Source organism: Burkholderia sp. Bp9004 (assembly GCF_003858025.1).
Taxonomy (GTDB): Bacteria; Pseudomonadota; Gammaproteobacteria; order Burkholderiales; family Burkholderiaceae; genus Burkholderia; species Burkholderia diffusa.
The window spans coordinates 1-57671 of sequence record NZ_QTQD01000040.1; the positions used below are offsets into that span (position 1 = coordinate 1).

At 64.4% G+C, this 57671-nt stretch carries 42 protein-coding genes, 1 tRNA gene and 6 pseudogenes (1 of these 49 running past the window's edge); 31 read left to right on the plus strand and 18 right to left on the minus strand.

Going from position 1 to position 57671, the window contains the following annotated elements:
* From DIE08_RS31130 to DIE08_RS31155, 6 genes are all read left to right on the plus strand, one after another.
* The coding region (locus DIE08_RS31130; RefSeq protein ID WP_185633794.1) for an AAA-associated domain-containing protein at positions 1–557 on the plus strand (557 nt) is incomplete at its 5' end.
* Positions 558–1059: 502 nt separating this feature from the next.
* Complete coding sequence (gene tssI, locus DIE08_RS31135) at positions 1060–4059, plus strand: type VI secretion system Vgr family protein (protein ID WP_124905473.1); 3000 nt, start codon at positions 1060–1062, stop codon at positions 4057–4059.
* Between the two features lie 95 nt (positions 4060–4154).
* Positions 4155–4841, plus strand: a complete 687-nt coding sequence (locus DIE08_RS31140; RefSeq protein WP_260436598.1) for an ankyrin repeat domain-containing protein — start codon at positions 4155–4157, stop codon at positions 4839–4841.
* 97 nt (positions 4842–4938) lie between these two features.
* Complete coding sequence (locus tag DIE08_RS31145) at positions 4939–5760, plus strand: DcrB-related protein (protein WP_124905477.1); 822 nt, start codon at positions 4939–4941, stop codon at positions 5758–5760.
* 12 nt (positions 5761–5772) lie between these two features.
* Positions 5773–7056, plus strand: a complete 1284-nt coding sequence (locus tag DIE08_RS31150) for a PAAR domain-containing protein (RefSeq protein ID WP_221622515.1) — start codon at positions 5773–5775, stop codon at positions 7054–7056.
* Positions 7053–7484: a hypothetical protein gene (locus DIE08_RS31155; RefSeq protein ID WP_124905479.1), complete on the plus strand. Its 432-nt coding sequence runs from the start codon at positions 7053–7055 to the stop codon at positions 7482–7484. Before DIE08_RS31150 ends, DIE08_RS31155 begins: the two co-directional genes overlap by 4 nt.
* 161 nt (positions 7485–7645) lie before the next feature.
* On the opposite strand, the gene DIE08_RS31160 is transcribed toward DIE08_RS31155, so the two are convergent.
* Together DIE08_RS31160 and DIE08_RS31165 are read right to left on the minus strand one after the other, a co-directional pair.
* Positions 7646–8140 (minus strand): hypothetical protein, encoded by a 495-nt coding sequence (locus tag DIE08_RS31160; RefSeq protein WP_124905481.1) that lies wholly within the window; start codon positions 8138–8140, stop codon positions 7646–7648.
* Entirely contained in the window at positions 8137–8727 is a 591-nt protein-coding gene (locus DIE08_RS31165) for a hypothetical protein (RefSeq protein WP_124905483.1), read from the minus strand. The genes DIE08_RS31160 and DIE08_RS31165 overlap by 4 nt, the downstream gene beginning before the upstream one ends.
* Positions 8728–8975: 248 nt before the next feature.
* Here DIE08_RS31165 and DIE08_RS36425 point away from each other — a divergent pair, with 248 nt between their 5' ends.
* From DIE08_RS36425 to DIE08_RS31180, 3 genes are all read left to right on the plus strand, one after another.
* Positions 8976–9185, plus strand: coding sequence for a hypothetical protein (locus DIE08_RS36425; protein ID WP_124905485.1), 210 nt, complete (start codon positions 8976–8978; stop codon positions 9183–9185).
* 138 nt (positions 9186–9323) lie between these two features.
* Positions 9324–10745 (plus strand): alpha,alpha-trehalose-phosphate synthase (UDP-forming), encoded by a 1422-nt coding sequence (otsA, locus tag DIE08_RS31175; RefSeq protein ID WP_124905487.1) that lies wholly within the window; start codon positions 9324–9326, stop codon positions 10743–10745.
* Positions 10738–11316: an AAA family ATPase gene (locus tag DIE08_RS31180; RefSeq protein ID WP_124905489.1), complete on the plus strand. Its 579-nt coding sequence runs from the start codon at positions 10738–10740 to the stop codon at positions 11314–11316. The genes otsA and DIE08_RS31180 overlap by 8 nt, the downstream gene beginning before the upstream one ends.
* A gap of 25 nt (positions 11317–11341) precedes the next feature.
* On the opposite strand, the gene DIE08_RS31185 is transcribed toward DIE08_RS31180, so the two are convergent.
* Both DIE08_RS31185 and DIE08_RS31190 read right to left on the minus strand, forming a co-directional pair.
* Positions 11342–12709 carry an MFS transporter gene (locus tag DIE08_RS31185; RefSeq protein WP_124626730.1) on the minus strand — a complete coding sequence of 456 codons (1368 nt, stop codon included), beginning with the start codon at positions 12707–12709 and terminating at the stop codon, positions 11342–11344.
* A 182-nt stretch (positions 12710–12891) separates the two neighbouring features.
* On the minus strand, positions 12892–13272 hold the full coding sequence (locus DIE08_RS31190) for a DUF5594 family protein (protein WP_059605672.1): 381 nt from the start codon (positions 13270–13272) through the stop codon (positions 12892–12894).
* Between the two features lie 117 nt (positions 13273–13389).
* On the opposite strand from DIE08_RS31190, the gene DIE08_RS31195 reads away from it, so the two are divergent.
* Positions 13390–13791 carry a hypothetical protein gene (locus DIE08_RS31195; RefSeq protein ID WP_124905491.1) on the plus strand — a complete coding sequence of 134 codons (402 nt, stop codon included), beginning with the start codon at positions 13390–13392 and terminating at the stop codon, positions 13789–13791.
* A gap of 196 nt (positions 13792–13987) precedes the next feature.
* Here DIE08_RS31195 and DIE08_RS31200 read toward each other — a convergent pair whose 3' ends face one another.
* A complete protein-coding gene (locus DIE08_RS31200) occupies positions 13988–14317 on the minus strand; it encodes a hypothetical protein (RefSeq protein WP_124905493.1) in 330 nt (109 codons plus the stop codon).
* Positions 14318–14461: 144 nt separating this feature from the next.
* Here DIE08_RS31200 and eco point away from each other — a divergent pair, with 144 nt between their 5' ends.
* Complete coding sequence (gene eco / locus DIE08_RS31205; RefSeq protein WP_059680494.1) at positions 14462–14962, plus strand: serine protease inhibitor ecotin; 501 nt, start codon at positions 14462–14464, stop codon at positions 14960–14962.
* An 81-nt stretch (positions 14963–15043) separates the two neighbouring features.
* Here the strand turns inward: eco and DIE08_RS31210 are convergent.
* A pseudogene (locus DIE08_RS31210) lies at positions 15044–15301 on the minus strand (TetR/AcrR family transcriptional regulator); the annotation flags it as partial.
* Between DIE08_RS31210 and DIE08_RS36600 the strand changes: the two are divergent.
* Positions 15301–15552, plus strand: a pseudogene (locus DIE08_RS36600) (SDR family oxidoreductase); the annotation flags it as partial. The pseudogenes DIE08_RS31210 and DIE08_RS36600 sit on opposite strands and share 1 nt — an antisense overlap.
* A gap of 43 nt (positions 15553–15595) precedes the next feature.
* Here DIE08_RS36600 and DIE08_RS31220 read toward each other — a convergent pair.
* A complete protein-coding gene (locus DIE08_RS31220; RefSeq protein ID WP_260436599.1) occupies positions 15596–16027 on the minus strand; it encodes a hypothetical protein in 432 nt (143 codons plus the stop codon).
* Positions 16028–16426: 399 nt separating this feature from the next.
* On the opposite strand from DIE08_RS31220, the gene DIE08_RS31225 reads away from it, so the two are divergent.
* Positions 16427–17545, plus strand: a complete 1119-nt coding sequence (locus DIE08_RS31225) for a right-handed parallel beta-helix repeat-containing protein (RefSeq protein ID WP_124905495.1) — start codon at positions 16427–16429, stop codon at positions 17543–17545.
* 593 nt (positions 17546–18138) lie between these two features.
* Positions 18139–19398 (plus strand): multidrug effflux MFS transporter, encoded by a 1260-nt coding sequence (locus DIE08_RS31235; RefSeq protein WP_124905496.1) that lies wholly within the window; start codon positions 18139–18141, stop codon positions 19396–19398.
* A 304-nt stretch (positions 19399–19702) separates the two neighbouring features.
* Here DIE08_RS31235 and DIE08_RS31240 read toward each other — a convergent pair.
* Both DIE08_RS31240 and DIE08_RS31245 read right to left on the minus strand, forming a co-directional pair.
* A pseudogene (locus DIE08_RS31240) lies at positions 19703–20907 on the minus strand (tyrosine-type recombinase/integrase).
* Positions 20908–21055: 148 nt separating this feature from the next.
* A tRNA-Arg gene (locus DIE08_RS31245) sits at positions 21056–21130 on the minus strand.
* A 216-nt stretch (positions 21131–21346) separates the two neighbouring features.
* Here DIE08_RS31245 and DIE08_RS31250 point away from each other — a divergent pair.
* From DIE08_RS31250 to DIE08_RS31295, 8 genes and pseudogenes are all read left to right on the plus strand, one after another.
* A pseudogene (locus tag DIE08_RS31250) lies at positions 21347–21901 on the plus strand (site-specific integrase); the annotation flags it as partial.
* Between the two features lie 317 nt (positions 21902–22218).
* The gene (locus DIE08_RS31260; protein WP_311767592.1) at positions 22219–22794 is read left to right on the plus strand and encodes a terminase gpA endonuclease subunit; all 576 of its coding nucleotides are present in this window, start codon (positions 22219–22221) and stop codon (positions 22792–22794) included.
* A gap of 9 nt (positions 22795–22803) precedes the next feature.
* On the plus strand, positions 22804–23010 hold the full coding sequence (locus DIE08_RS31265; RefSeq protein ID WP_124905498.1) for a phage head-tail joining protein: 207 nt from the start codon (positions 22804–22806) through the stop codon (positions 23008–23010).
* Positions 23007–24115 (plus strand): annotated as a pseudogene (locus DIE08_RS31270) (phage portal protein); the annotation flags it as partial. The gene DIE08_RS31265 and the pseudogene DIE08_RS31270, both read left to right, overlap by 4 nt.
* Positions 24111–24461: pseudogene (locus DIE08_RS31275) on the plus strand (DNA adenine methylase); the annotation flags it as partial. The pseudogenes DIE08_RS31270 and DIE08_RS31275, both read left to right, overlap by 5 nt.
* 209 nt (positions 24462–24670) lie before the next feature.
* Positions 24671–33811 (plus strand): hemagglutinin repeat-containing protein, encoded by a 9141-nt coding sequence (locus DIE08_RS31280; protein ID WP_124905500.1) that lies wholly within the window; start codon positions 24671–24673, stop codon positions 33809–33811.
* 785 nt (positions 33812–34596) lie between these two features.
* Positions 34597–34935 carry a small multidrug resistance protein gene (locus tag DIE08_RS31290; protein ID WP_124626747.1) on the plus strand — a complete coding sequence of 113 codons (339 nt, stop codon included), beginning with the start codon at positions 34597–34599 and terminating at the stop codon, positions 34933–34935.
* An 83-nt stretch (positions 34936–35018) separates the two neighbouring features.
* Complete coding sequence (locus tag DIE08_RS31295; protein ID WP_260436601.1) at positions 35019–36686, plus strand: ShlB/FhaC/HecB family hemolysin secretion/activation protein; 1668 nt, start codon at positions 35019–35021, stop codon at positions 36684–36686.
* 332 nt (positions 36687–37018) lie between these two features.
* Here DIE08_RS31295 and DIE08_RS31300 read toward each other — a convergent pair whose 3' ends face one another.
* Entirely contained in the window at positions 37019–37201 is a 183-nt protein-coding gene (locus DIE08_RS31300; RefSeq protein ID WP_006478164.1) for a rubredoxin, read from the minus strand.
* A 12-nt stretch (positions 37202–37213) separates the two neighbouring features.
* On the opposite strand from DIE08_RS31300, the gene DIE08_RS35820 reads away from it, so the two are divergent.
* From DIE08_RS35820 to DIE08_RS31330, 6 genes are all read left to right on the plus strand, one after another.
* Complete coding sequence (locus tag DIE08_RS35820) at positions 37214–37387, plus strand: hypothetical protein (protein ID WP_185715925.1); 174 nt, start codon at positions 37214–37216, stop codon at positions 37385–37387.
* An 11-nt stretch (positions 37388–37398) separates the two neighbouring features.
* Entirely contained in the window at positions 37399–37803 is a 405-nt protein-coding gene (locus DIE08_RS31305) for a DUF4399 domain-containing protein (protein ID WP_059600451.1), read from the plus strand.
* A gap of 126 nt (positions 37804–37929) precedes the next feature.
* Positions 37930–39915, plus strand: a complete 1986-nt coding sequence (locus tag DIE08_RS31315) for an ATP-binding cassette domain-containing protein (RefSeq protein WP_174919989.1) — start codon at positions 37930–37932, stop codon at positions 39913–39915.
* 223 nt (positions 39916–40138) lie between these two features.
* Positions 40139–42121, plus strand: coding sequence for a DNA topoisomerase IV subunit B (locus DIE08_RS31320; protein WP_059600344.1), 1983 nt, complete (start codon positions 40139–40141; stop codon positions 42119–42121).
* Between the two features lie 62 nt (positions 42122–42183).
* A complete protein-coding gene (gene parC, locus DIE08_RS31325) occupies positions 42184–44505 on the plus strand; it encodes a DNA topoisomerase IV subunit A (protein WP_124626753.1) in 2322 nt (773 codons plus the stop codon).
* 247 nt (positions 44506–44752) lie between these two features.
* Positions 44753–45211: a CopD family protein gene (locus tag DIE08_RS31330; RefSeq protein WP_059600346.1), complete on the plus strand. Its 459-nt coding sequence runs from the start codon at positions 44753–44755 to the stop codon at positions 45209–45211.
* 62 nt (positions 45212–45273) lie between these two features.
* On the opposite strand, the gene DIE08_RS31335 is transcribed toward DIE08_RS31330, so the two are convergent.
* Complete coding sequence (locus tag DIE08_RS31335; RefSeq protein WP_124905502.1) at positions 45274–46158, minus strand: LysR family transcriptional regulator; 885 nt, start codon at positions 46156–46158, stop codon at positions 45274–45276.
* A 112-nt stretch (positions 46159–46270) separates the two neighbouring features.
* Here DIE08_RS31335 and DIE08_RS31340 point away from each other — a divergent pair, with 112 nt between their 5' ends.
* Positions 46271–46717 (plus strand): multidrug/biocide efflux PACE transporter, encoded by a 447-nt coding sequence (locus tag DIE08_RS31340; protein WP_124905504.1) that lies wholly within the window; start codon positions 46271–46273, stop codon positions 46715–46717.
* Positions 46718–46752: 35 nt separating this feature from the next.
* On the opposite strand, the gene DIE08_RS31345 is transcribed toward DIE08_RS31340, so the two are convergent.
* The 7 genes from DIE08_RS31345 to DIE08_RS31375 all read right to left on the minus strand — a co-directional run bounded on the left by DIE08_RS31345 (position 46753) and on the right by DIE08_RS31375 (position 55109).
* The gene (locus tag DIE08_RS31345) at positions 46753–47967 is read right to left on the minus strand and encodes a chromate transporter (protein WP_124905506.1); all 1215 of its coding nucleotides are present in this window, start codon (positions 47965–47967) and stop codon (positions 46753–46755) included.
* Positions 47968–48163: 196 nt separating this feature from the next.
* Entirely contained in the window at positions 48164–50503 is a 2340-nt protein-coding gene (locus tag DIE08_RS31350; protein WP_124626759.1) for an EAL domain-containing protein, read from the minus strand.
* Positions 50504–50720: 217 nt separating this feature from the next.
* Positions 50721–51602 carry a PhzF family phenazine biosynthesis protein gene (locus DIE08_RS31355; protein ID WP_124905508.1) on the minus strand — a complete coding sequence of 294 codons (882 nt, stop codon included), beginning with the start codon at positions 51600–51602 and terminating at the stop codon, positions 50721–50723.
* A 13-nt stretch (positions 51603–51615) separates the two neighbouring features.
* On the minus strand, positions 51616–52074 hold the full coding sequence (locus DIE08_RS31360) for a RidA family protein (RefSeq protein WP_034208050.1): 459 nt from the start codon (positions 52072–52074) through the stop codon (positions 51616–51618).
* Positions 52075–52116: 42 nt separating this feature from the next.
* Positions 52117–53298: a PLP-dependent aminotransferase family protein gene (locus tag DIE08_RS31365; protein ID WP_059600352.1), complete on the minus strand. Its 1182-nt coding sequence runs from the start codon at positions 53296–53298 to the stop codon at positions 52117–52119.
* Positions 53299–53450: 152 nt separating this feature from the next.
* Positions 53451–54359 carry a DMT family transporter gene (locus DIE08_RS31370; protein ID WP_124626763.1) on the minus strand — a complete coding sequence of 303 codons (909 nt, stop codon included), beginning with the start codon at positions 54357–54359 and terminating at the stop codon, positions 53451–53453.
* Between the two features lie 57 nt (positions 54360–54416).
* Positions 54417–55109 carry a VOC family protein gene (locus DIE08_RS31375; RefSeq protein ID WP_124905510.1) on the minus strand — a complete coding sequence of 231 codons (693 nt, stop codon included), beginning with the start codon at positions 55107–55109 and terminating at the stop codon, positions 54417–54419.
* Positions 55110–55342: 233 nt separating this feature from the next.
* Between DIE08_RS31375 and DIE08_RS31385 the strand changes: the two genes are divergently transcribed.
* The gene (locus DIE08_RS31385) at positions 55343–56803 is read left to right on the plus strand and encodes a PLP-dependent aminotransferase family protein (RefSeq protein WP_059600355.1); all 1461 of its coding nucleotides are present in this window, start codon (positions 55343–55345) and stop codon (positions 56801–56803) included.
* Between the two features lie 158 nt (positions 56804–56961).
* On the plus strand, positions 56962–57671 hold the 5' end (the start) of the coding sequence (gene htpG / locus DIE08_RS31390; RefSeq protein WP_124905512.1) for a molecular chaperone HtpG. 1189 nt of this gene lie beyond the right edge of the window; 710 of the gene's 1899 nt are visible here — the first part of the coding sequence; its start codon is at positions 56962–56964; the stop codon falls past the right edge of the window.

Sequence of the window (57671 nt, forward strand, 5' to 3'; positions counted from 1 at the left end):
TCGACGACATCTACGCGAAGATGACCGCGCGCCAGACCGGCGAGGCGACGAAGAAGGGGCTCGAGCTCGGCAGCTGGCTGCCGCAGGTGTCGACCAACCTGATGGCCGGCCTGATCGAGACGCTCGCGATGGCGCCGTACCACGGCCGCGCCGACATGCCGGAAATCGCACGTACGCTGCATCTGGAGGTCGACGACCTGTTCCCGATCGCTGAGGTGCTGCAGTACCTCGGCTTCGCCGACGTGCGCGAAGGGGACGTGTTCCTGACGCCGCCGGGGCGCGTGTTCGCGGAATTCGGCACGCAGGAGCGCAAGCTGATGTTCGCCGATCATCTGCTGAAGCACGTGCCGCTCGCCGCGCGGATCAAGAAGGTGTTGAACGAGCGCCCCGGCCATCGCGCGCCGCGCGTGCGTTTCGAGCAGGAACTGGAGGATTTCCTGTCGGACGGCGCGGCCGAGGAAACCCTCGACGCGGTGATCGACTGGGGCCGTTACGGCGAGATCTTCTCGTACAACGACCAGACCGAAATCTTCAGTCTCGAGGACGTCGAGTCCTGATGCGGGCGGGGCGATTCCGGTGCATCCACCGGAATCGTCCGGATGCTCGCTGCGGCGGGATTCGGCCGCAGCGGGCCAAGAGCCTGCGGCTCGATCCTGGCGTCCGCAACGGGCGCCGGGTCATGGATCACCTGATTGTCGGATCGTGGCCCTGCGGGGGCGCTGCGGATGGCGTTCGCCGAGGATTCGCGCGCCCGGTTTCACTCTTCGACGGCAACGCTTCGTTCACTTCCGACGCCGTCCTTCCCTTCACCACGCGTTGAATGCCTGCCGCATCGGTGCGGCGCGCGATCGCACCCGTCCATCCGCAATAAGTATCGGGGATCGATCTGCTGATCGATCGGACTGCTTTCGGCGCCGAATATCGAATGCTGACAAGTGGTTATGAATTTCCCTACAGTTTGATATATTTGGCGCCACCAAGGCGGCTGAGAGCGCCTTGGTGGTGCGATGGCGACCGGATTGCGGCGGGTTCGCCCGACAAAAAAGAACGAGGTTAACGATGAGTTTCGCAGCAAACGGAAACCCCGACGGGATGGGAGGGGGCGGTGCGGCTTTGGTCGGCGGTTTGAGCAACCTGGGTTCGCTTGCCGGCATGGCGGGCCAACTGGGGGCGCTGACCGGCATGCCGGGCGCGGGGCTGCTGGGCGGTGCCGCGAGCGCGGTGCAACTGGCGCAAACCGGCTTGTCGCTGATGGGCAAGGCCCCGGAGTCGATCGCCGAGGCCATCAACAGCCTGACGGGTGCGCTTCCGCGCCTGACCCAGGACAATCGCTTCATCATGATCGAAACGCCACTCGGCCCGGACGTGCTGCTGGTCAGCGCGGCGATCATCGACGAACACGTCAATCAGTTAACCGAAACACATCTCGACCTGCTTTCCCATCGCAACAATATCGAACCGCAGGAAATCGTCGGGCAGCGGGTCAAGATCACGCTCGAGCCCCAGAGCCGCGATTTCAGCCTGACGCGGGTCGTCACGTCGGCGGCGGATACCGAGACGAAGCGATATTTCGACGGTTACGTTGCGTCGTTCGGCCGCGTCGGGAAATCGGGTTCGGTGACCCGCTACGAAATGTCGGTCGTGCCGTGGTTCTGGTTTCTCACCCGCTCGACCGATTGCCGGATCTTCCAGAACCAGACGCCGCAGGACATCCTGAGCGACATTTTCCGCGAGATGGGTTTTTCGGATTTCGAGTTCGCGATGCAGGGCGAACGTCCGAAGCTCGAATACATCGTCATGTACGACGAGTCGTACTACAGTTTCTGCTCGCGCCTAATGGAGCAGGAAGGGCTGATCTGGACGATCCGTTACGAAAAGGACAAGCACATCCTCGTGATCGGCGACACCAACGCGGTGTTCCAGCCGATTCCGAACCTGAAGACCATTCCGTACGAAGCCAACAGCGCGGCCAGCGAGCAGAACGGCATCGATCGATGGGACGAGGCATTCAGTTTCCGGGTCGGCAAGATCACGTACCGGGATTTCAACTACAACCAGCCGTCGTCGCAACTGATGCATGTCGAGGTGCCGACCGTCAATCTGAAGCACCCGAACATCCAGACGACGGAGCGTTACCAGTTCCATTCGCTGTATGACCACGGCGACGACGGGCAGCGTTACGCGTGCTACGCGATGGAAGCGGAAGAAGCGCTCGCGCATCGTTTCAACGGCGCCGGTCACGCGCACGGGATGACGACGAGCGGGCGCTTCACGCTGGTCAACCACGGCACGTCCGCCTACAACAACAAGGATTTCGTGATTCTTCGCGTTCGTCACCAGGTCGCGAACGACTATACCCAGCAGACCTCCAAACTGCCGTACCACAACACGTTTACGTGCCTTCCGATCGACATTCCGTTCAGGCCGGAGCGGCGTACGCCCAAGCCACACATGCAGGGCACGCAATCCGCGATCGTGGTCGGGCCGAAGGGCGAGGAAATTCACACCGACGGCAGCCGGGTCAAGCTCCATTTCCTGTGGGACCGGCGCGGCAAGCTGGACGGTTCCGATTCGATGTGGGTGCGCGTATCGCAACCATGGGCAGGCAAGGGATGGGGTGGCTCGGCGATTCCGCGGATCGGCCAGGAGGTGCTCGTCTCGTTCAATCAGGGCGATCCGGACAACCCCATCGTCGTCGGCCGTGTGTTCAACGGCGATTCGGGCAACCCGTATCACGGCAGCGGCGGCCAAACGATGGGGATGCGCAGTCAGACGCACAAGGGCGAGGGCTTCAACGAACTGCGATTCTCGGACGTGAATGGCGCCCAGGAGGTCTTTCTGCATGCGCAGAAGGACATGAAGACGATCGTCAAGGACAGCGAGTCTCACACGGTCGAATCCGGTGCGCGGAACGTGTCGGTGCTCAAAGGCGACGAGAGCAAGCATGTCGCAGAAGGCAGCCTGTCGGAAAAGATCGCGAAAGCGCGCTTCACGACGGCCAACACCGTTGGCGTGCAAGCGCTGGCTGGCGACGCCGGACCCGGCAAGCAGAGCTATCAGGCGACGGACGAGATCGAGCATCGGGTCGGCGCGAGCATCGTGACGCTGAAGCCGGACAGCATCAAGTTGTCCCACGGCGCATCGAGCATCCTGATCAATCAGAGCGGCATTTTCCTCGATGGTCCGGTGATCCATCTGAACCAGGGGCTTTTCGTCACGCCCGAGCAGGCGATGGCGATCGAGTGGGCGAATCAGCAGGCCGTCATCGCCGCGGGTCTCGCGTCTGCCGATCCGAAGGTGCAGGCCGCGGCACGCAAGCTTCAGGCGACGGTGAAGGCGCAGCAACTGGCCAAGCTGGCGGAAGCGGTGTACACGCCGGGTACGGCGCCGCCGGGATGGAAGAACGTGTCGAACGATCCGGAAGCGCTGAAGAAGTTCGGCATGCGGCCGCAAGATCTGAAGATCCCCGGCAGCAATTTCGGCGCGCAGGTCTACGCACCCGATCCCGCGGTGTTCGGCGACAGCATGAAGCCGACGCTGGCATTCAAGGGCACGCAGCCGACGGTCAAGGAGGACTGGTCGAACAACCTCAGCCAGGGGCTGGGCGACAATTCGCCGTACTACGATCGCGCCGTGACCCTCGGCAAGAAGATCTACGGCTCCGGTAATGCGGGCGGCCTCGACCTCACCGGCCATTCGCTCGGCGGCGGGTTGGCGTCGGCTGCATCGCAGGCGAGCGGCGCTGGCGCGACCACCTTCAACGCGGCAGGCCTCAATCCTGAAACGTTGCCGCTGTACGGCGCCACGCCGCGGGCGTCGTCGATCACGAACTATCGCGTCGACGGCGACATCCTGACGGGCTCGCAGGAAGGCGGGCTCGGCCCGATCAGCGATGTGACGTCCCACCTGATGCCCAAGGCCGTCGGCGAGCAGATCACCATTCCGGGCACCAGCGTGACGACGGTCCAGCGGCACATGATGGGGCAGGTGACGAGCGGATTGAATACGACCGTCGCGGAGCAGCAATCGTCGCTGCTCGGTCAACTTCAGGGACATTGATGAAATACAGCAAGGTCATCGCCGCGGGCGCGGTTGTCGCGGTAATCGGTTTGTCGTCGCCGTTCTGGTGGCCGACTCAAGCACAGGAAACAAAAATGGCAGACTTCAAACGTTACCCGCCCGAAGATTTTTTCACGGGACAGCAACTCGAGCTGGCGCGTGCCATTCGCGACGGGAATCTGGAGCAGGTCAAGGCGCTCGCGCCGCATACCGATCTCGCTGCCCTGGGCAACAGGAAGGCGAGCCTGTTGTCGTTCGCGGTGCAGGAAGCCGTGCCGGTGAAGACGGACGCCGCCAACGTGCGCCTTCAGATCGTGAGCGAATTGGTGCGGGACGGCGCGAAGCCCGAACAACCGTTCGGCGAGAATGGCGCGAACGTTGCATATCTGGCCGCGCGGGCCGACACGCCGAACCTGCTCAAAGCGTTGCTCGCCGGCGGCATGAATCCGGATCTCAAGTACGACGGCGATACGCCGCTGCTCTTCGCGACCTGCAAGGACACGCTGTTGCCGCAAATGCGCGTACTGGTCGAGCACAAGGCGAACGTCAATGTGCGGGATTCGATGAAAGAAACCGCGCTTTTTGAAGCGACGCGCCTGCGGCAATGGGACGTCGTCGATTATCTGCTCGCGCACGGCGCCGATCCGTCGGTGAAGAACGACAACGGTCTCGCGTACGCGAAGGTCCTCGGCGACGAACTGCAACAGACGCCGAAAGGTTCGCCGCAGCAGGGCCGCATCGAAGCCATTCACAAGCGTCTGGTCGCGGCTGGCGTGCAGTAACGTCGCCCCGTGACGGTTGCGCCGGCTGCGGCCGTGCAGCCGGCGAACAGTGTCAATCCGGCACCTGCCCCGACGGGCCGGCCGAACCGAGAAGAGCATGTCCGAATATCAGATGAACGATGCCGTCATTCAGTTGCCGGCGCACTTCAAAGACAAGACGATTCACCTGTTTACGGTCGATGAAACGGGTAGCGGTAGTAGCGGATTCACTTTCGTGGTTTCGCGCGCGCCGATGGAGCCGGACGACACGGTCGATACGTTCGTGACGCGGCTGGTCTCGGAGATGCGCAAGTCGCTGCCGCGTTTCGAATTGAAGCATCTGGAAAATCGGGAAATCGACGGCGAAACCGCCCGTGAAATCGATTATCGCTGGGTGTCGGAAGGTGCACCGCTGCATCAGCGCCAGACGGTCGTGATGTCGCCGAAGGCGGGGCGCGAACGCGTGGCGATCAGTTTCATCGGCACTTGTCCGAAGTCGTTTACCGAAGACAAGAGCAAGGAATACAAGAACCTGCTCGCGAGTGTCGTGCTGGCCCGGCCTGATCGGGCGGCCTTCGTGCCGATCGCGCTTGGCCAGGACGAGGCCGGAATCGTGTTCGTGCTGCACGAGCCGAGCGCGACGCTGTACACGCTCACGGGCATGGCCGAACTGTACCGGCACGACGTCACGGAAATGTTCGACGACACTGCATTCTTCGGCTCGGGTGGCGAACCGCTGGTGCTGCAGCCGGCCCCGGGCGTGCAATCGGCGTGGCGCGCGAAGGACGGCCGTCAATTCGCGCTGTGGACGGTGGATTTGCGCGAGCACGCATCGTTGAGCGATCGACTTGGCGGTGTGACGGCGGTGAAGGGCATGACCGGCATGCAGAGCGTCGAGGCCGTGCGTGCTTATCTGACCGCGGTTGCGAACGCGGGCTGACGGGGAGCGGGCGTGGATACATTACTCGCGGCTGCGCGGTTGGGCGATCCGATCGCGCATACGGCATCCAAGGGATGGATGATCGCCGGGCTGATCGCGGGTGCAGTAATCGGCGCCGTCGCGGTGGTCGCGACGGGCGGTGCTGCGTTGACGGTCGTCGCTGCAATCGCGGCGGGCGCTGCTGCGGGCGGCGGTCTCGGCGAAGTGCTGGGCACGATGTCATGGGCGCCGCGGCATGTCACCGGAAGTCTCATAAAGGGTTCGCCCAACGTCTTCATCAACAGTCGCGCGGCGATGCGGGCCATCCTGAGCCTGGGCCTGTGCAGCGATCACGCGGGTCCGCCGCAGGTGGTCGCGCAGGGTTCGTCGACGGTCTTCATCAACAGCCAGCCGGCGAGCCGCAAGGAAGACCGGATGATGTGCGGCGCGTTGATCAACGACGGATCGCCGAACGTGTTCATCGGCGGCCCGGCGGTCGGGGAGTTCAATCCTGAAATCCCGGCGTGGGTGAACTGGACGATGCTGGCGGTCGGCGTGGCGGCGACCGCCGTGCTCGCCGGGCCGGCGATCGCGATTCTGGGCGCGGCCGGCGGGTTCGTCGGCGGGGAAGTCGGTTCATGGGTCGGCGGCAAGGTGTTTGGAGAAGGGTCGGACGGGCAGAAGTGGTCGATGCTTGGCGGCAGCCTCCTGGGAGGGGCTGGCGCGGCAAAGGGGGCCGGGCTCGTTGGCGGTGCGAAGGGCGCCGGGTCCGTTGCGGGCGAAATCTCTGCCGGGGAAGCCGCCGCCGACGCGCTTGCCGGCACGCTGCCCAAGGCCGGCACGACGAGTCCTTTCGATTACGTGGTCGATTCGATGCCGGCGGACCTCGTCAGCAATCCAAAGGGTGTCTACGGGTACACGCCGGTGGAAGGATCCGAGTTTGCGGCGCCCAAGTGGCCGGTCGACTGGACGAATGCGGAGCAAGTTGCCAATGCGCGGAACGTGCGGCTCGAATACCATCAGGGCCTGGCCGACGAGAGTGCATGGGTATCCGACATGCGCGCCAGCGGCGCCAGCGAAGAAACGATTGGTCGGCAGATCGTCGACATGCGCAATCAAACCCGGATGTCGAAATACGCCGAGGACAAGCTGCCGACGTTGTATGAGCGCAATATGGCGAAATACGGAAACAAGTATGGCCCGACGTATGAAGCATTGCTTCAGAAATATGGTAGCCCGGAGGGGGTGATCGCCGCGGGGACACGCAGCAACCCGTCAATGGACATTCTTACTGGCATCGCGAAGGTTGGAAAATGATGAAGAACGTGCAACTCGGCGTGATCAATCGCCCGTCGAGCTTCGTTGAGCTGAATGTGGAGACAGGCGTGTTTTCCGCGCTGGTCGGAGACGGTTACGTGGCGCGGGGGAATTACATCTCTGTCGAGGGCCAGGACGTTGCTGTCTTCGCGGCGGACCGGCAGCTTTATCTTCAATGGAACAAAAAACGCTGGAACTTCGCGGATCTCGGACACAACGTCAAGTACGAACACGACTTCCACCGCGGGATGACGACTTTTTCCATTGATGGCGATGCGATTCAGTATCCCGCCTGGTGGGTTGGTGATGACACGTTCGATCCGAATCTGCCCGAGCTCGATGAAGACGAGGATCACTTCGCCTATATCGCGAGCCTGGCCAAAAACAAGGAATTGCAGCGATCCTTGGTCGATGTCTGGAGCCGCTAGGCACGAGCCCGGCCCATTTTGTGTCGCCCTGGATTACAACCCGGACGATGCGCTGTCCGCGAAGATCGAGGAACGCGTGGCGCAGCTTCGCACGCGTCTGTAACCACGAAAGTATGCAGAACGACACGGACGCCACGCACGATGCGCGGCGCATCGCCCCGTTACTGCAGATTCCCCCATCGATCAACGGCCGGTTCGGCCGACGCCCACTTCCAGTGCGTGCCTTGCTGGCACGCATTCGCGAAATACCAGTCGGCCTTGTCGCCGTCCTTCACCGAGAATGCGAATTCCTTGCACAGCGCGAGCGCTGTCGAGTACGCACGCGTGACGCGCACTTCGCCTTCGCCGTTTTCCAGCGGCAGCGTGTTCTTCACCTTCCACGGCTTCACTTCGCCGACGGCCAGGCTGCCTGCCGCCTTCGCGATCGCGTCCTGCTGATTCTGATGGAGCTGCTTCATCGTGCGGTTGACGGCTTCGTCGGTCGCCGCCTGCACGGCGATCCCGACGCCGACGCCGACCGCCGGATTCGCGGTGACGAGGCCCGTCGCCGCGCCGGCCAGTGCGCCGCTCGCCGCGCCGACCGATCCGCAGCCCGACAGCGCGACCGTCGCCGCGCACAGAACGCCGATCGCCGCGATACGGATCGCGACGCTCATTGCAGCGCGCCCCAGCGTTCGGTCGCGGGTTCGGCCGACGCCCATTTCCACACGGGGCCGTCGCGGCAGATCGTGGCGACGTAGAACGCCGATTCGGCGGCCTTGTCGGCTTTCGCCGGCGTGTCGACCGCGAACACGATTTCCTTGCAGTCGAGCGGGCCGATGCTGATCATCCGGCTGACCGTCACGCGGCCCTGCTCGTCGTCCTCGATCGGGAACGAATGGTGCGTCGACCAGGGCGCGACGCCGCCGACGTCGAGCGGACCGGCGGCCTTCGCGATCTGTTCCTGCGTGTAGCGGTGCGCAACGCGCTGCGTGTACTGGACACCAGCCCGTGCACCGGCGACGGCGCCCAGGCCGATGCCCGTCGCGACGGCGGCGTTGTTGGTGACCTTGGAGGCGATCGCGGCGCCTGCGATACCGGCGCCGGCTGTCGCGCCTTCGCTGTACAACGAATTGCAGCCGGACAGCAGTGAGGCCGTGGCGATCGCGGCCAGCATGACGCGCGCCGGCGTGGCCCGGCGCGGCGATTCGAAACGAATGTTCATCCCTGAGTGCAAGTCCTGTCTGGGTGAGCGGCGACGCATGCACGCCTGATGCCGCGTCATTGTTTCGCAATTGTCATAGGAAAACTGCAAAGCTTTGACAAATCGCCGCGCGGCAGGCCGCGTGCGCGCGGGCGGCGTAATTGTCGGATAGATGCTCGACGGAGGGTCGAAACGTTACAAATTGAAGGTAATTGTTACCTTCGTGCACAACGAAGCGACCTAGACTGTTTTGCTATGGAATGTTTCTACGACGGCCTCGCGCCGCGCCGCATATGAGACACCCAGCCATGCGCCGTTCGAAACGGTTATCACCTCGGCCACCCGACGCGGCGGCCGTCCGTCCGGAAGACCGCCCGCGTCCGCGGTCCGACGCGCCATCGGCGCCGCCTGCGGGCGCGCCCGACGACACGCCGTCGGACGGCGATCACAACCAGGGCGGCGCTCGCCCGGAAGGGCTCGACTATCAACGCGACCTTGGTCAGGAGCAGGACGCCTGATTTCGTCGTAGCCGCATTCCACCGCCGTATTTCATTGCAATTCTCGGAACTGAATCGCCGCGCGGCCGCCTTCGGGCCGCCGCGCCCGCTTTGGCGCGCGTCGCGCGCCAGCCAATCGAATCGAGAAGGGGAAGTCGCATGAGCAGATTGATCGTGGTATCGAATCGTGTCGCCGCCGGCGAGGACACGCGCCCGAGCGCAGGCGGCCTCGCGGTCGGCGTGATGGACGCGCTGAAGGAAACCGGCGGCATCTGGTTCGGCTGGAACGGCGAGATCGTCGGTACGCCCGACGCCGCACCCGCAATCCAGCGGGACGGCAACGTCACGTATGCGACGCTCGGGCTGACCCGGCGCGACTACGATCAGTACTACCGCGGCTTCTCGAACGCGACGCTGTGGCCGGTGTTTCACTACCGCGGCGATCTCGCGCGCTTCGACCGGCAGGAGTACGCGGGCTATCTGCGCGTGAACGCGATGCTCGCGCAGCAGCTCGCCGCGCTGCTGCGGCCCGACGACCTGATCTGGGTGCACGACTATCACCTGCTGCCGTTCGCGCATTGCCTGCGCGAGCTCGGCGTGAAGAACCCGATCGGCTTCTTCCTGCACATTCCGTTTCCGTCGCCCGACATGCTGCGCCTCGTGCCGCCGCACGAGGAACTCGTGAAGTTCATGTGCGCGTACGACATCGCGGGTTTCCAGACCGATGCCGACAAGCAGGCGTTCACCGACTACATCGAGCGGCGCGGCGTCGGCGCGGCGAGCGACGACGGGATGCTGCATGCGCACGGCCGCATCGTGAAGGTCGCCGCCTATCCGATCGGCGTGCATCCGGATGCGATCGCCGAGGCAGCCGTCCAGTACGGCTCGCGCAAGCCGGTGAAGATGCTGAGCGATGCGCTCGCCGGCCGCAAGCTCGTGATGAGCGTCGACCGGCTCGACTATTCGAAGGGGCTCGTCGAACGCTTCCAGTCGTTCGAGCGGATGCTCGCCAACGCGCCGGGCTGGCAGGGGCGCGTGTCGCTCGTGCAGATCGCGCCGCCGACGCGCTCCGACGTGCAGACCTACCAGCGCATTCGCGAAATGCTCGAGGGCGAGGCCGGCCGCATCAACGGCCGCTTCTCGCAGCTCGACTGGACGCCGATCCAGTACCTGAACCGCAAGTACGAGCGCAATCTGCTCATGGCGTTCTTCCGGATGTCGCAGGTTGGCTACGTGACGCCGTTGCGCGACGGGATGAATCTCGTCGCCAAGGAGTACGTCGCATCGCAGGATCCGGCCGATCCGGGCGTGCTCGTGCTGTCGGAGTTCGCGGGCGCGGCGGCCGAGTTGACCGGTGCGCTGCTCGTCAATCCTTACGACCTGTCGCAGATGGCCGACGCGCTCGAGCGCGCGCTGTCGATGCCGCTCGCGGAGCGGCAGGCGCGTCACGAGGAGAACCTCGCGCGGCTGCGCGAGAACAACCTGTCGGTCTGGCGCGATACGTTCGTCGCCGACCTGCGCAGCGTCGCGGCGGCGGCGTCGGTCACGCAGCGCGCGGGCCGGCGAGTCGCGCATGTCTGAGCGCGTGGAGGAGGGCGGCGCGCAGGAGGTGTCCGCCCGCTTCTTCGTCGTCACGGGCGGCCCCGGCTCCGGCAAGAGCACATTGCTCGATGCGCTCGAGCGCAGTGGTTTCGCGCGCTCGCACGAGGCCGGGCGTGGTGTGATCCGCGACCAGATGGCGATCGACGGTCCGGCGCTACCTTGGCGCGACCGGGCCGCGTTCGCCGAGCTGATGCTGAACTGGGAGATGCGTTCGTACCATCTCGCACGAGGCGCGCGCGGGCCAGTGTTCTTCGACCGCGGCGTGCCGGACGTGATCGGCTACCTGCGCCTGACGGGCCTCGCGGTACCCACGCATGCGGAGGCCGCGGCGCGGCGCTTCCGTTATCACCGGCGCGTGTTCATTGCGCCGCCGTGGCGCGACATCTACACACAGGATACCGAGCGCCGGCAGGATTTCGCCGAGGCGGTGCGCACCTACGACGCAATGGTCGACTGCTATACGGCGTATGGGTATCGGCTGATCGAGCTGCCGTGCGTGAGCGTGAAGGCGCGCGTGCGCTTCGTGATGGACGCGCTCGATGCCGCGTGACCGGCGCTCGCCACGCGCGGCGGCGTCAGGTTGCCGCGTCGGGGCGCGGCGACGCGATGCGCAGCATGCTGACCACCGCGGCGAGCGCCGCGAACACCGTGGCGACATAGAGCGCGATCGTCGGCCCGCGGTCGGGCGCCAGCCCGAAAATCAGTGCGACGAGCGCGGCACCGAGCGTCTGGCCCGTCAGGCGTGCCGTGCTCAGCATCCCGCCCGCGCCGCCGCTGCGCTCGCGCGGCGCCGACGACAGCATCGCTCGATTGTTCGGCGACTGGAACAGCCCGAAACCCGCGCCGCACAGCGCCATCCGCCACACGATGTCGACGGTGCCCGGATGCGCGCCGATCGTCGCGAGCGACAGTAGCCCGGCCGCGAACAGCGCAAGTCCGATTCCGCCGAGGATCCCGGCCGAGTAGCGATCCGACAGCACGCCGGCGAGCGGCGCGGCGAATACGATCACGAGCGGCCACGGCGTCATGTAGAGGCCGGTTTCGACTTGCGAGAAACCGAGCGAATGCTGCAGCCAGAACGGCAGCGCGACGAACGCGAGCATCTGCGACGTGAACGATGCAACGGACGTGCAGATCGACAGCGCGAACATCGGGATGCGCATCAGGTCGACCGGCAGCAGCGGCGCCGGCTGCGACAGTTGTCGCTTCACGAAGAAGTAGCCGACGGTGAACGCGATCGCCAGTTCGGCCGCGACGTACGCGTGGCTTTCGCCGTGGCCGAGTCCGTCGACGGCCATGATCAGCAGGCCGAACACGCACGCGTTCATCAGCGCACTCGGGAAGTCGTACGGCGCGTCGTGCAGCGGGTTGGCCGGCAGTGCACGGAGACTGCCGAACACCGCGGCGATGCCGATCGGCACGTTGACCGCGAACAGCCAGGGCCACGACGCGAACGACAGGATCGCCGATGCGACCGTCGGGCCGATCGCCGACGACAGCGCGACCACCATCGCATTGATCGACAGCCCGCGCCCGAGCATCGACGACGGGTAGATCATCCGCACGAGCGCCGCGTTCACGCTCATGATGCCGGCCGCACCGAATCCCTGTATCACGCGCATCACGGCGAGCATGGGCAGCGAGCCGGCGAGCGCGCAGCCGAGCGACGCCGCGGTGAAGAGCCCGAGCCCGGCGATGTAGATGCGGCGATAGCCGATGCGTTCGCCGAGCGACGCGAGGGGCAGCAGCGTGATCGTGACCGCGAGCTGGTACGCGTTGACGATCCAGATCGATGCGGCATCGGACGCGTGCAGGTCGCGCGCGATCGTCGGCAGCGCGACGTTCGCGATGGCGCCGTCGAGCACGGCGAGCGTGATGCCCAATGCGACGCAGACGATTGCCCAGTAGCGTTGCGGAAGCGGCAGGCCGGTATCGGCGTTCATGACGGGAGCGAAGGCGTGATTGGCCGCGTACCCGGATGCCGGTTGCGTGCGCAACCATGCTCGCGGGTGGAGGCGGTGGTGAACGGCCCGGTCAGCCTGGCGGCGCTGGAGCGGGACCGGTCGAGTGTATCACCGGGCCGCGTCGAGCGACGCCGCCACCGGCCGGCGGCCGGTGCGTGCACTCAGCCTTCGAAGTCGAGACCGCCGAGCCGCACGAGCGGGGCGGCCTGCGTGCGCGACGCGAGATCGATGTCGCGCGCGCCCTGCCATGCGCTCAGCTTCCTCGGCAGCGCGCTGAGGTAGTGCTCGAATCGCGCGGGCCCATCGGGTGCCATCAGTCGTTCGATCTCGTCGGTGTCCCAGGTCAGTTCGAGGTTCAGCGGATGCACGAAGCCGCTCACGTGCTCGTGCGGCGCGCTGCGGATCTGCACGCGCGTCGGTTGCCCGTGCCCGCCGTACGGGACGACGTCGGTCAGCACGTGATCGGCGAAGTAGGCGGCGATCGCCTGCGCAATGCGCGGCGCGAATTCGGTATCGAAACGGCGGGCGGTTTCGGGCTGCATGAAGGCGTCTCCTGTGTGCCGAAAATCGTAGCACGGCCGCGCCGCGTTTCGGTGTGCGTGATACGCGTAATGGCGCGTTACCACTTGCTGCATCTATTACGGCCGCGCGCACCCACAATGCATCGCATCCAGTACCACTTCGCGTGGGAGTCCATCATGAAAAGAATTGCCGCAGTATGTGTCCTCGCCGGTTCGCTCGCCGTGGCGGGCCCGGCGTCCGCGCATGGTCGCGACGGGGGCGCCGTCATCGGCGCGCTGATCGGCGGCGCGGTGCTCGGCGCGATCGTGACATCGGCGATGAATCCGCCCGTCGCATACCAGGCGCCCGTGTATCAGGCACCGGCCTATCAGCCGCCGACGTACTATCAGGCCCCGGCTTACCAGCAGCCGGCTTATCCGACCTATCGGCAGGCGCAGTACCAGGACGACGGCCAGGACTATTGCTACGACCGCTATCAGCGCCCGTATGTGTGCGGCGCGCCGGTGTCGGGCGGCTATGCGCGGCCGGCCGGCTGGTAAGCGGGCCGGTGATCGGGCTCGTCGCCGCGTGGCCGGTGCCGATTGAGTAAATCGCGGGTATGCAGGAAGACAAAAGGAAAGGCCCTCGCGTGATGCGAGGGCCTTCGTCGTTTCTCGGGCGTCGGGTTTTGGGCGCCGGACGGCAGCCGCGCGAGGCCGTGTGCGGATACAAACGGTTGCAATTGGATCCGCAGGATCAGTGACGATGGCCGCCGTCGCCGCGTCCGCCGCCGCCATCGTTCCAGTCGCCGCGACGTCCGCCGCCGCGTCCCCAGCCGCCATGGTCCCCACGATCGCGATCCCAGCGGCGGTAGTCGCGGTGTCCGCGATCCCAGTCGCGTCCGCCGCCACCACCCCAGATATTGACCGTGCCATAGACGGGGGATGCCCCGTAGGCCGGCCCGTACGCGTAGCCGGGATCGGAATAGTAGGTCTGTCCGTAGCCGTATCCGTATCCGGCGTCCGGACCGACGACGCACCCGGCCAGCAGCGTGGCGACGCCGGCGGCGGCAATGAGCTTCAGCATGATGTTCTCCGTTGATTCCCCTATAAGTACCGCGCGCGGGGATTGCCGGCTGTTTGCAATTGTGTCGCCAAATTACAGCCTCGTAAGGTCGTGCGACGAAAGTGTTAGCATCGGGGCCTATTTTTGTTTATCAGGAGCACATCGATGAAATTCGCGATCCGGGCCGCCCTGGCCGCCCTTTGCGTGACGACCGCCGCCGCCTGCGCGGCGGGGCCCGCATCGGCGCCCGCCGTGCCGGCCGAATCGATCAAGATGTTCCCGCAGCCGGCGGCTGGCCAGCAGCGCGCGGTGATCGCGCTGCCCGCGCTCGAGAACGAAGGCGATGCGCGCGTCGAGCTGATGATCGGCAAGATGCTGCAGACCGACTGCAACCAGCAATGGTTCGGCGGCGAGTTGACCGCAGAGGACGTGAAGGGCTGGGGCTATACGTACTACCGGCTGACCGACGTGAAGGGGCCGGCATCGACGCTGATGGCCTGCCCGGGCCAGGCGCCGCAGCAGCGCTTCGTGCAAGTGCGCGGTGACGGCCAACTGCTGCGCTACAACAGCCGCCTGCCGCTCGTCGTGTACGTGCCGGACGGTTTCGACGTGCGCTACCGCGTGTGGCATGCGTCGAAGGACGTGCAGCACGCCGTCACGCAGTAACGCACCGACCGGCGCGGTCATGCGGGGCGCTTGCCGCTGCGCGGCCGCCCGGTCTTGCGGGCTTCTCTCCGGAGCCCGTCACTATCCGCCGCTCGCATCCGCGAGCGCCGGCCATGCGGCCAGCGCGGTTTGCGCGACCGCCTCCACATCGCGACGGCTCGCGCCGTGGCGCGTCTGAATCGCCATCCCCTGTTGGACCGTCACGGAGTAGCGCGCGATCGCATCGAAGTTCGCGTGCGCGGAGAGCTCGCCGGTTACCACGCCTTCGCCAAGCCGCGCGCGTAATGCGGCGACCGTCTGCTTGCGCATCGCGATCAGCGTGTGCCGTACCGCACCGCTGGACGCAAGGGCTTGCGCACGATCTCGGCGTGTGCGGCATCACGGTCAATCTCGTGCATTCGGGGGGGCGACCGATACCGACATGAATCCGGCCGACGGTGAGCATGCCGCCGCACAACGTTCGCGGATGGCGGTTCCGCAGTACGGCGAGGCCGAGGATGAGGCGGCGCTCGTCGCGCTCGTCGTCGGGCTGGAAGGGCAGGTCGATCAACGGGACGGAGTTGGCGACCGACGGCGGCGCGAATGTGTAAGGGGCGATGGCCGGTGCGACCCGATCGGACGGAGTGACGTTGACTACGGGCAGCCGAGCTGCCGATGCTCGACCTCCAGATCGGCTCGTTTGTCGTAAGCACGCAGCTCGTTGCGCGGCTTGCCGTCCGGGCCGATGCCGCGCACGACCTTGTGGCCGCGGTCCGGCGCATGTTTGACGGCATCGATGCCGGCGGCCAGTTCGCTGCAGCGAGCAACGGTCGACGCGCGTTCCGGGCGGCGTGTTGCCGCATCCGCGACGTTGGCGACGCCCGGGCTGACGTATCGCTGCTTCGGCGTCGCCGTGCCGGTCGCGCTTGTGACATCGGCGGCATTCGCCGTGTAGATCAGCGCCGACGACATGGCCAGGGCCGCGAGTGTTTGAGTCATGGTCGAGGTTCGGGTGCGGATGAAGGTTCGGGATTCTACGTAATCTACGGTACATGTCGATTGCGCCAGGTCCGGGTGCGATCGCATGTCGCATGTCGTCGTGATGACGCGGCGATGAATGGAAGAGGATAACGAACTATTTCACAGGTGAAATGCGGAATTCATTTACAAAGTGATCAAGCGTACTTACGATGACGCCAATTTGGGCTAGCGGAACTTCGTATGCGTACAGTCGATCGGGCGACGTTTGCCGCGCTCTGCCTTTGTCTTGCCGCATGTGGCGGCGGTGACGACAACGCTGCCGCAGGCGCGCAGACCGTTGCGGGCACATCGACATCGTCCGGCGCACCTACCGGTGCTGCATCCGGCGCAGCGGCTTCATCGACGAGTTCCGGCAGCCCGGCGTCGACCGCCGGGGCGACCGGTACGGCGTCCGGTGCGACGCTTCTGCCTTCCAATGGCACCAAACCTGTTCTCGTCGCCGATGTGACGGTTTTCCCGGCCAGCGACGGCAGCGACCAGGCCGACGCGTTGCAGAAAGCATTCGACAGCCTGCGTGCCGGCCAACGCCTCGTCATCGCACCGGGACGCTACGTCGTCGGGCATTCGCTTGCCGTGACGGTGCCCCAGGCGGTGATTTCCGGATACGGCGCGACGCTGGCCGCCACGAATCCGGCCGACCAGACGATCGTGATGAGCGGCGTCGGTTCGACGCTCGTCGGCGTGACGCTGGCCGGCACCGGCACGACGCGCCTCACGACGCCCGAGTCGACGAAAGTCGAGGTGACGGGCTCGGACGTTCAGGTGCTCGGCGTGACGATCCGGGGCGGCGCGAGCGCCGGGATCTTCGTGTTCGGCGGCAACGGTATCGCGATCGTGGGCAATACCGTTCAGGCGACGCTGGCCGACGGCATCCATACGACTTACGGTTCGACCAACGTGCTGGTGCAGAACAATACGGTGGCCGGCACCGGTGACGACCTGATCGCCGTGGTCAGCTATCTCGGCGACGGCCGCCTGAGCAACAACGTGCTGATCGACCATAACGCGGTGTCGGGCAACGCGTGGGGGCGCGGCATCACCGTCGTCGGCGGGCGGGCGGTAACGATCTCGAACAATACGGTCGACGGCGTCGAGAAGGCGGCGGGAATTCTGGTCGCACAGGAGGACAGCTGGAAAACCTACGGGTCTTCGAACGTCGTCATCACGGGCAATACCGTGACCAACATCCAGACCGCGAACGTGAACAACGGGCTGCAGCCGACGCAGCAGGGCGCGATCGAGCTGGATACGTGGTCGGGAACCGTGTCGGATGTCACCGTGGCGGACAACCGCGTGTCGGGCTCCGGCTATGCGGGTTTCCGGGCGTACGGGAACGTGTGTTCGTTCAGTGTGACGGGCAACACGTTTTCGTCGATTGCCGGCTTGCCGGTCTCGCTGTTGACGAATGGTTGCGCGGCGAACCAGATCGTCGTCGATGCGAATCGGCTCGGGGACGGCAGTCTGCTGGCGCTGCCGGCCGGGGCGTCGCCGACGGGGACGTTTGCCGTGACGGGCGCGAATGCGAGTCTGATGCCGCAGGTCAGGACCGGATTGATGCAGTGACGGGGCGGTGAGGCTGCAAGGCGGGTGGGTGTTGTGTGGCAAAGCCTGAACGTAGGTGGTCGCGGCCGAACAGGGGACCAGGCGGGAACGTGCGCGAATCAGCGGCCGGATGCAGCAAATGCGGGCGATGCGGGTCTCAGGTACAACTCGACCGCCCGAACGCGTTCTTGGTATGAATCCATGGACTTTGGCCACATACACTTCGGTCCAGCCATCCTTCTGGATCGTAAACCACTCGCGCGCGACAGCCTCAAACGTCGATGCGGGCTCGATCGCTCGGGTGCGTTTCGCTTCTCGCTTCTGCTCATACGGACCTCCTCGGTTGCCGTAAATTATGGCTCGAAGATGTCTACGGAAGGCTGGCCGGTCCAGTCCACTTTTTGACGGGAACGTCCGGATGTCGTCCAGGTCCGTCCTTACGGACATTCATGGATGGGTCGTAAGCTTTGACGAGCAATGTCGGCAGTTGACATTGCCAAACCATGCCGCCTAACATCGCTCGAGATGACTAGGAGAATTTCAGTATGAATGCGACATTTATCATCGTAGTAGGAAGTCGGCGCATGGTCCGTTAGCGGCACCTGGCTGCCCCCATGCGCCCCCGATACCTTCGGGGGCTTTTTTTTGCCTACGCGAAAGTCTTCCCATCGGAAACGCCGGTGACTTCCACACCATCGCCTCCCAGGCTCTCCACACTGATTCTGCTGTGCGCACTTTCAGTGCTGCCATTGAGCATATGCCTACCTTCGTTGCCGAACATTGCGATAGCTTTTCACGCTGACTATGCGCTCGTGAGCTTATCGCTGGCAGGATATGCAAGTGTCGCGGCCACACTGGAATTGATCATGGGGCCACTGTCCGATCGCTTCGGGCGAAGGGCAATTGTACTGACCAGCCTGACAGTATTCGTGATTGGGTCGCTTGGCTGCGCACTTTCGGGCAATATCTGGGCCTTTCTGGCTTTCCGCTTGCTTCAGGCTCCAATAACCTCCTGCTACCCGGTGTCGATGGCGGCCATCAGGGATACGACCGGAAAGGAAGGGGCAGCGAGCCGAATCGGATATGCCGCGATGGCAGCGGCTTTTGCCCCGATGCTTGGTCCAACGGTCGGTGGCGTGATTGATGAAACCAGCGGCTGGCGAGCAATTTTCTGGGGCCTTGCCCTTGCCGGCATATCACTTTTTGCGGTGTGCTGGTTCGGTCTAGGTGAGACTAACAAGAATCCATCGGGCACGATCAGGCGGCAGCTTCGGGCCTATCCTGCGCTTTTGCAAGAACGTCGCTTCTGGGCCTATGCACTGTGCATGGCGTTTTCAACCGGCACGTTTTATACCTTTCTGGCTGGTGCTCCATTGGCCGCCAAAACGTCGTTCGATGTGCCACCGGCAACGCTAGGCTTTTGGATGGGCACCATCACTGCCGGGTTCGTGCTTGGCAGCTTTCTGTCTGGTCGCTACGCGAGACGCTATCCCCTCACGACAACCATCATGGCAGGACGTATCGTTGCGTGCGCCGGCCCCATCGTCGGCTTGATGCTCTTCCTCGTCGGAGCCAAACATGCAATGGCGCTGTTCGGACCTTGCATGCTTGTTGGTTTCGGTAACGGCCTGTCGAATCCATGCGCTCATGCCGGTGCGGTGTCAGTGCGTCCGGAACTAGCGGGCAGCGCTTCTGGTTTGGCTGGCGCGTTGACGATAGCTGGGGGCGCCGCGCTTTCCTCAATGACGGGAGCCGTATTGACAGAGAGCAACGCAGCTTACGCGCCGCTTTTCCTGATGTTGTTTTCCTCCGTAATTGCTCTGTTGGCCGCATCATATGTGGGTGTATTGGACCGGCACGAGGCGTATCGATGATCAAACATTGGTACTTCGTTCCGGTGAATTGCCCACTCCCCGGCGGGGCGTCGTTTAGCGTGCGCTTCCAATCAAGCCGGCTTCGTTGTGCGCCGAATAGAGCATTTGTGATTATGCAGCCGGTCCTGCTGGTGGATGGGAAGCGTGGAGGGGCCAGGCACAAGGGTCCGATATACCTTGGAAGCCGGCGCTCGAAGGCACGGTGGCCGACTGGCGGCATCGGGTCGATCACGGTCCTTGATGACGTGACGGCTAAGCGATCGAACCTGATCTGACGCTGACTCATACGCGTGGCGGCACGGGTCTATCTGGTTGCCGCGATCGGGATGATTTCTGCCCCGGCTTTGAGTTTGTCGAGGTGGTCACCCCATACCTGCATCATTCGCCTGCGTTCCGGCAGATATTCAGCGTGGACGTAGGCAGCAGTTACTTGATTGCGTTCGGCGTGTGCCATCTGGCGCTCTACAACGTCCCGGCCGAAGCCGAGTTCACGCAGAGCCGTAGCAGCCAGCCCGCGAAACCCGTGCCCCGTCATCCGCGACTTGTAGCCCATGCGATAGAGCGCGTAGAGCATGGTGTTGTTCGAAATGTGGCTCCGGCCTTGCACGCTGTAGAACACGAAGCGATGCTGGCCGTTGATCGCGCGGAGCTGGGCGAGCACGTCGAGCGCCTGCCGTGATAGCGGCACGATGTGCGGGTCGCGCATCTTCATGCGTTCCGGCGGTACGCGCCATTCTGCGGCGGCCTCGTCAAACTCCGACCACTCTGCGCGGATCATTTCCGTTGTCCGCACGAAGGTCAGTGCCATCAGGCGGAGCGCGAGCCGGGTAACTAGGTCGCCTTGGTAGGCGTCAATGTCGCGCATGAGCTGCGGTATCTCCGTCGCCTTGACGCGAGCCATGTGCTGCACGCCGGGGCCTTTCTTCAACACCGTCTGCGCATCGATGTCAGCCGCCGGATTCCTGTAGCATCTACCGGTCATGATCCCGTACTGGAAGACCGCGCGGGAGCGCTGGAGGATTCGCTTCGCCGTCTCGCGTACCCCGCGCGCTTCAACCTCGCGAACGATGCTGAGCATCTGTGGCGAATCGATCTCCGCGATCGGGCGAGGGCCGATCTTCGGGAACACGTCGACCTCAAGCGAATTCAGCACCTTCTCCGCGTAGCCGTCGCTCCAGCCCGGACGCTGGGAGTCGTACCACTCGCGAGCTACCGCTTCGAACGAGTTTGCCGCCGCGATTTCGGCGGCCCGTTTCGCGTCCTTCTTCGCCTCGCCCGGATCAATGCCGGCCGCGATCTGCTCGCGGGCCTCTTCCGTGCCGTCGCGAGCGTGACGGCCGGATAGACGCCGAGGGCGAGCGTCTTCTGCTTGCCAAGGAAGCGGTGGGACAAGCGCCAGTACTTAGCGCCGTTCGGTTGGACGAGCAAGAACATCCCGTTGCCGTCCGTGAGTTTGTACGGGGCCGCGCTGGCCTTCGCGTTCCGTACCTGCACGTCAGTGAGAGGCATTGTTGGTATCCGCTGATACCAACAAAAATACCAACACTTTCTCCGGCTGTCACTGAGCAACCTTGGGTAACGATGGGAGCTAGAAGGCCGCCAGACGGGCCTGAGCGGGCGATTTCTTGTGAATCTTGGGGATGGTTTGGGGCTTGACTGGTCCCCCCGACAGGAATCGAACCTGTATCTAGCGCTTAGGAGGCGCTTGTTCTATCCATTGAACTACGGGGAGCGGATAGTTTGAGCGGGATGGACTGAACCCTTATAGATCAGGCTCTTGCCCTTGTCCCGTGTGCCTTTCCGGGATTTTCGTCGTCGTGCTCGTGACGCGAAATGACTGGATGTGAAGCATAGTTTAACGCCCTGCCTGCTACAAATCTGCTACAAATCGACCCTGTAGCAGCGTACGTGGATGACGCATTGCTACAGTCCACAGACGGGGTGTTTCATGGCTTCGATCCTCAAGATCGGCGACCGCTGGCGTGCTCAAATCCGCCGGCGGGGACAGAGTATAGCAAAGACGTTTCGAACCAAGGGCGCGGCCGAAGCATGGGCGCGAGAGATCGAGGGCGGTATCGACAAGGGGCAAGCCGCCGTCGACGAGCAGACAATCACGGTCGGCGAGTTGGTGCGTTTGTATCGAAACGCTCGCAACGATTCCGGCCGGCCGGTCGCCGAGAAGTCGAACGAAGACTACATGCTGAAGCGGCTGGAAAGTCACTTTGACGATGAGGTAGCGGCGAAGCTATCGACCAAGCGGCTGGTCAAGTTTGCCCAGGAGCGCAAGAAAGAGGGCGCGGGGCAGTACACGATCGACATGGACATATCCAAGCTCGGGACGGTGTACAAACACATGGCGTCGCTACTGGATCTGCGGTTGCCGCATGCTCCGAGCATCGCGCGGCCGACGCTCGATCACCTGCAGCTCATCGGGCCGGGGAAGCATCGCGACCGGCGGCCGACGCGTGAAGAGATCGTGAAGATCTTCGAGTGGTTTGCTGAAGGGTCGGGCATCGCATACAGCTTATCGAGCCATTTGCGTACGCTGTCAGTTTCCTTGGCCTTGGACATGGCAGTGCTTGTCTCGATGCGTCGGGTCAAGTCGCGGACGGCCCCGCGAATTGCCTGAACGCGGGTCGGATAGGTCGCCATGCCCTCGTGATAAGAGCACGGTGAAGCGCCGCCGGCAGTACCAATGGTGTAATCGATCCCGTAGATCCAAACGCCTTCGGCAATCAGCGCGACCCGAATTTCTGCGGGGCTTCGACTGGTGCGTTGTTGCTTCGGCGCGGACACGATGTCCGTCGGTGTATAGACGCCGTGCCGAAGGCGTCGATCGACTCGACGCGTAACAACAGCAAGGCCGCGAAATACGGCCTGCGACCGTTCATGGTCGGAGTCAGCAAGGCGAAAGACCTGATCCTGGACAACCGGCTGAAGCTGGACGGCGACGGGCCGGGGCGGATGCACTGGTACGTCGGCGTGCGGTCCGATTACCTCTCGCAGGTCACGGCGGAAGTGAAGGTGCCCGGGCGCGTCGGCGGCAAGCGGGTCTGGCAGAAGAAGGCTGGTGCACGTAACGAAGCGCTCGACTGCGAAGTGTATGCACTGCACGCGGCGCGTAGTGTGAAAACCCACCTGCTGACCGAACAGCACTGGTTGCTGGAACAGCATCGTATCTCGCAGGTGACGTTGTTCGACGCAGCGCCGGTGATCGAAGCGTTACCGCTCGCACAACCGTTCGAGCAACCCCCGGATCCGCCGAACGAATCGGCCGCCGAGCCGACGGCGGTCGTCATGACGGCACCAAAACCAACCGAAGCCCCGCCTCTGAGCGGGGTTTCGCGCATTCAGGGCCGGCGTGTCGGTCGCTCGACGTACCTGAAACGCCGATAGGAGAAACACATGGCTTACACGATGGCGGACCTGCAACGCATCCAGTTGGCGATCGCGAAGGGCGAGCTGGAGGTCCAGTACGCGGATCGCAAGGTGCGCTACTGGTCGATTGCCGAGCTGCGCGATGCGCAGACCGAGATCATTCGGGCGCTTGACGGCGCGACCGGCCGCTCGCGGCTCATTCGCCTGCGCCATGCCGGCAAGGGGGTGCGATGAGCCGCGCGTATCCGGTTCTCGCGCAGCGCGGCTTTGTCGTGCCGACCCGAATGCATCGGTCGTGCAGAACCTGCCGCTGATGCGTCACCGCGCGCGGGACGCGATCCGGAATGATCCGTGGGCGAAGACCGCGATCGCTCGGTTGGTGTCGAACGCCATTGGCACCGGCATTCAGGCACATCCGCGGCATCCGGACGCGGACGTGCGTCGTGCGCAAAAGCAACTTTGGGACGACAGCTCGAGCGAGCTGGACCCGAACGGCGACCATGATTTGTACGGATTGCAGACGCTCGCAGCGCGGGCATTTTTCAGCGACGGCGAGGTGCTGGTGCGTCGCCGTTTACGCCCTCCGAATGCCGGGCTGGCGGTGCCGATGCAGATCCAACTGTTCGAAGGGGACATGCTGCCGGTCTCGAAGAACGAGCCGATTCCAGGCGGCGAGATCATCAACGGTGTCGAGTTCAACGAAGACGGCGAGCGCGTCGCGTATCACCTGCTTCGCCGGCATCCGGGTGAGTACAACCGGTTTGCCGGCGATGCGGTGCAGACCGTGCGCGTGCCGGCCGACGAGATCGCGCACGTGTTCCACGCGCTGCGGCCCGGTCAGGTGCGTGGCGTGCCGGAACTATCGACGGTGCTGCTGCGGCTGCATTCGCTGGACAACTTCGACGACGCGGTGCTGTTCCGGCAGGAGGTGAGCAATCTCTTTGCCGGCTTCATCGTGAAGCCGCAGGCGGAAGTCGGTCCGCTCGGCGATCCGGTCTCAGGTGCGCCGATCGACTTCGACGTCGACGGCTTCTCGCCGGTTGTGTCGCTGGAGCCGGGCGCAATGCAGGAGCTGGCACCCGGCGAGGACGTGCGATTCGCAACGCCGCCCGGCGCAGGTGCCGACTATGCGCCGTTCATGCGTCAACAGCTGATGGCCGCAGCGGCATCGGTCGGCATGCCCTATGAGGTGCTGACGGGCGACCTGCGCGATGTCAGCGACCGCGTTCTGCGCGTGTTGCTCAACGAGTTCCGGCGCTCGATCGAGCAGCTGCAGCAGAACGTGTTCATCCACCAGTTCTGTCGGCGGATCTGGTGCTGGTGGGTCGACGCCTGTGCGGCTCGCGAACACATTCGTCGAGCGGCTCGATTGGGCCGCATGCATCGGGCGATACGACCGGGCACACACGCTGTTCTATCTCGATCCGCCGTATTACGAGACGGAAGGGTATGGCGTCGCGTTTCCGTTTGCCGAGTACGAGAAGATCGCCGCGAAACTGCGTTCGATCAAGGGACGTGCGATCGTAAGCCTGAACGACCATCCCGACATTCGGCGCGTATTCGATGGATTCCATATCGAAACCGTGCCGATTCAGTACACGGTCGGCGGAGGCAAGGGTGTCGAGAGAAACGAGCTGATTATCTTCAGTTGGGACGACGCGGCGCAGCCGGCTGGGCTCTTCTAATCGCGGGCCATCGTGTCGAAAGACGCGATGGCCAATTGCTCAAAAATTCTAATTGCAAGCGCGTCCGTGCCCCGATCATTGTCGCGTTTACTCGACGTTTGACAATTGTTGACCCGCTCGCCGAGACGCGGCTGCGTGGGTTGCGAGAAGATGCCGCCATCCGATAATCCGTAGGGCGCAGTCGCTCAAGTTGCGAGTAGACCAGAAAAATGAATCAAAATAACTACCGTTTGGTGTACAGCCGTGTACGCGGCATGTTGATTGCCGTCGAAGAGACAGCCAATGCGTCGGGCAACGCGGGTCGTGGCGAGACGCGTGGGGCGGCGGTTGAGCGCGAATCGATTGTGCGATTTGCCCTCCGGAGCATCGCATTGGCATCCCTGATTGCGGTCGGCGCGACGCCGATATGGGCTGATGCGCAAATTGTCGGTGGCGGTGTGCATGCGCCATCGGTGATCCAGACGCAAAATGGATTGCCACAAGTCAATATTAATAGGCCGGGAAGTTCAGGTGTTTCTTTAAACACCTATAATCAGTTCGACGTGCAGAAACCCGGTGCGATACTCAATAATTCACCGACGATCGTCAACACGCAACAAGCGGGATATATCAACGGGAACCCGAATTTCGGACCCAACGATTCTGCGCGGATTATTGTTAATCAGGTTAATAGCAATAATCCATCGGTTCTCAGGGGGTATGTTGAGATAGCGGGCCCCAAAGCCGAGATTATCTTATCGAATTCAGCTGGCCTCCTGGTCGACGGTGGCGGTTTTATTAATACCTCGCGCGCTGTCTTGACAACCGGGGTGCCGTATTACGGTGCTGACGGTTCGGTAGCTGGCTTTAATGTAAATCGTGGCCTCGTCACCGTGTCCGGCGCGGGTTTGAATGCGGCCAATGTCGATCAAGTTGACATTATCGCCCGTGCGGTTCAGGCAAATGCGGCGATTTACGCGAAAAATCTGAACGTAATCGCCGGTCCGAACCAAGTCAATCACGATACGCTCGCCACGACGCCGATTCAGGACGGCAGCCCTGCACCGGCAATCGCAATTGACGTTGGTCAATTGGGCGGAATGTACGCCAATAGGGTGTTTCTTGTCGCTAATCAGAATGGTGTCGGCGTGGCGAACGCCGGCACGATTGCCGCGCAGGCCGGGGATCTGACGCTCCAGTCGAACGGGCAGCTTGTGCTGTCCGGCAAGACGATCGCAAGCGGCAATCTTACGGCGAACGGTAGCGATGTCCAGAATACGGGGACGACCTACGCGCAGCAGAGCGCGAACGTAGCGGCCAGCGGGACGCTGTCTAATAGCGGCACGCTCGCAGCGCAGCAGAATACGACGATCAGCGCCGCAACCGTCAGTTCAACCGGCGCACTCGGCGCAGGTGTGAACAACGACGGTTCCGTGAGCCACAGCGGCGATCTGAGCATTACCGCGTCCGGCCAACTGAACGCGACGGGCCAGAATCTTGCCGGCGGCAACGCGACGCTCACTGGCAGCAGTGTGAACCTTGCAGGCGGCCAGACGGCCGCTAACGGCGGCATGACGCTAAACGCCAATGCCGGCGACCTCAACCTTTCCAGCGCAACGACGAGTGCGCAGGGCGCGCTCAACGCGAGCGCCGCCGGGGCGCTTATCAACGACCACGGCAATCTTTCGAGCCAGAGCAGCGCGACATTGACGGCAGGCAGTCTTTCGAACCAAGGCGGCACGGTATCGTCCCAGGGGCCGTTGTCGGTGCAGTCGGCCGGACAGATCGCAAATCAAGCCGGCACACTGGTGTCGCAAAGCACGGCGGACGTCCACGGTGGTGCGATCCTGAACCAACAGGGCATCATCCAGAGCGCGGGCCGGATGAGCGTCGGCGGCGCATCCTTGGATAACTCGGCCGGGCGCGTGACGTCCCTCAATGGCGACGGCCTGTCCATCGCAACGAGCGGCCAGCTCACGAACGCTGCGGGTACGACAGCGAACGGCGCACAAGGCGGTGTGATCGGTGGTGACGGCTCCGTCACGATTCAGGCGGGCAGTCTCGCGAACCATGGATCAATCAGCGCGAACACCGATTTGGCTGTCGGTGCGCAATCGGTCGACAACGGCAACGGTTCGCTGGCGGCAGGCCAGAATGCGACGATCGATGCCGGCACCGCGCTCACGAATGCAGCAGGCAGCATTTCCGCAGGTGCGTTGGCAAACGTTCGCGCGGCCAGTCTGGACAACAGTGCAGGGGCAATTCAGGCCAGCCAGTTGTCGCTGACGGCGACCAATCTCAAAAATCAGTCGGGCTCGATCACGCAGACCGGCTCGGGACCGGCAACGATCGCGGTTTCGGGCACGCTGGACAATAGCTCGGGAACCGTTCAAACGAACAGTACCGACCTCAGCCTGACGCCGGCCGCATTGATCAACGACCACGGCAAGATCGCGCATGCCGGCAGCGGCACGTTGACCATCGGCACGGGTGCTGTCTCGAACCAAGGCGGCATGATCGCGACCAATGGCGCGATGAAGCTGACGGCCGCCGCCGTGTCGAACCAAGCGGGTGTGCTGTCGGCTCAGCGGCAGGCCGCGCTCGATGTGCAGTCGCTCGACAACAGTGCGGGCGGCTATATCGGCGCAGACAGCCTTGTGCTGAAAGCGCAATCGGCGATTAACAATCGCGCCGGCACGGTCGAAGCCAGTAACGGTCTCACGGTGTCCGGTGACAGCCTGTCGAACGACGGCGGCTCAATTAAGCAACTCGGCTCAGGCGCGTTGTCAGTCACGGCGACGAACGCGTTGACCAATACGGCGAACGGCACGATCGGCGGTAACGGCGACGTCTCGGTCAACGCTGGCAGCGTCGACAATTCCGGCGGCTCGCTGCTCGCATCGCAGTCGTTGTCGGTGCAGTCGAATGGCGCGCTCGCGAACGCGGCGGGCCTGATCCAGTCGAACGGGAATCTGAAAGTCCGCGCGCAAGGCGCGGTGAACAACCATGCGGGTCAAATCGAAGCGAATGGCGTGACGTCGACGCTCGACCTGTCTGGAGCCAGCATCGACAATAGTGACGCGCGCATCGCCAACATCGGCAGCGGGGCAACGACGATCGACGGCGGTGCATCGATTACGAACACGAATGCGTCCGGTACAGCGGGTGCCGGTACGATCGGCGGCAACGGTGACGTCACGCTGACTACGCAGGCTCTCACGAACGCGCAGGGCGCCCAAACGCTCGCCGGCCATGATCTGACACTGAACGTCGGCAGCAGCGCGAACAACAATGCGGGTGTCCTGTCGGCAGGGAACAACCTGAACTTTGTTGGTCCGAACGCTACGCTGTCGAACCAGAATGGCTCGGTTCGCGCAAATGGTGTCCTTTTGGTGCAAGCCGCATCGGTCGACAATACGTCGGGCAAACTCGGCAATGACGCGGGTAGCGGCGGCAGCGTGTCGATTCAAACCGGCGCTCTGTCGAACCAGGGTGGTGCGATTGGTAGCGATCAGGATCTGTCGTTGACGAGTGGCACGTTGACCGGTGACGGGTCGATCGTCGCGGGCCGCAACGGTGTAGTGACGCTTGGCAGCGACTATACGCAGACGGCAGCGAACAGGCTGCACGCGAATGGCGACCTGACGTTTTCCACGTCGGGCAAGCTGACGAACCAAGGCGTGATGGACGCCAATGGTGCGCTCACGGTGAATGCTGCGAACGTCGACAACCAGAGCGGCGCGGACCTGAATTCCGCGAACACGACGGTCAACGCCAACGGCGGCACGATCAATAACGCGGGCCGCATTGAAGGCGATGCGGTCACGACCAACAGCGCAGCGCTCAACAATACTGGAACCGTGATCGGTGGCAACGTCACGTCGAACGCGGCCACGATCACCAACACCGGCGCCGCTGCTGTCTTCGCCGCTGCGAACCAGCTGAATCTGTATGCGACGAATCAGTTGTCGAACACCGGCGGCGCAAACCTGTACAGCGTCGGCGATATCAATATCGCGGCGAACGGTCAGCGTGATGCAAATGGTTTCCTCGCGAACCGCACGCAAAACGTGCTGAACGACCAGTCCACGATCGAAGCGCAGGGCAACATTGAACTGGCTGCCGGCACGTTCACCAATACGCGTACCGCACCGACGGTCACGACCGAAACGACGAGCACGTCTAGCAAGCACGAAACCAAGCGCCAGAAGTACGTCGTATGCGCGACGATGAATGCAGATCCGAACGGGGGCTGCTCGCAGGCGATGTGGGTGAATGGCTACAAGACTCCGTTGACTTCAACCTATAGTCCTTCGCAAGTCGTGTCGCAAACGTCCGGGCCGAACGCGACCGACAAGGTGCTCGTCGTGAACGTGAACGGGCAGCAGCAGACGATCTACTACAACACGCTGACGACGAATGCGGACGGGACGGTTACGGTCAATTATTGGGATGCGTATGACCCGCACGTGAACTATGTGCCGGATTCGGAGTATGTGACCCGCAGCGACGGCCATAACGGCTATCAACGAGTCGAGATCTGGCGCGATACGACGACCACTGTCCAGCAGGACAAGGTGACGAGTCAGGCGCAGCAAGCGCAGCTCGTGGCCGGCGGCAGTATCACGATGGCGAACGTCGGAACGATCAACAACAATTACAGCGCGATCACGGCGGGCAAGTCGATTCAGATTGGCAGCACCCAGCAAGGCGGATCCGTCGGTAGTGGCAGCTATGGCGGCACGACGGTGAACAACGTCGGTCGTACGCTGTATCAATACCAGCGCGACGACATTACGTCGATGTACGCGTGGAACGAAGACACGACGCAGGATCGTGGCACGATCGTCGAGCCGTCCATCGTTTATACGCCGGTCGCAATCGGCGGCACCGGCGGTACGATCATCGCGAACCAATCGGTGTCGATCAACGCGCAGAACGTCAATAACCAGAACGTCGCCGCGCAAAACTCGGCCACCGGTGCGACGGGCGGTACGCTCGGTAGCAACGCCGCCAATCAAGGGGTGTCGGGCGGCAACCAGACCAAGGTCGGCACCGCAAGCGGCACGACGACGGTCCCCGCACTGCAGTCGGTCGCGAGCGCCAAGGGTGCATTGTCGATTACGTTGCCGACGAGCGGCATGTATTCGATCAATCCCGCGCCGGGGCAGCCGTATCTGATCGTGACGGATCCACGCCTGACCAGCTACACGAAGTTCATCTCGAGCGACTACATGCTCGGGCAGTTGAACCTGAATCCGGCGAGTATCGAAAAGCGGTTGGGCGACGGGATGTACGAGCAGCAGATGGTGCGCAACCAGATCACGCAGTTGACGGGACGCACCTTCCTGCCGGGCTACGCGAGCGCCGAAGATGAGTATCGCGCGTTGATGACCAACGGCGTGAACTACGCGAAGGAGTTCGGCTTGGTGCCGGGCATGGCGCTGACGGCCGCCCAAATGGATGCGCTCACGAGCGATATCGTGTGGCTGGTCGACCAGACCGTGACCCTGCTCGATGGCAGTACGACGCACGTGCTGGCCCCGGTCGTCTACATGGCGCAGACTCACGCGAACGACCTGCAACCGACCGGTGCATTGATCGCCGCGGACGATGTCGAGATCCATACGGCGGGTAGCACGACGAACTCCGGCGTGATCAAGGGCGGCACGAAAACCGTCCTGACGGCGACGGATATCTTGAACCGTGGCGGCACGATTTCGAGCAGCGCCAAGAACGGCACGACCGTCGTGTCGGCGAGCAACGATGTCGTCAACGCGTCGGGCCAGATTTCCGGCAACCGGGTTGCCGTGATGGCCGGCCGCGATATCGTCAACACGACGCTGGTCGATGCCGTAGGCGCAACCGGCGCATCGGGCGCGAGCAAGGTCAATACGAGCTTAATCGGCCAGCAGGGGACGATCTCGGCGACCGGCGATCTGGCCGTACAAGCCGGTCGCGATCTGACGCTTCACGGCGCGAATTTGTCGGCTGGCGGCGATGCGCTGGTGACGGCGGGCCGGAATATCAACGTCGATACGGTTCAGTCGACCACGAACCAGTCGATGTATCTGAACGATCAGCATCATTGGGAAGAGTCGACGACGAAGAACGTGACGAGCGGGATAACCGCTGGCGGCGGCTTGGCGATGCAAAGCGGCAACGATACGACGCTCAAGGGTGCGACGGTTTCGTCCGGCAAGGATCTGTCGGTGATCGCTGGTGGCAACCTGACGGCGACAACCGTCACGGATACGGCGAAGCTTGATAACGTCGCGGCGGACAGTAAGACGCGAAAAGAAACGGATCACAACTACGACGAGCATGCGGTCGGCACGCAATTCACGGCGGGCGGAAACGCGACGCTTGCGGCTGTGAGTGCCGATAAGTCCAAGGGCAACGTGACGCTGACCGGCTCCGCTCTGACGGCGGGTATGACCAACGGCGTCGAGAGCGGTACCGGCTCGGCAAACATCGGTGCGACGGGCAACGTCACGATCAACGAGGCCCGCGAGGAACACGACAAGTACCAGTCGGTGCAAGTCCAACGCGGCAGCTTCGTCAGCAGCACGAAGACCGACGGGATGACCGACACGCACGCCAATGTTGGCGTCGGCAGCACGGTGTCGGGCAACACCGTCAACATTCAGTCGGGGCGCGACCTGACCGTTCAGGGCAGCACGGTCGTCGGCACGAACGACGTGAATCTCGCGGCGACAAACAACGTCAACATCACGACCTCGAAGGATACGGTCTCGCAAGACAGCTACTACCGTGAGACGCATTCGGGTCTGGGAACGAGCGGACTGACTGTCAGCATCGGCACGCAGTCGCGGAAGGAAACGGATCATGCATCGTCCGCCACGAACAACGCGAGCACGGTCGGGTCGCTCAACGGTAACCTGAACGTCACGGCCGGCGATACGCTGCACGTGACCGGTAGCGATCTGATCGCCGGGAAGAACCTGACCGGCGCGGCATCGAATATCGTGATCGACTCGGCGACGGATACCGCGAACAAGACGCATAGCCAAGAGACGAGCAGCAGCGGCGTCACGCTCGGTTTGTCGGGCAGCGTCGGCGATGCGATCAATGGTGCTTATCAACAGGCGCAAGCCGCCAAGAGCGGCAGCGGCGATAGTCGCGCTACTGCGCTGCACGCGATCGCAGCGGCCGGCAATGCTGCGATGGGCGTCGCCGGCCTGACTGGCGGTGCACTTGCGGGCGGTGGTACGCCGAGCATTGGTGTCCAGGTGAGCGTCGGATCGAGCCATAGCCGCTTGGACACGTCGGAAAACCAGACGACGCAGCGCGGTTCGAACCTCGGCGCAGGTGGTACGACTTCGTTGGTTGCGACGGGCAATGGCACGCCGGGTAGCGGCAACATTACGGTCGCTGGCTCGAACGTGTCCGGCAAAGACGTGCTGCTCGCTGCAAAGAACCAGATCAACCTGCAAAACACGACGAACACCGATTCGACGCGTAGCTCGAATTCGTCGTCGGGCAGCAGCGTTGGTGTGTCGATCGGTACGAACGGCATCGGCGTTTCGGCATCGATGTCGCGCGCGCACGGTGACGGCAACAGCGACGCGGCGATGCAGAACAATTCGCACGTCACGGGCGCGAACAGCGTGACGCTGGTTAGCGGCCGCGATACGAACGTGATCGGCTCGACCGTATCCGGCCGTACCGTTACGGCGGATGTCGGCGGCAACCTGAACATGCGCAGTGTGCAGGATACGACCGTCAGCAGCGCACATCAAAGCAGCGCAGGTGGGGGTATCAGCGTCAGCACGATGGGCGGTAGCGCTAGCTTCAGCTCGTCGCACGGGAATGCGAATGGCAATTATGCTGGCGTGAACGAGCAGGCGGGCATTCAGGCGGGCGACGGTGGTTTCAATGTGAACGTCAAGGGCAATACTGACCTGACGGGCGCGGCGATCGCCAGTACGGACGATCCATCGAAGAATACGCTGACGACGGGCACGCTCACCTATCGGGATATCCAGAACCATTCGACCTACAACGCGGATAGCGGTGGTTTCAGCGCGGGCGCTGGCGTCGGTGTGACCGGCAAGGCGACGGGACCGGGATCGGTCAGCGGTGCAGGTGGCGTGACGCCGATGATTTCGCAGTCGGATAGTGGCAGCGAAAGCGCAACCACGCGCAGCGGTGTTAGCGCAGGCACGATCAACATCACGAACCCAGCGGGTCAGACGCAAGATGTCGCGGGGCTGAACCGCGATACGTCGAATCTGAATGGGACGGTATCGAAAACGCCTGACGTGCAAAATCTGCTGGATAAGCAGGCCGACACCATGAATGCAGCGCAGGCGGCCGGGCAGGTTGTTGCGCAGGGTATTGGTGCTTACGCGGACACCAAACAGCGCGAGGCTCAACGTGCCGCGGACGCAGCAAAAATCGCGGGTGACACGACAGCACAGGAAGCGTATCAAGCGGAGGCAAATTCGTGGGCTGAAGGTGGCTCCAATCGAGTTCAGTTGCATGTCATAGGCGGTGCATTGATCGGTGGTCTCGGCGGGGGAAGTGCGCTCACTGCGGTAGGCGGTGCCGCCGGGGCGGGTCTTACTGCGAAAATGGCCGGCGAACTGGACGACATTTCGAAGGGGGTCACGTCCGGGACGGGTTCGGAATTGTTAGGTAATTTCACTGCTAACGTGGTTGCCGGGCTTGGTGGCGCGCTAGTGGGCGGCACAGCGGGTGCGGCGACAGGGTCGAGTGTGCAGCTGTACAATCAGATGCTCGATCGAAAGGGAAAGAGCATGCTTTCGAAAGTCTGTGCCGCTACTAATCCTGCATGTAGCGACCAGACGATCATGGCTATTTCCAATGCAGAAGCAGCAAATGCCGCGCAAGCGGCGCAATACATGCAAACGGGGGCAATGTACGGCCTGCCGGCAACCGCCGTGATGGCGCTAGGAACTGAGGCGATCGCCGCAGCGGCGCTTGCTGGAGGATTCGACTATGTGGGAAGTTACTACAACTACAAGACCGGTTTAAGTGCGGATGCTCCCAATTTTACAAATTCGTATATCGCTGGGATTGTGGGCGGTTTGTCCACGCCATTTACGATTGGTGAAGTCGCAATCGCCGGAATGGGCAAAGCAGGAAAGTTTGTGGCTGGCGCCTACAACGCCGGTGTAGCTGGTGTTGGTGCATTCGGTACGGCTGGAATGACCGGAAGTAATCCGGATTTGTCTGCGGGCGTTGCTACCTCAACTAACGCCGCAGGCGCTTGGGCCAAGGCTGTACTTCCCTCGCCTATCGGAAACCTTGTAAATCAGATTGTGCAAGGCGCGGCCGGACCGATACAAGCAGCAATTGAATCATGGAAAAAACATGGACAATGAAGTGAGGCGTAAATTTGTTGTGCGTTATGTTAAGGCATACATTTCAGTGGCAGCTGTCGCTGGGGCTGTGCTAATGATTTCGGAATTGAGTGGTGCCGGCTGGAGGCCCGTGCTGGCAGGCGTTCCATTGTATGTCGCTCTTTTTTCTCTGGTGACGTATGCAATGGTTAGAGAGTTAATTTTGCTAAAAAAGAAAGGATCCCGGAGGTCATGATTTATTTGATTGATTGACCCTTCCGAAGGGCGTGAAGAACGGCGCAAATTGAATTTCTGTGGTTTTTTGGTGTTAGCGTTAATTTATAATAATTGTATAAAGATGCGAGAAATTCGAAAGCGTCCGCTTGTCGTTGATCTCGATGGCACATTGACGGTTTCGGATACTTTGATCGAGTCCGTAATATCTGTCATCAGGGAAAAGCCTGCAAGCCTGCAAGCCTGCAAGCTTGCTGCGCCTGCCTTTTTGGCTCGCGGGCGGCCGCGCCGCGTTTAAGGCTAAGGTGGCAGAGCATGCCGACTTTCGAGCGGAAACGCTTCCGTATCGCGAATCGCTTGTCGACTATCTCACGCGAGAACGTGAGAGCGGGCGAAAAATCATGCTCGCAACTGCCGCACATTGTTCGATCGTGTCATCGCTACCAGTGACGACACGAATCTCAAGGGAGAAGCCAAACTGACCTGCATTCGCCAGCGGATCGGCGACGACTTCGTGTATGCCAGTGATAGCAAGGCCGACTTGCCGGTTTGGGCTCCCGGTCGGAGGTGGCAGTAGTAGCGGAGGCCGCGCGGTGAATTGGCTGATTGTCGTCGCAAGTGGATTTTTCGGCGGCCTCGTGAGCATATTGCTCCGAGTCGCGGCCCTCAAGGGAATCACACTCGGTGAGGCGAGCATATTGCCGTGGATCGCACGCGGGACAGCCATCGGTGCCTACGGTGTCGGATTCCTCCTTTATACAATCGCGCTGCGCAAAACAACGCTTGGCGTTGCGTATCCGACGATGGTAGCGATTTCCATCCTGGTGGTGTTGTCGTTCACGGCGTTACACGAACACGTGTTGCGGCCGATCCAGATGGTCGGCGCTGTCGTCATCCTGATTGGCGTCTGGATGGTCACGCGGTACGCGTAACTGAGAGAATCGATTACATGAAGAAGAAAATCCGAGGCGGCGGTCTTGTCGCCGGATCGTTGCTTTTTGCATCGACCTGCGCGATGGCACAGTCGATTCCGCCGGTCGGCAACGATCAGCAGGTCCGTCAGCAGGAAGAAGCACGCGAGCGGGAACGGACCGTTTCCGCGCCTGCCGTTCGTTCGAGTGTCGCAGCGAGTGCAGGCTATCCGGAGCTGCCGACCGAAACGCCATGCTTCCGCATTGATCGTTTCGTGGTCAACGTTCCTGATTCGCTGCCGGATGGAGTGAGAGCGCAGGGCGCGTCCGTACTGCCCATGGATCGCTTCGCGTTCGCGCGTGAATGGCTCGAACACTACACCGGACAGTGCGTTGGCAAGCAAGGGCTTGATGCGCTTGTCAAAGCGTTGTCGCAAGACATTCTTTCGCGCGGATACATCACGACGCGCGTGCTGTTACCCGAACAGGATTTGTCGACTGGCACGTTGGAAGTCTCGCTGATTCCCGGCGTGATCCGACACGTGCGCTTCGCCGATGAAAAACTACGCGGTACATGGAAAACCGCGTTTCCGACGCGCGACGGCGAACTGTTGAACCTGCGTGACCTTGAGCAGGGTTTGGAGCAGATGAAGCGCGTACAGAGTCAAGAGGTATCGATGCAGATCGTTCCAGGCGACGTGCCGGGCGAGAGCGACGTCGTGCTCGACGTAAAGCGCGGCAAGCCTTGGACGGTTGTCGCGTCTATCGACAATTCGGGAACGCGTGCGACCGGCAAGTTGCAAGGCAACCTGTCGGTTGGCATCGATAACCCGCTTGGCCTGAATGACATCTTCAATGTCGGCGTGAGTCAAGACCTCGAATTTGGTGACAAGCGCCTCGGTTCGCACGGCTGGAACGGTTTCTATTCGATCCCGTGGGGGTATTGGACCGCGACGCTCACGGCATATACGAACACGTACTATCAGCATATCGCGGGCGTCAACCAGACGTTCGTTGCAAGCGGGAACTCCAAAACGATCGATTTCAAACTTGCCCGCGTGCTGGCCCGTAGTCAGAACGACGTGTTCGGAGGCTACGTCCGCCTGTCGCGCCGCTTCGGGCAGAGCTTCATCGAAGATACGGAAATTCCTCAGCAGCGCCGCAATAACACATTCGTCGAACTTGGCCTGACTGACCGTCACTATTTCGGTGGAGCCCAGTTCGACGGCACGCTCGCCTATCGTCAGGGGATCGGTGCATTTGGGGCACAAGATGACGTGCTGGCGGTCGATGGCGGTCCGACTTACCGGTACAAAATGGCCGTCGTCGATGCGAACCTCTCGGTGCCGTTCGCTATCGCAAATCAGCCGTTCCGCTATGTCGGCTCGGTTCACGGTCAATACACCGGCAACTCGTTGTATTACATCGACGACTTGACGATCGGCAGCCGCTACACGGTGCGCGGCTTCGACGGCGAAACGATGTTGGCCGCAGCGCGCGGTTTTTACTGGCGCAACGAGCTGCAAATGCCGATCGGACAGACCGGACAGGCGATCTATGCCGGATTGGACTACGGCCGCGTGTGGGGGCCGCAGCCGGTCGCGCTCGTCGGCACGCAGTTGGCCGGCGCGGTAATCGGCGTCAAGGGAAGCATCGGCACGCGCTTTGGAGCCTACGGGTATGACCTGTTTGCTGGCACGCCGGTGTACAAGCCCTCCGGATTTCCAACGGCCCGTGTAACGCTGGGCTTTCAGTTGACCGGGCAGTTCTGATGGACGGCGGGAGCCGCAGCTCGATTTGCGGTTCGGTACGCAGCAAAGCAAGTTTGGACGCGCTCATATCGCGAATCGCGCTGTGAACGAGATTTTGCATGCTACAAATTTGCTACAGCAAGGTGCGGAAGCCTTGCTGGACAAGCCTTTCGCCTGTCATTCCATCCCCTGAACTACGGGGAGAGCCATGTCCGCAGTTTCGCGTACAGAAGACGCGAACGGGACGGCGATGTGGACAGCGCGCAGAGCATAGCAAACGCGCGGCGCGCATCGGCGGACGGAATGCGTGCCGATGCGCGCCGCGCGCGCTCGATCGTGTCCGGAAGCCCGAATCAGAAATCGACGACGACGAAATCTTCCTTGCCCACGTCGCACAGCGGGCAGCGCCAGTCGGCGGGAATGTCGGCGAAACGGGTGCCGGCGGGGATGCCCTCGTCGGGCAGGCCTTCCGCTTCGTTGTAGACCCACCCGCAAATCAGGCAGACCCAGCTCTGGTATTCGGTTACTTCGCTCATGTGGTGCTCGGAATGATGAAGATCTGTGATGCCGCCCGCCGTGTGTCCGGCGGACGAAAGGCGCAATGGTACCGGAATTTCGCCGAACGCCTCCGCATCGTCGTTTTAAACGTGCGCATCGCGAACAATTTCCATCATCGCGCGGGCCGGGCACGCAGTGTATGCTTCGTGAGCCTTTCAATCTGAAGGAGAAAACGATGCTCAACAAGAAGTGGATTGCGGGTGCGGTATGTGTCGCGGCACTGGCCGTGTCGACGCTCGCGCGTGCCGAGGCGCGCGTGTTCTTCGTCGAGCCGAAGGATGGCGCGACGGTGTCGAGCCCCGTGCACGTGAAGTTCGGCCTCGAAGGCATGGGGCTCAAGCCGGCCGGCGACATGACGCCGGACACGGGCCACCATCACCTGCTGATCGACGGCCAGCCGGTGCCGAAGGGCGACGTGATCCCCGCGACAGACCATTCGCTGCACTTCGGCAAGGGCCAGACCGAAACCGATGTGAAGCTGCCGCCCGGCCAGCACACGCTGACGCTGCAGCTCGGCGACGGCGCGCACCGCTCGTACGGTCCCGAGCTGAGCTCGACGATCTCGGTCAACGTGAAGTAATCGCATCTTCCGCATGCGGGCACCCGGCCGGGAAGGTGCGGCCGGATGCCCGCCACGGCACGAAATGAACCGCGCACCGGCCTAGTCCGTCCGGCCATCCCGGCGCAGGCGTCCGCCACCGGTACAATGGGCGCTTCCGATTTCTCTCTTCGCCGCCTCCCCATGTCGCTTTATTCCATTACCGGCGCGCAACTCGCGTTCGGTCACGTCGCGTTGCTCGATCACGCGGATTTCTCGCTGGAGGCCGGCGAGCGCGTCGGCCTGATCGGTCGCAACGGCGCGGGCAAGTCGTCGCTGCTGAAGATCGTCGCCGGGCTGGCGAAGCCCGACGACGGGCTGATTACGCGCCAGCAGGAGCTTGTGACCGTCTACGTGCCGCAGGAGCCGGAATTCGAACCGGGCGCGACCGTGTTCGAGGCCGTCGCATCGGGGCTCACGCACACGCGCGAAGTGCTCGAAGAATACGATTCGATCGCGCACCGCCTTGCGGAGACACCCGAAGGCGCCGAGCACGACGCGTTGCTCGCGCGGATGAACGCGCTGCAGTCGTCACTCGATGCGCACGATGCGTGGAATTGGCGTACGCGCGTATCGATGACGCTCGCGCAGATCGGCCTGACGGACGGCGATGCGCAGGTCGACGCGCTGTCGGGCGGGATGCAGAAGCGTGTCGCGCTGGCGCGCGCGCTCGTGGTGCAGCCCGACGTGCTGCTGCTCGACGAACCGACCAACCACCTCGACTTCGACGGCATCCGCTGGCTGGAAGAACTGCTCGTCGCGCAGCGCGCGGGCCTGCTGTTCATCACCCACGATCGCGCGTTCCTCGACCGCGTCGCGACGCGCATCGTCGAGCTCGATCGCGGCCGGCTGCTGTCGTATCCGGGCAATTTCTCCGCGTACCAGACGCGCAAGGCGCAGCAGCTCGAAGTCGAGCGCGTGGAAAACGAGAAGTTCGACAAGCTGCTCGCGCAGGAAGAAGTTTGGATCCGCAAGGGCGTCGAGGCGCGCCGCACGCGCAGCGTCGGCCGCATCGCGCGGCTCGAGCAGATGCGCAACGAGCGCGCGGAGCGCCGCAATTCGCAGGGCAACGTGAAGCTCGACGTCGCGCAGGGCGAGAAGTCGGGCAAGATCGTCGCGGAGCTGACGGACGTGACGAAGCGCTACGGCGGCCGCGCGGTCGTCGAGCGCTTCTCGACGACGGTCATGCGCGGCGACAAGATCGGCTTCGTCGGCCCGAACGGCGCGGGCAAGACCACGCTGCTCAAGCTGATCCTCGGCGAGCTGAAGCCCGACGAAGGCACGGTGCGCACCGGCACGAACCTGCAGGTCGCGTACTTCGACCAGATGCGCGCGCAGCTCGACCAGGAAAAGAGCCTGGCCGACACGATCAGCCCCGGAAGCGAATGGGTCGAGATCGGCGGCGTGCGCAAGCACGTGATGAGCTATCTCGGCGACTTCCTGTTCGCGCCTGAGCGCGCACGCTCGCCGGTGAAGTCGCTGTCGGGCGGCGAGCGCAACCGGCTGCTGCTCGCGCGCCTGTTCGCGCGTCCGGCCAACGTGCTGGTGCTCGACGAACCGACCAACGACCTCGACATCCCGACGCTCGAACTGCTCGAAGAGCTGCTGGCCGACTACGACGGCACGGTGCTGCTCGTCAGCCACGATCGCGCATTCCTCGACAACGTCGTGACGTCGGTGATCGCGGCCGAGGGCGACGGCAAGTGGCGCGAATACGTCGGCGGCTTCACCGACTGGCAGATCCAGAGCGAGCGTTCGCAGCAGCTCGCGCAGCAGGAGGCGGCGAAGCGCGCGGTGAAGGAAGCGGCGCCGGTCAAGGAAGACGCGGCGAAAAGCGCGGCCGGCCGCAACGCACAGCGCACGGTGAAGCTGTCGTTCAACGAGCAGCGCGAACTCGATGGGCTGCCGGAGAAGATCGCGGCGCTCGAGGAAGAACAGAAGACGATCAATGCGCAGCTCGAGGATGGTTCGATCTTCGCGAAGGATCCGCAGGAAGGCACGCGCCTGACCGAACGCTTCGCGGCGATCGACGACGAGCTCCTCGCCGCGCTCGAGCGGTGGGAGACGCTCGAGGCAAAGCGCAAGCCGGTCTGATGCCCCGTGCGCCGTGTGAGTGATCTTGCTACGGCGCGCCACGCGGAACCAGTAAAATACCGCGCGTCCCGGGCAGCGCAGCGAATGCCGCGCGCCCGCTTTCGGAGCAGTCCAAGCACACCGTTGTTTCGATTCGCTTTTTTACGGAACTCAACGTTTTGTCCACGACGTTGTCCACACGAAGTGTGGACAACGTCCCGATGAATGACGAAATTCAGCGCCTATGTCAACGAAGAAGCCCAGCGCGGCCTATAGCGAAGCATCGATCAAGGTGCTCAAGGGCCTTGAGCCGGTCAAGCAGCGGCCCGGCATGTACACCCGTACCGAAAATCCGCTGCACATCATTCAGGAAGTCATCGACAATGCGTCCGACGAGGCGCTCGGCGGCTACGGCAAGCAGATCACGGTCACGCTGCATGCCGACCAGTCGGTGTCGGTCGAGGACGACGGCCGCGGCATCCCGTTCGGGATGCACCCCGAAGAGGGTGTGCCGGTCGTCGAGATCGTATTTACGCGCCTGCACGCGGGCGGCAAGTTCGACAAGGCTGCAGGCGGCGCGTACACGTTCTCGGGTGGCCTGCACGGCGTTGGCGTATCGGTGACGAACGCACTCGCGACGCGTCTCGACGTGACGGTCTGGCGCGACGGCAAGATCGCCGAGCTCGGCTTCGCGGAAGGCGACGTCGTGAAGCCGCTCGCGACGCAAGGCGCGGGCCGCGGCGAGAAGAAGTCCGGCACGCGCGTGCGGGTCTGGCCGAATCCGAAGTACTTCGATTCGCCGAACCTGCCGCTTGGCGAGCTGCAGCGTCTGCTGCGCTCGAAGGCCGTGCTGCTGCCGGGCGTCGAGGTGGTGCTCGTCAACGAGAAGACCGGCGAACGCCAGGCGTGGAAGTACGAGGACGGCCTGCGCGGCTACCTGCTCGACGAGATGAACGGCAGCGAGCTGCTGATCCCGCTGTTCGAAGGCGAGCGCTTCGCCGATGCGCGTTCGACCGACGAGACCTTCGCCGAAGGGGAAGGCGCGTCGTGGGTCGTCGCATGGAGCGAGGAAGGATCGCTCGTGCGCGAGTCGTACGTGAACCTGATCCCGACGCCGGCCGGCGGCACGCACGAGTCGGGCTTGCGTGACGGTCTCTACCAGGCGGTCAAGAGCTTCGTCGAACTGCACAACCTGCAGCCGAAGGGCGTGAAGCTGCTCGCGGAAGACGTGTTCGCGCGCGTGTCGTTCGTGCTGTCCGCGAAGGTGCTCGATCCGCAGTTCCAGGGGCAGATCAAGGAGCGCCTGAACAGCCGCGACGCGGTGAAGCTCGTGTCGTCGTTCTCGCGTCCGGCGCTCGAACTGTGGCTGAACCAGCACGTCGAGCACGGCAAGAAGCTCGCCGAACTGGTGATCAAGCAGGCGCAGGCGCGCACACGTGCGGGCCAGAAGGTCGAGAAGCGCAAGAGCTCGGGCGTCGCGGTGCTGCCGGGCAAGCTGACTGATTGCGAGACGGAAGATATCGCGCGCAACGAGTTGTTTCTCGTCGAGGGCGACTCGGCGGGCGGTTCCGCAAAGATGGGCCGCGACAAGGAATACCAGGCGATCCTGCCGCTGCGCGGCAAAGTGCTGAACACGTGGGAAACCGAGCGTGATCGCCTGTTCGCGAACAACGAGGTTCACGACATCTCGGTCGCGATCGGCGTCGATCCGCACAGCCCCGACGACACCGTCGACCTGTCGAATCTGCGCTACGGCAAGATCTGCATCCTGTCGGATGCGGACGTCGACGGCTCGCACATCCAGGTGCTGCTGCTCACGCTGTTCTTCAAGCATTTCCCGCAACTGATCGAGCGCGGTCACGTGCATGTCGCGCGGCCGCCGCTGTTCCGCGTCGATGCGCCCGCGCGCGGCAAGAAGCCCGCGCAGAAGCTCTATGCGCTCGACGAAGGCGAACTCGAGGCGACCCTCGACAAGCTGCGCAAGGACGGCGTGCGCGAAACGCAGTGGAGCATCAGCCGCTTCAAGGGTCTCGGCGAAATGAGCGCGGAGCAGTTGTGGGACACGACGATGAACCCCGACACGCGCCGCCTGATGCCGGTGAAGCTCGGCGAACTCGACTACGAGGCGACCGTCGCGCGGATGACCATGCTGATGGGCAAGGGCGAGGCAGCCGCGCGACGCGGCTGGCTCGAGGAAAAGGGCAACGACGTCGAAGCGGACATCTAAACCCGCGCGGCCGGGCATGACGCCCGGCCCGGCCTCACGCCACTTACGAATACGGAATTCAGATGGACGACAATACTTCCGATCTCTTCGCCGGGTCCGATGCACCGGACGCCGAAGCGCTGACGCTCGGCAACTACGCGGAGCAGGCGTACCTCAGCTACGCGGTCAGCGTCGTGAAGAGCCGCGCGCTGCCCGACGTGTGCGACGGCCAGAAGCCGGTGCAGCGCCGGATCCTGTTCGCGATGAACGAAATGGGCCTCGGCCCGGACGCGAAGCCGGTGAAGTCGGCGCGCGTGGTGGGCGACGTGCTCGGTAAATACCACCCGCACGGCGACCAGTCGGCATACGATGCGCTCGTGCGTCTCGCGCAGGATTTCTCGCTGCGCTATCCGCTGATCGACGGGCAGGGCAACTTCGGCTCGCGCGACGGCGACGGCGCGGCAGCGATGCGATACACCGAGGCGAGGCTCACGCCGATCTCGAAGCTGCTGCTCGACGAGATCGACCAGGGCACGGTCGACTTCATGCCGAACTACGACGGCTCGTTCGAGGAACCGAAGACGCTGCCGAGCCGCATGCCGTTCGTGCTGCTGAACGGCGCATCGGGCATCGCGGTGGGTCTCGCGACCGAGATTCCGTCCCACAACCTGCGCGAAGTCGCGGCGGCGGCGGTCGCGTTGATCCGCAATCCGAAGCTCACGCACGCGGAGCTGATGAACCTGATCCCCGGCCCGGACTTCCCGGGCGGCGGCCAGATCATCTCGAGCGACACCGAGATCGCGGCGGCCTATGAAACCGGCCGCGGCAGCCTGAAGGTACGCGCGCGCTGGAAGATCGAGGATCTCGCGCGCGGCCAGTGGCAGCTCGTCGTCACCGAGCTGCCGCCGAACACGTCGGGCCAGAAGGTGCTCGAGGAAATCGAGGAGCTCACCAACCCGAAGCTCAAGCTCGGCAAGAAGACGCTCACGCCCGAGCAGCTCAACACCAAGAAGGCGATGCTCGACCTGCTCGACGCGGTGCGCGACGAGTCGGGCAAGGAAGCGGCGGTGCGGCTCGTGTTCGAGCCGAAGTCGCGCACGATCGACCAGACGGAATTCGTGAACACGCTGCTCGCGTATACGAGCCTCGAGTCGAACGCGACACTGAACCTCGTGATGATCGGCGCCGACGGCCGGCCAGGCCAGAAGGGGCTGCTGACGATCCTCGACGAATGGGTGAAGTTCCGCCAGCTCACGATGACGCGCCGCTGCCGCCATCGTCTCGCGAAGGTCGACGACCGCATCCACATCCTCGAAGGGCGGATGATCGTCTTCCTGAACATCGACGAGGTGATCCGCATCATCCGCGAGTCGGATGAGCCGAAGGCTGCGCTGATGAGCGCGTTTGGCCTGAGCGACCGCCAGGCCGAAGACATTCTCGAAATCCGCCTGCGTCAGCTCGCGCGGCTCGAGAAGATCAAGATCGAGAAGGAACTCGAGGCGCTGCGTGACGAGAAGGCGAAGCTCGAGGAACTGCTCGCGAACGAAAGCGCGATGAAGCGGCTGATGATCAAGGAGATCGAGGCCGACGCGAAGCAGTACGGCGACGACCGCCGCACGCTGATCCAGCAGGAAAAGCGCGCGACGTTCGAGGCGAAGGTCGTCGACGAGCCGGTGACGGTCGTCGTGTCGCAGAAGGGCTGGGTACGTGCGCTGAAGGGGCACGGGCTCGACCCGGCCGGCTTCTCGTTCAAGGCAGGCGATCACCTGTATGCGGCATTCCAGTGCCGCACGCCCGATCGACTGATCGCGTGGGGCAGCAGCGGCCGCGTGTACTCGGTCGACGTGTCGGTGCTGCCGGGCGGGCGCGGCGACGGCGTGCCGGTGACGTCGCTGATCGAGCTCGAATCGGGCTCGCACCTGATGCACTACTACGCAGCGCCGGCCGACCAGCAACTGCTGCTCGCGTCGAGCAACGGCTTCGGCTTCCTCGCGAAGGTCGGCGACATGGTGAGCCGCGTGAAGGCCGGCAAGTCGTTCATGACCATCGATGCGGGCGCGGTGCCGCTCGCGCCGATGCCCGTGCTGCCGAACGCAACGCAGGTCGCGTGCCTGTCGAGCGGCGGTCGACTGCTGGTGTTCGGGATGGACGAGATGAAGACGCTGTCGGGTGGCGGTCGCGGCGTGATCCTGATGGCGCTCGACGACAAGGAAACGCTCGTGCAGGCGCTCGCGATCGACCCGGCCGGCGTCGTGCTGATCGGCACCGGCCGCGGCGGCAAGGCGCAGGACGAAACGCTGTCGTACGCGGGGCTCGCGCCGCACGTCGGCAAGCGTGCGCGCAAGGGCCGCGCGCCGGAAACGAAGCTCAAGGTCGTGAGCGAGCTGCGTCCGCTGCTCGGCTGACGCCGCATCCGTTGGCCGGCTCGACCGGTATCGAAGGCCGCACCTCCGCTTCGGCGGGCGTGCGGCCGATTCTTTTTTGCGCGACGCACCCAGGCAAGCGCGAGTGGCGCCATCACGCGGAACTTGCAAAATATTGTGAAATTCCGCCAGGGGTCTGAACCGAGCGGCTGCGCGCGGGTCGAACGTCGCTCGAGACCGCGCGTGACGCGGCTGTTCGTTGCACTTAACTCATACCAGGATTGCCGCCATGTCCCACGCTGTTGCCGTCGCGCTGTTTCTTCATCTGCTGGCCGTCGCCGTGTGGGTGGGCGGGATGGTCTTCGCGCACTTCTGCCTGCGCCCGGCGCTGTCCGACCTGACGCCGCAGTTGCGACTGCCGCTGATCGAGGGCGTGTTCGGCCGATTCTTCAACTGGGTGTCGGGGTCGGTGATCGTGATCCTGCTGTCCGGCGGTTTCCTGCTCACGGCATTCGGCGGCGCGCACGCGACGTGGACGCTGCATGCGATGGCGGGGCTCGGTGTCGTGATGATGCTGATCTTCGGCCACATCCGCTTCGCGCTGTTCCCGCGCATCCGCCGCGCGGTGCAGGCGCAGAACTGGCCGGACGGCGCGCGCGCGGTGAACACGGTGCGCCTGCTTGTCGTCGTCAACCTCGTGCTCGGCGTCGTGACGATTGGCGCAGCCGTGCTGTCGCGCGGCCTCTGAGCGCGAACGCCTGACCTTGCGGCGCCGTTCGGCGCCTGCCGCCGGCGCGATGCCGCGCGCCGCTATGCGGCCAGCATCGCGTCGAGCAGCCACGCGCCGGCCGGGCCGAGCGGGCGGTTGCGCGACCACACCGCATCGACCCGCACGCGGCGCGGCCAGCCACGCGAGCGCAGCTCGCAGAGGCGCTCGCCCGCGAAGTGCTCGACCATCCAGCGCGGCAGCTCGGCCCAGCCGAACCCCAGCACCGCCATCTCCAGCAGCATCAGGTAGCTCGGCGCGAGCCAGCGCTGCGTGCCGATGACGATCCGGTCGTCGGCGCCGCGATCCTCCGGTTTCACGTACGTGTTGAGGCGCAGCTCGCGCGCGTCGCGCAGCGCAGCATGCGGCACGTCAGCGTCGCCGTAGGCGGCCAGCGCGTGCGTGCGCCCGACGAACAGGCCGATCTCCGATTCCTCCGCCACCGTCGCCGCGCCGATATCGGGCGGGTAGGCGGCGCGCGCGGCCATCAGCCCGAGCTGGGCGCGGCCCTGCTGGATCAGGTCGAGCACGTCCTCGTGTTCGGCAATCTGGCATTCGAGTTCCAGCGTCGGAAAGCGCCGCTCGAGCGCCATCAAGGTTTCCTCGTAACGCTTCGATTGATACGTATCGGACACGACGAGCGTCAGCCGTGCTTCCTCGCCCTGCGCGAGCCGCGCGGCGGTGCGGTCGATCGCCGCGCCGGCCTCCAGTGCGCGTTGCACCTGCGGCAGCAGCGCGCGCCCGGCGTCGGTCAGCGTCGGTGCGCGCGTCGAGCGGTCGAACAACTGCACGCCGAGATCGATCTCGAGGTTCGCGATCGCTTCGGACACCGTCGACTGGCGCTTGCCGAGCTTGCGCGCGGCGGCCGTGAACGAGCCGAGCAGCGCGGCTTCGGCGAAGGCGAGCAGGGCTTCGGGGGCGTGGCGCATGCGCGGGTCTCACGGCGTTATATCGGTAAAACCGATGATATCAAACTGGATTCATGCAGTTCCGCCGATCAAAATGGCCGGCATACGCTTCACAAACGAACTGGAGGGACCCATGAAACAGATGAACAAGACGGTGACGGAGCGCCTCGTTCACGCGCTGACGTTCGAACTGGTGGCGATCGCGCTGTGCGCGCCGATCGGCGCGTGGTTGCTCGACATGCCGGTGTCGCACGTCGGCGTGCTGACGGTGATGGTGTCGCTGATCGCGATGGCCTGGAACATGACGTTCAACACGCTGTTCGACCGTTTCGAGCGCCGCGCCGGCCTCACGCGCACGCTCTGGATGCGGATCGCGCACGCGGTCGTGTTCGAACTCGGCCTGGTCGCAATGGTGGTGCCGGTTGCCGCGTGGTGGCTGAACGTGAGCCTGGTCGAGGCGCTGCTGCTCGACCTCGGCATCGTGCTGTTCTTCCTGCCGTACACGTTCTGCTTCAACCTCGCGTACGACGCGTTGCGTGCCCGCTGGGTCGCACGCCGCGTCGCCGTGCAGGCGAGTTGAACGGCCAGCGGCCGGCGGTGGTGGAGGGCGTGCCGTCAGTGCGCGATGGCGGCCCATAACAGCCACGCGCCGCACACGATCGCGACCGCACCATAGACGGCGTACACGGGCACCTTGAAGCGCGTGAAGCACAGCGTCGCAAACGCGCCCGTGAGCCAGTAGACGGGATCGGCCGGTTCGCGATGGAGAATCCTCACGACGGCGACGACGAGAAAACCCGTCGTTGCCGCGCGCAGCAGGCGCATCCCGTGCTCGAAGCGCGAATGGCGCTTGAGCCGGAGCAGATGGTTCTGCGCGAACGCGACGAGACACCCCGACGGAATGAACAGCGCGGCGGTCGCGAGCAGCGCGCCGGTCCAGCCGTCGGTCAGGTAGCCGAGGAACGGCACGACGTTCAGCAGCGGGCCGGGCGACACCGGCGACAGCGCGAACGCGAGCGTGAAGTCGTGATCGGAGATGCCGGTGGCCGGCGACACGAACAGCGTCTTGAGCACGGGCAGCGCGGAGAAGCCGCCGCCGAACAGCGTCATGCCGGCGCCGGCGAGCCGCGGCCACAGCAGCGTCTCCTGGTAGCCGCCGGGCAGCGGCAGCGCGAACAGCGCGACCAGCGCGGCGAGCAGCACGAGCAGGTTGCGGTCGCGTTTCGACAGCGTGAAGTCGACAGATGCGTGTTGCGGCGGCCCGGTCAGCCAGCCGGCTGCAAACGCAGCGAAGAGAATCCCGACGAAGGCGGCCGGACTATGCGCGAAAGCGAGCAGAATCGTCGATAGCGCGGCGATTGCCTGTTCCAGCCGTGTGCTCGCGAGCGTGCGCAACTGCTTGACCCACGTGACGCCGATCAGTGCGGCGAGCACCATCCCGAAGTGATCGATCAGCATCGGCGCGGCGAGCGAGCGCACGATCGGCGTGCGGTAGAAGATCGCGAACAGCGTCATCAGCACGGAGAACGGCAGCACGCTCGCGATGCCGGCGATCCATGCGCCGGTGCGGCCGTGCAGCGTCTGGCCGACCTGCACCGCGACATTGCAGCCGACGGGGCCTGGCACGAGCCATGCAAGGGCGACGAGATCGGCGAACACGTGCGGCTCGATGCGCTGCAACCGGTCGACGTAGTGGCGTTCGAGCTGCGCCATCATCGAAAGCCCGCCCCAGGACACGGCGGAAATGCCGGCCACGACCTTGAACAAGGCCCATAGGGATGCCCGTGCCTGTTCGACACGTTCGGCCGCTTCGACTTCGACGGTTGTCATGACTGTGCTTTTGGCGCTGGGCCTGGTCTCGCGCGTGGAAACGTGCCGGCGACCCGCCGACACGATGGCCCTCCCGATTGTCCGCCGCGCATCGTGACACTGCCATGCGCGAAAACGCTAGTTCATGAACTAAACAACCGGATCGGAAACCGAAATAATCGGTGTGCTGCGCAACATTGCCGCGCGGGCTGCGGACTCAGGCGCCCGTGCTGCCGGTCGCGCGGTGCGTGAGGACGTTCGGCAGGTCGCCGCGCACGCCGAAGCGTGCGATCAGCGCGGGGACCGCGTCGGCCGGCACGGGGCGCGAGAACAGGAAGCCCTGCGCCTCGATCTCGCCGAGCGCGGACAGCCATGCGATCTGCTCCTCGGTTTCGGTGCCCTCGACGACGACCGTCAGGCCGAGCGAGCGCGCGAGATGCACGATCGACGACACCATCACGCACACGCTGCGATCGTTCGGGATCGCCTGCACGAACGAGCGGTCGACCTTCAGCGTATCGACGGAGAAGCGGTGCAGGTACGACAGCGACGAATAGCCGGTACCGAAATCGTCGAGCGCGACGCGGATGCCGAGCTTCTTCAACGCGACGATCTTCTCGGAGACGAGCTCCGGATATTCCATCATCGCGGTCTCGGTGATCTCGATTTCGAGCCGGTTCGCCTCGATGCCGGTGTCCTGCAGCGCCTGCGAAATCGTCTCGATCAGGTCGCCGCGCCAGAACTGCACCGGCGAGATGTTGACCGCGAGCGTCAGCGTGTCGTGGCCATCGTCGCGCCAGCGCGCGATCTGTTCGCACGCGGTGCGGATCACGAAGTCGCCGATGGGCACGATCAGGCCCGTCGATTCGGCAATCGAAATGAATTCGTTCGCGGAGATGATCCCGTGCTCGGGGTGATCCCAGCGCGCGAGCGCCTCGAAGCCGGTGATCGTGCGGTGCGTCAGGTCGATCTTCGGCTGGTAAGCGAGGAACAGTTGCCCCTCGGCGAGCGCGACGCGCAATTGCTGTTCCCAGCGCATCAGGTGGTCCGCGCGATGCGACAGGTGCGGCGCGTAGAACTGGTAGCAGTTCTTGCCCGCGTCCTTCGCGCTGTACATCGCGAGATCGGCCTTCTTCAGCAGGTCGATCTCGCTTTCGTTCGCGACGGTGTGCAGCGCGATGCCGATGCTCGCGTGCAGCACGAACGAACTGCCGCGCACGTCGAACGACTCGGCGAACATCCGGATGATCGCTTCCGCGAGCCGCACCGCGCGCCGTTCGACGTCGTCGCCCTTCATCACGACGACGAACTCGTCGCCGCCGATCCGTGCAAGCGACCCCTCGTCGCCGACGGCATCCGACAGGCGCGACGCGGTCATCTGCAGCACGATGTCGCCGGCGTTGTGGCCGAGGGTGTCATTGACGGTCTTGAAGTTGTCGAGGTCGATGAACAGCAGGCCCAGCCGCGACAGGCTGGCCGGCATCGACACGTCGTTGCGCAGCCCGCGCAGCGTCGCGTAGCGGTTCGCGAGGCCGGTGAGGAGGTCGTATTCGGCGAGCTGGGTCATCTCGCGCTCGCGGCCGAGCAGCTTGCCGATCAGCCCCGTCGCGACGCCGAAGAACGCGAGCATCGCGAGCGTGATGAAGCTCGTCATCAGCAGATAGACGTTGCGCGTGTGGTAGTAGTCCGCGAATTCTTCGGACTGCGACAGCCCGACCATCACCGCGAGCGGGTAGCCGTCGAGGTGGCGGTACGACACGATGCGCGTCACGCCGTCGATCGGGTCGATGATCGTGCCTGTCACGCGCTCGGAGATCGGGTAGACGCCCGATGCGGAGAACGCGCCGGGTGCGTTGTTGAGCGAGCCGGTGCGCCGCGCGAGCACGGCGCCCGTGTCGGACACCACGGCGATCACGCCTTCCTTGCCGATCGCCGCGTTGTTGTAGAAATCGTTCGTGAAGTAGCTCGGGTCTTCCGACACCACGACGATGCCCGCGAAGCTGCCGTCCGGATTGTTCAGGCGCCGCGTCATCTGCAGCGTCCAGTGGCTCGACACGCGGCCGAGCACGGGCTTGCTGATGTACAGGCGGTCGTCGTTGTGCGCGAGGTGGACCTTGAAGTGCTCGCGGTCGGCCAGGTTGATCGGCTTCGGATGGAGTTCGGCCGTGTTCGCGAACAGGATGCCCTTCGCGTTGACGAGCGAAACCTGGATCAGCGTGTCGCTCGGCACGACGCCTTTTTCGACCGCGCTCGCGAGGTTGAAGCGCGCGGGCGATTTCTCGAATTCGAACTTGACGAAGCGGGTGATCTGGTCGACCTGGTGGATCGCCTTGACCGTGTGCTGTTCGAGCGCCGACGACAGGATCGCCGCCGAGGCCGCCGCTTCCTTGTACGCGCTGTCCTTTTCGACCGACAACCGCGCGACGATCACCGCCCACAGCAGCGCAAGCGCCAGCATCCCGAGCAGCGGGATCGCGAACAGCGCGCGCCGGCGCGACTTGCGCGGCGCGCGCAGCGGTCGGGTCGGCGGCGTGTGGTTTGACCGGGCGGAGCTCATCTGAGAGGGCGGCGTCCTGCTCGCATGCGTCATCCGTCTGGATGGCTGGCTATGGTTCGGGTTGTCCCGACGTCTGTTCGTTCGCGGGACACGCAACCATGGACAGACCTCCGAAACAACGGATTAGGCCCGATATTACTGGCTGGAACGCTTTTGCGATAGTTGGGCGAATCGTAGGGGCGCCGGACGGGCCGGCGCCATCGCACATCGCGAAATGTTAAACAGGAGACCGGAAGGTGCCGTCGACGACCGTGACGACGTGGCCGCCGATCCACGTGGTGCCGTCTTCGTCATAACTGACGGAGATGCGGCCGTCGCGGCCGATCGCCGTACCCTGGCGGGCCGTGTACGACTGGCCGGGGCGGCGCTCCTGCCGTGTCAGCAGCCCGGCCAGCGCCGCGTTGGCGCTGCCGGTGACCGGGTCCTCGCCGAAGCCGAAGTTGCCGCCCGTCATCAGGCAGCGGATTTCGAATGTCGCGGGGCCGCCTTCGGCATGCGGCGCGTAGACGGCGAGGCCGTCCACGCCATAGCGGCGCGTGAGTGCCTCCAGTGCGACCGGATCGGGCGACAGGCCGACGCATGCGTCGGCCGACTTCAGTCGCACGACCAGCCACGGCGCGCCGTTGTCCACCGCACACGGCTCGGCTTCCAGATCGATCGAGTCACTGCGCAACGCGGCAGCCAGCGCCGCGTAGTCCGAACGGTCGAGCGGCGTGACGCGGGCCGGCGGCGCGGCGAACGCCCAGCCGCCGGCCTGCTCGCGCAGCGCGACCCGGCCGACCCCGCACTGCTGGATCAGCCGGCCCGGCGTGCGTGGCCGCGCGCCGCTTTCCAGGAACGCATGCGCGGTGCCGAGCGTCGGATGGCCGGCGAACGGCAGTTCACCGGCCGTCGTGAAGATCCGCACGCGGTAGTCGGCGTCCGGATCGGTCGGCGTGCAGACGAACGTCGTTTCCGACAGGTTCGTCCAGCGGGCGATCTCGAGCATGGCGTCGTCGCCGAGCGAATCGGCGTCGAACACGACGGCGAGCGGGTTGCCCTTGAACGGCACCGACGTGAAGACGTCGACCTGCTTGAAGCGGACGAGACGACCGGTCATATCGATGCGCCCGTTACGCGACTTCGGCGATCAGTTCGATCTCGACGCACGCGCCGAGCGGAATCTGCGCGACGCCGAACGCCGAACGCGCGTGCTTGCCTGCGTCGCCGAACACTTCGGCGATCAGTTCCGACGCACCGTTCGTCACGATGTGCTGTTCGGTGAAGTCGAGCGTCGAGTTGACGAGGCTCATCAGCTTCACGATGCGCGTGACCTTGTTCAGGTCGCCCGTGTGCGCGTGCAGCGTCGCGAGCAGGTCGATCGCGATCGAGCGTGCGGCCGCCTTGCCGTCTTCCGTCTGCAGATCCGCGCCGAGCTTGCCGGCCCAGACCTTGCCGTCCTTCTTCGCGATGTGGCCCGACAGGTAGACCGTGTTGCCGCTTTGCGCGCTCATCACGTAGGCGGCGGCGGGTGCGCCGGCGGTCGGGAGTTCGATGCCGAGCGACTTCAGTTTGTCGTAGACGTTAGCCATGTGTTCGATTCCTCGTTGAGAGTCGTGACAGGAAAAAGGGGATCAGAGACGCTCGCGCAGCAGCTTGCCGAGGCGCGCGACGCCTTCCTCGATCTTCTCCGGCGGCACCGTCACGAACGACAGGCGCAGCGTGTTCTGCTGCGGGTCGTTCGCGAAGAACGGCGCGCCCGGCACGAAGGCGACGTGGTTGGCGACCGCGGCCTCGAGCAGCTTCATGCTGTCGATCTGCGCGGGCAGATTGACCCAGATGAACATGCCGCCGTCCGGGCGGTTCCACGTGACGCCTTCCGGCATGTGGCGCGCGAGCGACGCGAGCATCGCCTCGCATTGCGCGCCGTACAGCTGGCGGATCGTCGGGATGTGCTCGTCGAGGAAGCCGTCCTTGATCACTTCGTGCGCGATGCGCTGCGTGAGCGTCGGCGTGTGCAGGTCGGTGGCCTGCTTGGCTTGCACGAGCTTGAAGTGGAGCTCCTCGGGGGCAATGATGTAGCCGATCCGCAGGCCCGGCGCGAGCACCTTCGAGAACGTGCCGAGGTGCACGATATGGTCGGGCGCCATCGACAGCATCGTCGGCAGCGGTTCGCCCTGGTAGTTCAGTGCGCCGTACGGGTCGTCTTCCAGCACCGGGAACGGGCTCGACTGCGCGAACGCGGCGAGCGCGCGACGGCGCTCGACGGGCAGGCGGCGGCCGGTCGGGTTCTGGAAGTTCGGCTGCGCGTACAGCAGGCGCGCACCTTGCGTCAGGTCGGGCGTGAGGCCTTCGGGCAGCAGGCCCAGCTCGTCGGTCGGCACCTGCACGTAGCGGGGCTCGTACAGCGAGAACGACTGCAGCGCGCCGAGGTAGGTCGGGGTTTCGACGAGGATCGGGCTGTCCGGATCGATCAGCGCCTTGCCGAGCAGGTCGAGCGCCTGCTGCGAGCCGGTCGTGATCAGCACCTGCGACACGCGCACGCTGTAGCGCTCGGCGATCCATTCGCGCAGCGGCAGGTAGCCTTCGGTTGCGCTGTACTGGAGTGCGGCGGCGGGCGCATCGCGCAGCACGCGGTCGGCCGCGGCGCGCATGCGTTCGGCCGGGAACGTCGCGGGAGCGGGCAGGCCGCCTGCGAACGAGATGACCTCGGGGCGTTCCGTGACCTTCAGGATCTCGCGGATCGCAGAGCTCGTCAGCTTGCGGGCGCGTTCGGAAAGCTGCCAGTGCGGCGGATGCAGGTCGCTCGGATTCATAGTCTCCTCGTTCGGATATCGTGGTCAGTCAAGAAAGGTCGATCGGGCTGATCGCGTCGACGCGGCCGGGTGGGCGCGCGGGAGCGCGATCGGGCCGTCGCGGCCGGGTGGGCAAAACCGTTCAGGCAAAACGGACATTATGGCGCACCTCATCAACCGGCGCGAGCGGCGCGCGGGGCCGTGGCCACCGCCGAGCGCCGGCCCAGCATCACGGTCGCGATCACGGCGGCCGCGAACAGCCAGGTCGACGGCGTCACCGTCTCGCCGAACAGCAGCGCGGAAAAGGCGATCGTGAAGAAGATCTGCAGCAGCTGCACCTGGCCGACCCGCGCGATGCCGCCCATGGCGAGCCCGGCGTACCACGCGAAAAAGCCGATGAATTGCGAAAAAAGGGTCACGTAGCCGAATGCAAGCCACGTGCGCAACGCGAGCGGGGCAGGGTGCGCGACGTGCTGCGTCCACGCGAGCCAGCCGACCGGCAGCACCAGGAACGGCGCGGACACGACGAGCGCCCAGCAGATCACCTGCCAGCCGCCGATCTGGCGCGCGAGGCGCGCGCCTTCCGCGTAGCCGAGCGCGCCGATGCCGACCGCGACGAGCATCAGTGCGTCGCCGGCCTGCACCGTGCCGCCGCCGTCACGCAGCGCGAACGCGATCACGAGCGCGCTGCCCGCCAGCGCGCTGGCCCAGAACGCCTTCGACGGCCGCTCGTGCGACAGCCACGCCGCGTACAGCGCGACGAACAGCGGCTGCAGCCCGTTGACGACCGCGCCGTGCGAGGCCGGCACGGTTTTCATCGCCCAGGCGGAGAACACCGGATACGCGATGATCACGCCGGCCGACACGACCGCGAGGCTTTTCAGCTGCGCGCGGGTCGGCAGCCGTTCGCGGCGCCACCACAGCAGCAGGCCGGCCGGCACCGACGCGGCGAGCGCGCGGCCGAGCCCGTTCAGCAGCGGGTTGAGTTCGGAGACGACGATACGTGTCATCGGCAGCGTCAGGCTGAAGATCATCACGCCGATGAGGCCGAGCAGCATGCCCCGGGTTTCGCGCGAATTCATGAAATGGGTGTCTCCGTATTGCGGGGTTCGTGTAATCGGGGGGGGCGGCAGGGGCGTTCAGCGCAGCGTGCGTGTGCCCTGCGGCGTGTCGAATTCGGCGACGAGCGCCGGCGGGCCGTCGCCGGTGTCGAGGTCGAGCAGATGGCCGGCGCCGAGCCAGTCGAGCTGCTCGCGGATGACGTCCGCATGCGGGTGGATGCCCTTGAGCGCTTTCAGTGCGACGCCGTCGTTCGGCAGCGATTCGGCCGGATGGCGCGGGCTGTCCCACTGGATCAGCGATGGCACGAGGCCGTCGCCGACGCCTTGCCACGCGGGAAACGCGCCGTCGTCGGGCACCGTGAGACCCCAGCTCAGGTCGCCGCGCCGCATCGCGACGACCGGCGCGATGCGCGCCGGGTACTGACTTTGCCACATCGCGAGCTGGCGCGGGCGGTCGACGCGCGCGACCCAGTGAGCGAGAAACGGGCCCTGGGCGAGCCGTGCGTGCATCGCCGGATCGTCGAGCGCGAACAGCCGCGCGCGCGGCGGCGTGGCGCCGTCGTCTGGGGCGGGTGCGTCGGGGTCGATCGCGATCACTTCGAGATAGAGCCCGCCCCAGGCGCCGAACAGCGCATTGTGGGTCCGCATCAGCGGGTGGCGGCCGCCGCCGGCCGGCTCGATGCCGAGCGAAGCGGCGACATGGCGCACGCCTTCGTCGAGCGTGCGCGCGGCGATCACGAGATGGTCGAGGGTCAGGGAGCGGGCTGGCATGAACGTCGGTCGGGAAGCGAAAGTGTCATGGTGGGCGGGCGATGCGCCGGACGGTTGCGGAACCGGCCGGTGCCCGGGCCGCGATGCAGGCCCGGCGGTGCGGCACCACGTGCGGCAAGGCCGCGACGGCAGCCGCACGATCGCCATTCGTGCCAACTGTAATCGTCGGCACCGGCACAGTAACGGTACAATCGGCGCGATAGCCTTCGGTACAGTTGGAGCAGCCACCACCCATGTCCACCGTCCCACTCGCCCAGATTCCCGCGCCGCACGATACGGCCACGCTCACGCTCGTCGACCAGCTCGTCCAATGGGCGCGGCGCCGAATCGACGAACGCGTGTTCCGGCCCGGCATGCGGATGCCGTCGATCCGCAAGCTCGCGCTCGACAAGAGCGTGTCGCGCTTTACCGTGGTGGAAGCGTACGAACGGCTCGTCGCGCAGGGCTACCTCGACTCGCGGCGCGGCTCGGGTTTCTACGTGCGCGAGCGCACGGCCACCGGCCCGCAGCCGGCCGACAACGTGGTGCGCGTGGCCGAGGCCGCGCCCGTGCACAACACGATCGACGTCGTCTGGCTGCTGCGCAACATGCTGCACACCGTCAGTCCGGAAAAAGGGCCGGGTCTCGGCTACTTGCCGGGCCGCTGGCTCGACGGCGAGCTGATCACTGGCGCGCTGCGCGCGCTCGGGCGCCAGTCCGGCGCGCAGATGCTCGGTTTCGGTACCGCGCAAGGCTTCCTGCCGCTGCGCCAGCAATTGCAGACGCGGCTCGCGGAAGTCGAGATCGGCGCGAAGCCCGAGCAGCTCGTGCTGGTGTCGGGCATCACGCAGGCGATCGACCTGATCTCGCGGATCTACGTGCGGCCCGGCGATGCGGTGATCGTCGGCGATCCCGCGTGGTTCCAGATGTTCGGCCGCTTCGCGTCGCAGGGCGCGCAACTGGTCGGCATGCCCTACACGCCCGACGGCCCCGATCTCGACGCGCTGGAAACGCTCGTGCAGATGTGGCGGCCGAAGATGCTCGTGATCAATTCGGTGCTGCAGAACCCGACCGGCACGTCGCTGTCGGCCGCGCAGGCGTTCCGGATCCTGAAGCTCGCGGAGGCGTACGACTTCCTCGTCGTCGAGGACGACGTGTACGGCGACCTGTGCCCGCCGAGCTATCCGGCCACGCGGCTCGCGAGTCTCGACCAGCTGAAGCGCGTGATCTACCTGGGCAGCTATTCGAAGACGCTCGCGGCGAATTTGCGGGTCGGCTATGTCGCCTGCGCACCGGAGATCGCGAAGGCGGTCACCGACCAGAAGATGCTGGTCGGCATGACGACGCCGGAGCTCAACGAGCGCGTCTTGTACAAGATCCTGACCGAAGGGCATTACCGGCGCCACGTCGAGCGGCTGCGCGCGCGGCTCGACGGCGTGCGCGACAAGACCGCGCGGATGCTCGAGCGTACCGGGTTGCGGCTCTTCACGATGCCGGCGGCGGGGATGTTCCTGTGGGCCGACACGGGCGTCGATTCGGACGCGCTCGCGGCCGCCGCGCACGAGGAAGGGTTCCTGCTGACGCCGGGGAGCCTGTTCTCGCCGCAGCAGTCGTCGTCGACCTGGACGCGCTTCAACGTCGCGAACTGCGGCGATCCGGCACTGCCGGGGTTTCTTGCGCGCTATATCGAAGCGGCGGCGCGGCGCGCGTCGTGACGCGGGGCGGCAGGCCGCCCCTTGAAATCCGCTCGCCCGTCCCCAGATACCCGCGCGAACCGCTTGCGCCAGGCGGTCGTCCTTGACGGGCTCGCCGGCATCGCGCGCCGGCCGCCCGCGCCACACCATTCAAGTTCATGTAAGAGGAAACAGCATCCATGGCACACGAAACGATGAGCTTTCAGGCAGAGGTCAAGCAACTCCTCCACCTGATGATTCATTCGCTCTACAGCAACAAGGAAATCTTCCTGCGCGAACTGGTGTCGAACGCGTCCGACGCGGCCGACAAGCTGCGTTTCGAAGGGCTCGCGGACAACGCGCTGTACGAGAACGATCCGAACCTGCGCATCCGCATCGGCTACGACAAGGCCGCCCGCACGATCACGATCGACGACAACGGCATCGGCATGAGCCGCGACGAGGCGATCGCGAACCTCGGCACGATCGCGCGTTCGGGCACCAAGGAATTCTTCACGAAGCTGTCCGGTGACCAGCAGAAGGACGCGGCGCTGATCGGCCAGTTCGGCGTCGGCTTCTACTCGGGCTTCATCGTCGCGGACAAGATCACCGTCGAGACGCGCCGCGCGGGCCTGCCGGCGAACGAAGCCGTGCGCTGGGAAAGCGCGGGCGAGGGCGATTTCACGATCGACGCGATCGAGCGCGCGCAACGCGGCACGACGATCACGCTGCACCTGCGCGAAGGCGAGGACGAACTGCTGTCGTCGCACCGCTTGAAGTCGATCATCCAGAAGTATTCCGATCACATCGCGCTGCCGATCCTGATGCAGAAGGAAGAGTGGGATCAGGAAAAGGGCGAGATGGTCCTGAAGTACGAGGACGAGACCGTCAACCAGGCGAGCGCGCTCTG

Coding starts and splice junctions, on each gene's coding strand:
- tssI (WP_124905473.1), top strand. CDS start 1,060: ATGAGTTTCGCAGCAAACGGAAACCCCGACGGGATGGGAGGGGGCGGT.
- DIE08_RS31140 (WP_260436598.1), top strand. CDS start 4,155: ATGGCAGACTTCAAACGTTACCCGCCCGAAGATTTTTTCACGGGACAG.
- DIE08_RS31145 (WP_124905477.1), top strand. CDS start 4,939: ATGTCCGAATATCAGATGAACGATGCCGTCATTCAGTTGCCGGCGCAC.
- DIE08_RS31155 (WP_124905479.1), top strand. CDS start 7,053: ATGATGAAGAACGTGCAACTCGGCGTGATCAATCGCCCGTCGAGCTTC.
- DIE08_RS31160 (WP_124905481.1), bottom strand. CDS start 8,140: ATGAGCGTCGCGATCCGTATCGCGGCGATCGGCGTTCTGTGCGCGGCG.
- DIE08_RS31165 (WP_124905483.1), bottom strand. CDS start 8,727: ATGCGTCGCCGCTCACCCAGACAGGACTTGCACTCAGGGATGAACATT.
- DIE08_RS36425 (WP_124905485.1), top strand. CDS start 8,976: ATGCGCCGTTCGAAACGGTTATCACCTCGGCCACCCGACGCGGCGGCC.
- otsA (WP_124905487.1), top strand. CDS start 9,324: ATGAGCAGATTGATCGTGGTATCGAATCGTGTCGCCGCCGGCGAGGAC.
- DIE08_RS31180 (WP_124905489.1), top strand. CDS start 10,738: ATGTCTGAGCGCGTGGAGGAGGGCGGCGCGCAGGAGGTGTCCGCCCGC.
- DIE08_RS31185 (WP_124626730.1), bottom strand. CDS start 12,709: ATGAACGCCGATACCGGCCTGCCGCTTCCGCAACGCTACTGGGCAATC.
- DIE08_RS31190 (WP_059605672.1), bottom strand. CDS start 13,272: ATGCAGCCCGAAACCGCCCGCCGTTTCGATACCGAATTCGCGCCGCGC.
- DIE08_RS31195 (WP_124905491.1), top strand. CDS start 13,390: ATGCATCGCATCCAGTACCACTTCGCGTGGGAGTCCATCATGAAAAGA.
- DIE08_RS31200 (WP_124905493.1), bottom strand. CDS start 14,317: ATGCTGAAGCTCATTGCCGCCGCCGGCGTCGCCACGCTGCTGGCCGGG.
- eco (WP_059680494.1), top strand. CDS start 14,462: ATGAAATTCGCGATCCGGGCCGCCCTGGCCGCCCTTTGCGTGACGACC.
- DIE08_RS31220 (WP_260436599.1), bottom strand. CDS start 16,027: ATGCGATCGCACCCGGACCTGGCGCAATCGACATGTACCGTAGATTAC.
- DIE08_RS31235 (WP_124905496.1), top strand. CDS start 18,139: ATGCGCCCCCGATACCTTCGGGGGCTTTTTTTTGCCTACGCGAAAGTC.
- DIE08_RS31265 (WP_124905498.1), top strand. CDS start 22,804: ATGGCTTACACGATGGCGGACCTGCAACGCATCCAGTTGGCGATCGCG.
- DIE08_RS31280 (WP_124905500.1), top strand. CDS start 24,671: ATGAATCAAAATAACTACCGTTTGGTGTACAGCCGTGTACGCGGCATG.
- DIE08_RS31295 (WP_260436601.1), top strand. CDS start 35,019: ATGGCACAGTCGATTCCGCCGGTCGGCAACGATCAGCAGGTCCGTCAG.
- DIE08_RS31300 (WP_006478164.1), bottom strand. CDS start 37,201: ATGAGCGAAGTAACCGAATACCAGAGCTGGGTCTGCCTGATTTGCGGG.
- DIE08_RS35820 (WP_185715925.1), top strand. CDS start 37,214: ATGATGAAGATCTGTGATGCCGCCCGCCGTGTGTCCGGCGGACGAAAG.
- DIE08_RS31305 (WP_059600451.1), top strand. CDS start 37,399: ATGCTCAACAAGAAGTGGATTGCGGGTGCGGTATGTGTCGCGGCACTG.
- DIE08_RS31315 (WP_174919989.1), top strand. CDS start 37,930: ATGGGCGCTTCCGATTTCTCTCTTCGCCGCCTCCCCATGTCGCTTTAT.
- DIE08_RS31320 (WP_059600344.1), top strand. CDS start 40,139: ATGTCAACGAAGAAGCCCAGCGCGGCCTATAGCGAAGCATCGATCAAG.
- parC (WP_124626753.1), top strand. CDS start 42,184: ATGGACGACAATACTTCCGATCTCTTCGCCGGGTCCGATGCACCGGAC.
- DIE08_RS31330 (WP_059600346.1), top strand. CDS start 44,753: ATGTCCCACGCTGTTGCCGTCGCGCTGTTTCTTCATCTGCTGGCCGTC.
- DIE08_RS31335 (WP_124905502.1), bottom strand. CDS start 46,158: ATGCGCCACGCCCCCGAAGCCCTGCTCGCCTTCGCCGAAGCCGCGCTG.
- DIE08_RS31340 (WP_124905504.1), top strand. CDS start 46,271: ATGAAACAGATGAACAAGACGGTGACGGAGCGCCTCGTTCACGCGCTG.
- DIE08_RS31345 (WP_124905506.1), bottom strand. CDS start 47,967: ATGACAACCGTCGAAGTCGAAGCGGCCGAACGTGTCGAACAGGCACGG.
- DIE08_RS31350 (WP_124626759.1), bottom strand. CDS start 50,503: ATGAGCTCCGCCCGGTCAAACCACACGCCGCCGACCCGACCGCTGCGC.
- DIE08_RS31355 (WP_124905508.1), bottom strand. CDS start 51,602: ATGACCGGTCGTCTCGTCCGCTTCAAGCAGGTCGACGTCTTCACGTCG.
- DIE08_RS31360 (WP_034208050.1), bottom strand. CDS start 52,074: ATGGCTAACGTCTACGACAAACTGAAGTCGCTCGGCATCGAACTCCCG.
- DIE08_RS31365 (WP_059600352.1), bottom strand. CDS start 53,298: ATGAATCCGAGCGACCTGCATCCGCCGCACTGGCAGCTTTCCGAACGC.
- DIE08_RS31370 (WP_124626763.1), bottom strand. CDS start 54,359: ATGAATTCGCGCGAAACCCGGGGCATGCTGCTCGGCCTCATCGGCGTG.
- DIE08_RS31375 (WP_124905510.1), bottom strand. CDS start 55,109: ATGCCAGCCCGCTCCCTGACCCTCGACCATCTCGTGATCGCCGCGCGC.
- DIE08_RS31385 (WP_059600355.1), top strand. CDS start 55,343: ATGTCCACCGTCCCACTCGCCCAGATTCCCGCGCCGCACGATACGGCC.